Genomic DNA, 56716 nt, shown 5'->3' with positions numbered 1-56716 from the left:
GCGGCATGCGGTGGGCGGAGACGACGTCGACCTCGTAGGGGATCTCGAACTCGTCGAGGGCCTTGGCCGCTGCTTCCATGACGGGCCAGTCGGAGTCCGAGCCCATGACGATGCCGACGACCGGCGCGGCGGAGGCGGGGGAAGTCATTCGGTGATCGTTCCTCGCAGGTAGTCGGCCGCGTGCCGGGCGCGCTCGCGCACGTCCGCCAGGTCGTCGCCGTAGGTGTTGACGTGTCCGACCTTGCGGCCGGGCTTCACGTCCTTGCCGTACATGTGGATCTTGAGCTGCGGGTCGCGGGCCATGCAGTGCAGATACGCCTGGTACATGTCCGGGTAGTCGCCGCCGAGCACATTGGACATGACTGTCCAGGTGGCGCGCGGGCGCGGGTCGCCGAGCGGGAGGTCGAGGACGGCCCGGACGTGGTTGGCGAACTGCGAGGTGATCGCGCCGTCCTGGGTCCAGTGCCCGGAGTTGTGCGGGCGCATCGCGAGTTCGTTGACCAGGATGCCGGGCTGCCCGTCGGGTCCACGGGTCTCGAAGAGTTCGACGGCGAGGTGGCCGACGACGCCGAGCTCGGAGGCGATTCGGAGAGCGAGCTGCTGGGCCTCGCCCGCGAGCCGCTCGTCCAGCTCCGGGGCCGGGGCGATGACCGTGTCGCAGACCCCGTCGACCTGGATCGACTCGACGACCGGGTACGCGACGGCCTGTCCGTGCGGCGAGCGGACGATATTGGCCGCCAGCTCCCGTACGAAGTCGACCTTCTCCTCGGCGAGCACCGCGACACCGGCCCGGAAGGGGTCGGCCGCGTCCGCCTCGGAGCGGACCACCCAGACGCCCTTGCCGTCGTAGCCGCCGCGGACCGTCTTGAGGATGACGGGGAAGCCCCCGACCTCTTCCGCGAAGGCCACGACGTCGGCCGGGTCCTTCACTGTGCGGTGGCGGGGGCAGGGCGCGCCGACCTCGGTGAGTTTCGCGCGCATCACCCCCTTGTCCTGGGCGTGCACCAGCGCATCGGGTCCCGGGCGTACGGGTATGCCGTCCGCCTCCAGGGCCCGCAGGTGTTCGGTCGGTACGTGCTCGTGATCGAAGGTGATCACGTCACAGCCGCGCGCGAAAGCACGCAGCGTGTCCAGGTCGCGATAGTCGCCGACGACGACTTCGTTCACCACCTGGGCCGCCGAGTCCTGAGGGGTGTCACTGAGGAGCTTGAATCTGATGCCGAGGGGGATGCCCGCCTCGTGGGTCATACGGGCGAGCTGACCGCCGCCGACCATACCGACTACCGGGAACGTCACTCCTCCAGGGTATCCGTCGCTCCGGGGGTCGCCCGACGATGCCCTCCGCCCGCCCCGGCGGGGGGCGCGTCACAGCATCGCCACACCTGACAGAACATCCACAGGCAACCCCTGGACGGGCTGGATAGCATGAGCGGGTTGACGTAACCGACAGACGGGCTGAGCGATCACCATGAGCGAACGGGGCGCACTGCGAACCCAGCTGGATCTGCTGGCCCGGGAGGTCGCCAAGTTCGGCGCGGTCGGCGCACTCGGCCTGGTGGTCAATATCGCGGTGTCCAACCTGCTCTGGCGCACCACGGACCTCCAGGTGGTACGGGCAGGTCTGCTGGCGACGTTCGTCGCCATCCTCTTCAATTACATCGGCTTCCGCTACTGGACGTACCGCGACCGTGACAAGACCGGGCGGACCCGGGAGCTGACGCTGTTCCTGCTGTTCAGCGCGGTGGGTGCGGTCATCGAGAACGGTGTGCTGTACGTGGCGACGTACGGGTTCGGGTGGGACAGCCCGGTCCAGAGCAATGTCTTCAAGATCCTCGGGATCGGCCTCGCGACGCTGTTCCGCTTCTGGTCCTACCGGACATGGGTGTTCAAGGCGCTGCCCGCGAAGGAGACCGTGCTGAGCGCGGAGGGGTTCCTGAAACAGGGACGTACGGAGCAGGTTCCGCGGGTCGAGGCGGATTCGGTGCGGCGGTAGCCGCCCACCGCACACGCTCACCGCACCGGGCGTTCCGGTTCCTTTCTGTTCAGGGCCACCCGGCTGAGGAACAGGGCGAAGACCGGTGGCTGCTGCTGAAGCAGTTCGAGGCGGCCGCCGTCCGCCTCCGCGAGGTCCCTGGCGACCGCGAGGCCGATGCCGGTGGAGTTGCGGCCGCTGATCGTCCGCTCGAAGATCCTGGCGCCGAGATCGGGGGGCACGCCCGGGCCCTCGTCCGTGACCTCGATCACCGCCTGATTGCCGGTGACCCGGGTGCGCAGCGCGACCGTACCGCCGCCGTGCATCAGTGAGTTCTCGATCAGTGCGGCCAGCACCTGGGCGACCGCGCCCGGCGTGCCGACGGCCCGCAGCCCCTGCTTTCCGGAGCGGACGATGGCGCGGCCCTCGCCCCGGTAGGCCGGGCGCCACTCCTCGATCTGCTGCTTGACGACCTCGTCGAGGTCGAAGACGACGGCGGAGCCGGTACGCGGATCGCGGGCGTTGGTCAGCAGTCGCTCCACCACATCGGTGAGCCGCTCGACCTGGGTGAGGGCGATGTTCGCCTCCTCCTTCACCGTGTCCGGGTCGTCGGTGACCGAGATCTCCTCGATCCGCATGGAGAGCGCGGTCAGCGGCGTACGGAGCTGGTGCGAGGCGTCGGCGGCCAGTCGGCGTTCCGCGGTCAGCATCCGGGCGATCCGCTCGGCGGAGGAGTCCAGGACGTCGGCGACCCGGTCCAGCTCCGGCACTCCGTACCGCTTGTGGCGCGGTCGTGGATCGCCGGAGCCCAGGCGTTCGGCGGTCTCGGCGAGGTCCGTCAGCGGCGAGGCCAGTTTGTTGGCCTGGCGTACGGCGAGGAGCACGGCCGAGACGATGGCCAGCAGCGCCACCGCGCCGATGATCATCAGGGTGCGACCGACCTCACGGGTGACGGCGGTGCTGGACTCCTCGACGGTGACGCGCTCGCCCTGCTCCCCCTCGACCGTGCTGCTGATCACCCTGCCGGTGGGGCGCGTACCGATTTCGAGAGGGGCGCGTCCGGGGATCTCGACCAGTGCGTAGCGCTTGCTGGTGATCTGCTCGGCCAGCAGCGCGGGGTTGATCCGCTCCGACCCCAGGAGCCGGCTCTCGACGACGCTGATCAGCCGCAGCGCCTCGGAGTCCACACTCTCCTGGGCGCTGTTGCTGATGGTGCGGCTCTCGACGATGACGAGGGAGACGCCGAAGACGGCGATCACCACGAGCACCACGGCGAGCGTGGAGTTGATCAGTCTGCGGCGCATGAGTGCCTCTGTACGTCAGCTCTTCTCGAAGCGGAAGCCGACGCCCCGTACGGTCGCGATGTAGCGGGGGTTGGCCGCGTCGTCACCGAGCTTCTTGCGGAGCCAGGAGATGTGCATGTCGAGGGTCTTGGTCGACGACCACCAGGTGGTGTCCCAGACCTCGCGCATCAGCTGGTCACGGGTGACGACCCGGCCGGCGTCGCGGACCAGGACCCGCAGCAGGTCGAACTCCTTGGCGGTGAGCTGGAGTTCCTCGTCGCCCATCCAGGCCCGGTGCGACTCGACGTCGATCCTGACGCCGTGGGTGGCGGGCTGCGGAGCGGGTTCGGTGGCGCCGCGACGCAGCAGGGCCCGGACGCGGGCGAGCAGTTCGGCCAGGCGGAAGGGCTTGGTGACGTAGTCGTCGGCACCCGCGTCCAGGCCGACGACGGTGTCCACCTCGTCGGCGCGGGCGGTCAGCACCAGGATCGGCGCGGTGTGGCCTTCGGCACGGAGTCTGCGGGCAACTTCGAGGCCGTCCATCCCGGGCAGACCCAGGTCGAGTACGACCAGGTCGATCCCGCCCTGGAGGCCGGCGTCGAGAGCGGTCGGACCGTCTTCGCGGACCTCGACCTCGTAACCCTCCCGACGCAGGGCGCGGGCCAGCGGCTCCGAGATGGATGCGTCGTCCTCGGCGAGCAGTACACGGGTCATGGAGTGATGGTAGTCCGCGCAAGGCGGATGCTGTGAGGTGATCGAAAAGCCCTGCGGGTCCGCAAGGAAAAGGGAGAGGGGCCTTCGAATATGGGAGTGCGGCCCCATCTCGACCTGTGATCCATCTCTCAAGTCCATTCATATCCGGCAGTGTCGTGTCGTATGGTTGCTCGACGCCTGTTGCACTACTCAAGGACCCTTGGGCAGCTTTTAGCGCCGAGGGTCTCTTTTGTTCTGCCGGCTGGTGCCCGCCAGTCGTGAATTCAGTGAATGACCTGTGGCCGGGCCCGGAGCGCGAGGATGCGCACCGGGCGTGGATCCCGATGCGGTCGGTCCCCGTCTTCTTCGGTCGGCTCCTCGACGAGTCCGGCGGTCGGGACGAATCCCCTGTCAGGCGTTGGGGTGGGGCATGGCCTTGTCGGTGCCGGCCTCCCCCCACCGGGCGCGTCACGCTCACGAGGCGTCGCGTCCCGAGCAAGCAAGGATCGACCATGGCGTCCAGCCTGACGAAGGACCCGGCCAGTACTTCTGGATCCGAGAAGACCTTCTTCGGCCACCCCCGCGGCCTGGCCACTCTCTTCATGACCGAGATGTGGGAGCGTTTCAGCTACTACGGCATGAGGGCCCTGCTCCCCCTCTACTTGATCGCCCCCAACGGGCTTCACATGAACCCGGCCACGGCCACGGCGATCTATTCGGTCTACGTGTCGCTGGTCTACCTGCTCGCCATGCCCGGCGGCTGGTTCGGCGACCGTGTCTGGGGTCCCCGCAAGACCGTCGCCGTCGCCGGTGCCGTCATCATGATCGGCCACCTGGCGCTGGCGCTGCCCTTGCAGGGCACCTTCTTCGCCGGTCTCGGACTGGTCGCCATCGGCTCCGGTCTGCTGAAGTCCAACATCTCGACGATGGTCGGCCACCTCTACGACGGCCCGGACGACCCGCGCCGCGACGGTGGCTTCACGATCTTCTACATGGGCATCAACGTGGGTGCCTTCGCGGCGCCGCTGATCATCGGCACCGTCGGTGAAAGCGTCAACTGGCACCTGGGCTTCGCGCTCGCCGCGCTCGGCATGGGACTCGGCCTCTCCCAGTTCCTGATGGGCACCCGCCACCTGAACGAGCGCAGCCTCGTCGTCCCGAAGCCGCTGTCCGCCGCCGAACGGGCGAGCACGCTGCGCAAGGGCCTGATCTGGCTGGCCGTCGCGGCCGTCTTCTACATCATCACGGTCGTCACCGGCGTCTACACGCTCAACTGGCTCCTGGTCCCCATCACCGTCGCGGGCCTGGTGATTCCGGTCGTCGTGCTGGCGCGCATCAAGCGCGACAAGGAGCTCAGCGCCACCGAGCAGTCGAAGATGTCCGGCTACATCTGGTTCTTCGTCGCCGCCGCCATCTTCTGGATGATCTACGACCAGGGCGGTTCGACGGTCGCGATCTTCGCCAAGACCTCGGCCGACAACAGTGTCTTCGGCTGGAACTTCCCGGTCTCCTGGTACCAGTCGGTCAACCCGGTCCTGATCATGGCGCTGGCCCCGCTCTTCGCCGCCTTCTGGCTGGCACTGAACCGCCGCGGCAAGGAGCCCAGCACCATCGTGAAGTTCAGCTCCGGCCTGGTGCTGGTCGGTGCCTCGTTCTTCCTCTTCCTGATGCCGCTGACGATCGCGACCGACGGCCACAAGGCCGCCGCGATGTGGCTGGTCGCGATCTACTTCGTCCAGACGGTCGCCGAGCTGACGCTGTCCCCGGTGGGTCTCTCCGTCACCACGAAGATGGCTCCGGCCAAGTACGCCAGCCAGATGATGGGTGTCTGGTTCCTGGCCGTCACCGCCGGTGACTGCATCACGGGTCTGCTGTCCATCGCGGGTGTGGAGCTCAACGGCACCGGCGTGGTCACGCTTGAGGCCATCCTCGCCGTTACCGCGGGTGTCGCGGTCTTCATGTACCGCGGCAAGGTCAAGCAGCTCATGGGCGACGTGCGCTGACGCACCGGACCCGGCTGTACGAAGGGCCGCTGCACCGACACGTCGGTGCAGCGGCCCTTCGCGTGCATTCGTACGGAGCTCAGCTCACCTGGTGCCGCGCAGCCTGCGCCACGGGGTGAAGGTGAACACGGCGCCGCCCAGCAGGATCGCCGTCCCCGCGACCAGGCCGAGTGCGCGCAGGGTGCCGTTGTCCTCGGCCCCGGTGGCGGCCAGCCCGCCTCCGGAGTCCGTGCCGCCTGCCGTGGAGCCCGCGGAGCCCGTAGTCGTGCCTCCCGAGGCGCCGCCCTGCTGGGCTGTGGTGTCGAGTTCCAGGGACGGGGTCACCGAACCCTTGACCTTGCAGGGGATGTTGATCTTCGAGGAGCCCAGGGTGACATCGATCGTCAGGGTGCCGGGGCTGAGCGTGGATTTCCCGGACGCGCCCGGCTTGTAGGTGCCGGTCATGTCGGACAGATCGACCGGCTTGCCCTGCTCCAGCGGTGCGGCGTTGGCGGGCCCGGTGACCTTCACCGAGCCCTTGTCGGCGCCGCCGATGACGACGTCCATGGACGGCTTGAGCGCACCGGCGGGCAGCGCGGCGGGGCTGTCCATCACGCCCTTGGCCGTCTTGACCGTGAGCGCGTAACTCCCGCCGCTCTTCTTCGCGTTGATCGTCACCTTGGACGCGATGCCGGCCGGTCCCGGGGACGTACAGGCGAAGTTGACCGAGACCTCCTTGCCGGGGAAGTCGGTCTGCCCTCCGCCGGAGCCCGAGGTGGTGCCGCCGGAGCCCGAGGTGGTGCCGCCGGCGGCCGTCGTGCCGCCTGCGGTCGTGCCGCCCGCGGTCGTCGTACCGCCCGCGGTGGTGGAGCCAGTGGTCGTGCCGCCCGCGGTCGTCGTACCGCCCGCGGTGGTGGAGCCAGTGGTCGTGCCGCCCGCGGTCGTGGATCCGCCGCCGCCCGTGACCTTGATGGTCACGCCCGGCTGCACGGTCTCCTTCGGGGTGCACTTGGTGTCCGTGGAGATCGGCTTGGAGACGTTGATGTTGTATGCGTCCGGTGTCAGCGTGATCTCACCGGCCTTCTCCAGCTTCAGTGTGCCCTTCATGTCGGGCAGCACCATGGCGCTGCTCTTGGGGATCGGCGGGTTCTGCCGCGGCCCTTCCATCTTCAGAGTGCCCGTGGCCGCGCCGCCCACCTTGATGGTGCCGGTCGGCTTGACCGTGTCCTTCTCCAGGTCGAGGACATCGGGGTTCCTGGAAGCGGCCTCGACCGTCTTCCACACCACCTCGACGGTGTCCCCGACCTTCGCCTCGGCCGGCGCGGTCAGCTGCACCTTGGTGGTGCCCTGCACGGGCGGCAGCCCGGAGATGGGCGGGGGAATGCACTCCGTCCGGTACGAGATGTCGGCGGCCTGGGCCGGGCTCGCGGCCAGCAGCATGCCCGCGCCGCCGAGCATCATCGCGACTCCCGCCGCGACCGTCCTCCGTTGCGTACTCACGAATGTCCCTTCGTCGTCGGTCTGTTCTCTGACGGTGCGGAATCGGGTGTGAACCATGGCAGCGCGGCCGTGGTGGCGGGCGCTGCCGCGGGGCTCTCGGCGGGCCCCGGTGCGCGGCGCAGCTTCGGGAGCCTGGCGGTCACATCGTCCGGTTGCGGGTGGGGGTGGCGCCGGGCGCGGACCGGGGTGCGCGAGGTGCGGGGACGTACTTTGTCGACGATCGCCATGCCGATCCGGAACACGGCGGCCGGTACGACGACGCACAGCAGGATCCAGAAGAGCGTGACTCCCCAGGGGCGGCCGACCCCCCACGGCTGCTCGGCAAGCACCTTGCTGCCGTACTTCAGCGAGACCTGGTAGTCGCCGTGGGCGCCCGCCGTCAGTTCGACCGGCAGCTTGATCTGCGCCTTGCGGCCGGACTCGATGGTGCCGCGCCACTGCCGCTCCTCCCACTGCGGGGCGAAGACACCGTGCGCGGTGCCGAGCCGGAAGACCGGGTCCTTGACGGGCGCGGAGCCGAGGTTGCCCACGGTGAAGACCAGTTGCCGGGAGGGCGGGGCGCCGAACCAGGTGAGGATTCCGCTGTCGCCTTCGAGCCGGGTGGTGGCCAGCACCGCGAGCCTGCCCCCCTCGCTCTCCTTCGGCAGCGCGGCGACCGGGTGCCCGGCGACGACGAACACGGCGTCGGCGGTGGCCTGTTCCCCGGTGACGGTGGCGACATGCACCACGCAGGGGCAGGGTGCGGGCGGCTCGGTGACCGGCATCTTCTTGCTGAAGTCGCCCTCGGTGCCGGTGGTGACGGCACGGCCCTCGGCATTGGCGCAGGAGTTGGTGCCGCCGACCACACCTCGGTCCGGCGTGGACTGTCCGCAGATCAGCATCATCAGCAGCGTGTTCGGGCGCCAGCCGCTGCCCTTGACGGTGATGTCGCCCTTGCCCGCCTGCTGCTTGGAGAGGGTGACCACGGGCTTCGCGTCCGCGGCCCTCGTACCCGCCGCGTCGGCACCGGTCGCGGAGAGCATCAGCAGCGCGGGCAGCAGGGCACCGAGCAGCGCGGCCGCCCACCGGTGGCTGCCGCTTCGGAGTGATGCCGGTCCGGCCTGTCGAGTCACGATTCCGCTCCTGCCTTCACCAAGTGCCTTCTCTCCGAGTGCCGTTGAACGCCTGAGGACTGTCCCGGCCTGCCGTCGTCCGGTGGCCGCCCGCGTGAGCGCCGGAGCCGGTACGCGTACACGCCCGCGGCGACGGCGGCCAGGAGCAGCAGTGCGCCGCCTGCCACCGGCACCCACGGGACGAAGACCGCACGGGCCGTCGCCTCGCTGTGCGCGCCCCCCGCCGCCGTGACGCGCAGCCGAACGGTCACCGAGTCGAGGGCCGGGGTATCCCGCCACGGTTCGCTGAGCCTGACGCGCTGTCCGGGCAGCAGTTCCACCGGCAGCGTGCGCGCCTCGCGCCGCAGCAGCGTCCCGAACACGCCGTCGGCGCCGACGGCGATCCGCGGGGCCAGCGCCGTGTTGCCGCGGTTGACCAGCGTGTAGTGGATGGTCCGCCCGGACAAGGTGACGTCCTCGACGGTGAGCGCAGCCAGCGTCGGCCCGCCGACCCGCAGTCGGACCCGCACGCCCACCGAGCGGTCGCCGCTCTGCACGACGATCGCACCGGGGTGGTCGCCGGGCGTCGCGCCCGTCGGCACCGTGACGGAGAACGGCACATCGGCGCGGGTGCGGGCCGGCACGGTCACCTGGGCAGCGGCGGTCCGCAGCCAGGCGCCGGTCCCGGTGGAGCCCTTGCCGCCGCGTACCGTGAAGTCGCCGTCCTCGGCGTTGTACGCGTCGGCGCCGCGCAGCCGCACGGTGACCGGAGTCGTACCGGAGTTGGTGACGGAGAGCCGGTCCTGGAGAACGGTGCCGGGCGGGCCCTCCAGATAGAAGTACGGTCTGCCGCCGTCCGTGCCAGAACCGCTCCCCGCGGGCTGCGCCGTCCACGACGCGGTGCTCGCGGGCGTCGGCCTCCGGGCCGAGGCACCGGCCACCGGGGTCACGGCGAAGGTGAACAGCAGTACGGCGAGGACGAGTCGGGCGGCGTGACCGATCGGCGACAGCATGGGCAGCTCCCTGGTGCGTGACGGCGGCGGCGGGATCGTGAGGCCGGGGCGTTCCTTCCGGATCCGGCCCGATCCAGGGGGAACCGCCCTAGCGGCGCACGGCCCCCTGCCCGCGCCTGGTCAGCCAGAGCACCCCGGCCGCACCGGTCAGCAGCACCGTGCCGCCGAGCGTGCCGAGCGCCACGGCCGAGTCGAGCGGACCGGTCTTCGGCAGCTGCCCGCCGTTGTCCGGGGTGCTCTGCGCGTTGCCCGCGGCCGTCACATCGAGCTGGAGCGACGGCCCCGGGTTGTTGGAGGGGGTGCAGGTCGTGGTCGTACCCAGCGCCTTGATGGTCAGCACACCGGCGGTGAAGTCGACCTTGCCGCTCTTCTTCGGGGTGTACGTACCCGACAGGTCACTGATCTTGATGGGGGTGTTGGCGGGGATGGCGGCGGAATTCGGCGCACCGGAGACCTGGACCTGGCCCGGGTCCGCGCCCCCCACCTTGATGACCGCGCTGGGGCTCATCGCACCCTTGCCCAGTTCGACGGGGCTGGACGAGACGCCCTTCTGGAAGGACATCGTGAGCTTGTAGCCTCCGCCGCTCTTGACGCTCTTGATGTCGATGGGAGACACGGCGTTCTTGTCCCCGATCGGGGTCTTGCACCGGTAGTCGACGTCCACGACCGTGGCGTGGGCGGCGGGCGCGGCCATCAGCACCACCGTGCCCGCCAGCGCGGACGCCAGCGCGAGAGCTGTTCGCTTCTGGTAGGACACCTTGAGTTCCCCTCATGCCGGAAGTCGCCGTGCGCCGTCTCTCACCGACGCAAGTTACTGACGACACATCAGATCGGGCGCTCAAGGTACGCCTGGGGCCTTGTGGAGGGAAGACAAAGAGCGCACCGATCCGGCGCGCTCCTCAAAGGTGCAAATGCGGGGCCACGCGCCCCCATGTCCCGAACCAGCGACTACGCGGGGGCGGCCAGCTCCGCCCAGACGGTTTTGCCCGCTCGGTCCGCCACCCGCAGGACGCCCCAGTCCAGGCAGAGCCGCTGCACGATGAACATGCCGTGCCCACCGGGCCGGCCGGCCCGGTGCGGGGTGCGCGGTGCGGGCTGCCCCGCACCCCCGTCGACGACCTCCACCCGCAGCACCTTCGCCGTGCAGGCGATACGCAGCTCTTCGGGACCGTCCGCGTGCAGACAGGCGTTGGTGACCAGCTCGGAGACGACCAGCAGGACGTCCTCGGCGGCGGCCCGTCCGTCGGCGCTCGTCGCAGGGAGCCAGCCCCAGTCGTGAAGCGCCTGGCGGGCGAAGTCGCGGGCCGTCGGCACGATGCCGCCGACTCCCCGCAGCGACAACGTGCGCCACTGCCGCTCGACCGTCTCGGGGGAAGCCGCGCCGGCGCCCGCGTCCGCGCGTACGCCCACACCGGCGTCCTCCGGCTCGCGGCCGAGGTCGCCCGGCGGATGCTGCCGGGTGGTGCTCATCAGCGCTTCACCTCACCGATTCACCATGTCGCCATTGAACAGTTACAAGTACAGATACAGAGTGCGCGGGCCGCCCACGACTCCGCCGGGTGTCTCCTGCCCGGCCGAATCGTGACAACACCCACTTCGTCTACGCGGATCGCGTGACACGGGCAACACATGAGGCACCCGGGGTCGCGAAACGCGCCACGATCATGTGTCCAGGGCCGCTTCCAGGGAGTCGTGGACGGTGAAGACCGCCTCGGCCCCGGTGATCTCGAAGACCCGCGCCACCACCGGCAGCATTCCGGCCAAATGGACCCCTCCCCCGGCCGCCTCCGCCTTGAGGCGGGCACCGAGCAGCACATTGAGCCCGGTGGAATCACAGAATTCGAGTCGCGAACAGTCGACCACCAGGCGTACTCGCCCTTGCTCGACCGCGCTCTCCAGGGGTTCCCGCAGCAGATCCGCCGTGTGGTGATCCAGCTCACCCACGGGCGTCACGACCTCGCTGCGCCCCTCGGTACGGGCCTCGACCTGAAGCCGACCCCGGTTCGCACTGCCGACCGTCCCGCGGTCCATGCCGTCCCTCTTCGCCGTCGTCACTGCCTGCGCATCAGCGTGCGCAGATTCGTTGTAGCCGTCGCTGACGTTCTTGAAACAGTACGCGTTCCGTACGCCACGTGGTAGCCAAAGACCTCAACAAACCGGACATATAGCCCCAATTGGAGCTTGTAACTGCCCGTCCGAACCGGGTAAGGGTAGGGGGACACCCAAAACACGGTCGGCTTTGGAGGCGCCGCTTCACCGCAGGAAACACGTATGGGCATCGGCAGCCATATGCCGAGAACGATGGAGGCGATCATGTCACCCCGGCTCGACGGACCGCGTACCCACGATGCGACGTCAGCATGTCCTCAGGGACTGACCCACTCAGACTCCCCCGCCGCGAACGCCGGAGACGGCACGCGCAACAGCAGCACCAGCAGCACCGCCGTCGACAGCGTCGACGACTACGGCGTCACCGACGGTCTCGAAGGACTTCCCGAGATCCCGCCCTACGACGAAGTGGGGCCACTGGACGCCAGGGCCCTGTCGAAGACGCTCTTCGCGCGGCTCGAATCCCTCGAAGAGGGCACCCACGAGTACTCGTACGTCCGCAATACGCTCGTCGAACTGAATCTGGCCCTGGTCAAGTTCGCCGCCTCCCGGTTCCGCTCCCGCAGCGAACCGATGGAGGACATCATCCAGGTCGGCACCATCGGCCTGATCAAGGCGATCGACCGCTTCGAGCTCAGCCGGGGCGTGGAGTTCCCGACGTTCGCGATGCCGACCATCGTCGGCGAGATCAAGCGCTTCTTCCGCGACACCAGTTGGTCCGTGCGCGTACCGCGCCGACTGCAGGAGCTGCGGCTCGACCTGGCCAAGGCGGGCGACGAGCTCGCCCAGAAGCTGGATCGTTCACCCACTGTGGGCGAGCTCGCCGACCGCCTCGGCATCACCAACGACGAGGTCGTCGAGGGCATGGCCGCGAGCAACGCGTACACCGCGAGCTCGCTGGACGCCAAGCCCGAGGAGGACGAGCACGAAAGCGCGCTGGCGGACCGTATCGGCTACGAGGACCACGGGCTCGAAGGCATCGAGTACGTCGAGTCCCTGAAGCCGCTGATCGCCTCGCTGCCGGGCCGTGACCGCACCATCCTCTCGCTCCGGTTCGTCGCCAATATGACGCAGTCGGAGATCGGTGAGGAGCTGGGCATCTCCCAGATGCATGTGTCGCGGCTGCTCTCCCGCACTCTGGTCAAGCTCAGAAAGGGCCTGACGCTGGAGGAGTGACGGGCATATCGCGCGCCCGCGGAACACCCGCACGGCGCACCGTGAGCCCCATGCGGAAGGACCTGCCCGGCAAAGGGCGGGTCCTTCCGCATGTTTGACGGGGCGTCATGGATGGCTTGTCACGGGCGAGGTGCCGTGTGGCCGGCGCTCAGAGGACGCGCTCGCCGTGCTGCCAGACCGCGTGGACCAGCGGGACGCCCGGCCGGTAGGCGAGGTGGACATGGCTGGGTGCGTCGAGGAGGACCAGGTCGGCGCGGGCGCCGGGGGTGATGCGGCCGATGTCCGTACGGCGCAGGGCCGCCGCGCCGCCCGCGGTGGCGGACCAGAGGGCCTCGTCCGGGGTCATGCCCATGTCGCGTACGGCGAGGGCGATGCAGAAGGGCATGGAGGACGTGAACGACGAGCCCGGGTTGCAGTCGGTGGAGAGCGCGACGGTGGCGCCCGCGTCGAGGATGCGGCGGGCGTCCGGCCAGGTGGCTCGGGTGGAGAACTCGGCACCGGGAAGAAGGGTGGCGACGGTGTTGCCCTGGGCCAGGGCGTCGACGTCCGCATCGGTGAGGTGGGTGCAGTGGTCGGCGGACGCGGCGTCGAGTTCGACGGCGAGCTGGACCCCGGGGCCGTGGCCGAGCTGGTTGGCGTGGACGCGGGGGTGCAGGCCCTTGGCGCGGCCGGCGGTGAGGATGGCGCGGGCCTGGTCGCCGTCGAAGGCGCCCTTCTCGCAGAAGACGTCGACCCAACGGGCGTACGGGGCACAGGCGTCGAGCATCGCTCCGGTGACCAGGTCGACGTAGCCTGCCGGGTCGTCGGCGTAGTCCGGGGAGACGATGTGGGCGCCGAGGTAGGTGACCTCTTCGGTGTGCTGAGCCGCGATGCGCAGGGCACGGGCCTCGTCCTCGACGGTGAGGCCGTAGCCGGACTTGGTCTCGAAGGTGGTGGTGCCCTGGCGCAGCGCCTCGGCGAGGTAGCGGGCGACGTTGGCGGAGAGTTCGTCGTCGGTGGCGGCGCGGGTGGCGGCGACCGTGGTCCTGATACCGCCCGCGCTGTAGGGGCGGCCGGACATCCGGGCGTTGAACTCCTCGGTGCGGTCGCCCGCGAACAGGAGGTGGGAGTGGGAGTCGACGAAGCCGGGGATCGCCGCCCGGCCGCCCGCGTCGACGGCGTTGTCAGTGGCGGGTGCTTTGCTTGATTCACCGGTCCAGACGACCCGGTCGCCCTCGATGACGACGGCCGCGTCCCGGATCAGACCCAGGGGGGAATCCGCGCAGAGGGAGGGGTCGTTGGTGACCAGACTGGCGATGTTGGTGATGGCGGTCGTCGTCATCGGGAGACTGCTCTCCTTGTGTATCGGCTTGCGGGGCGGCCCGTCGGTGGGTCTGCGGGGCGCCGGTCAGGGCGCCCCACACGGCGGTCTCCGGATCGACGGTCTCCGGGTCGGTGCGCTCAGCGGTGCAGTGCGCCGATGGCCGAGGCGAGCGCTGCGGGGACGTCCTCGACCAGCGTGTGCTGCCCGTCACGGACGATGTGCCGGCCTGCCACGACCGTGTGCCGCACATCAGCTGCGGAGGCGGCGAATACGGCTGCTTCGGCAGCAAGCCGGGGCACCGGCCCCGCAGTTCTGACGGAGTCCAGGGCAACGGTCACCAGATCGGCGGGTGCACCGGGTTCGATGATGCCCGCCCGCGGCCGGCCGAGCGCGGTATGTCCGTCGGCGGTCGCGGCGCGCAGCAGTGCGGCCGCCGTCCAGTGACCGCGCGCCCGGGTGCGCAGCCGCTCGTTGAGCTCCATCGCCCGGGCCTCTTCGAAGAGGTCGATCACGGCATGGCTGTCGCTGCCGAGGGAGAGCGGCGAGCCTGCGCGCTGGAGGGCGACGGCCGGACCGATTCCGTCGGCGAGGTCGCGTTCCGTGGTGGGGCACATGCAGGTGCCGGTCGCCGAGGAGCCGAGGAGCGTGATGTCCTCGCCGGTGAGGTGGGTGTTGTGGATGCCGGTGGTGCGCGGGCCGAGGACCCCGTGGTCGGCGAGGAGCCGGGTGGGCGTGCAGCCGTGGGCGGCGAGGCAGGCGTCGTTCTCCGCGGTCTGTTCGGAGAGGTGGACATGGAGCGGGGCCTGCCGCTCCTCGGCCCAGGCGGCCACGGTGGCGAGCTGCGCGGCGGGGACGGCGCGTACGGAGTGGATGGCCGCGCCGATCAGGGCGTGGTCACTGCCCTTGAGGAGGGAGGCGCGTTCGGCCCAGGCGTCCGCGGTGGTGTCGGAGAAGCGCAGCTGGTGCTGGTCGGGCTCCTGGTACTGGGTGGGGCGCCGGCCGAATCCGGCGGAGAGATAGGCGGTGTCCAGCAGGGTGATCCGGATACCGGCCTCGCCCGCCGCCGCGATCAGCGCCTCGCCCATCGCATTCGGGTTGCTGTACGGGGTGCCGCCCGGAGCGTGGTGCAGATAGTGGAATTCGCCGACCGCGGTGATACCGGCCAGCGCCATTTCGGCATACACGGCACGGGCGAGGTCGTAGTACGAATCGGGGGTGAGCCGGGAGGCGATCTGGTACATCGTCTCGCGCCACGTCCAGAAGGTGCCGGAGCCGACCTGGACGGTGGAACGCAGGGCGCGGTGGAAGGCGTGCGAGTGGGTGTTGGCGAGCCCGGGAAGGGTGAGCCCGCGCAGCACGATGGCGCCCGGCGGCGGGGTGACGACACCGGTGCGGACGCCCGCGACGATCCCGCCGGACACGTCCAGGGCGACGCCCGGCTCGACATGGGTGCCGAGCCAGGCGTGGGACAACCAGTACGTCACGGTGACGGGCGTGCCCGTCGGTTCCGTTGTCAGCTGCACGCGAGACCTTCCAGTACATCGGCGAGAGCGATCACCCCGGCCACGCAGTCGTCCTCGGCGGCGTACTCGGCCGGCGAGTGCGAGATCCCGGTGGGGTTCCGGACGAACAGCATGGCGGTAGGGACTGAAGCGGACAAAATACCCGCGTCGTGTCCGGCGCCGGTGCCCAGGACGGGTACGGCGCGATCGGCGTCGCCCCGGCCCGTCAGGATCTTGCCGAGCTCGTCACGCAGGGCGTGCTCGAACTCCACTACGGGCGTGAAGGACTCCCGTACGACATCGAGGTCGATCCCGGCCCGCTCGGCGTGTTCCCGGGCGGCCCGCTCGATGCCGCCGACCACGGCGTCGAGGCGGTCCTGGTCGGCGGCGCGGGAGTCGAGCCAGCCACGGACGAGGGAGGGGATGGCGTTGACACCGTTCGGCTCGACGCTGATCTTGCCGAAGGTGGCGACGGCTCCGGCGAGCTCCGCCTCGCGGCGGGCGGCCAGCACGGTCTCGGCGTACGTGAGCATCGGGTCGCGCCGGTCGACCAGGCGGGTGGTGCCCGCGTGGTTGGCCTCGCCCCGGAAGTCGAACCTCCAGCGCCCGTGCGGCCAGATGGCGGAAGCAATGCCGACCGGGTCACCGGTGAGGTCGAGGGCGCGCCCCTGCTCGACATGGAGCTCGACGAACGCGCCGATCCGGGCCAGCCGTTCGGGGTCGGGGCCGATGGCGTCGGGTTCGTATCCGGCCGCCTCCATGGCCTGCGGCAGGGTGATGCCGTCACCGTCGCGGAGCCGGTGTGCCGCCTCGACGGTCAGCTGTCCGGCGGCGAGCCGGGAGCCCACACAGGCAAGCCCGAAGCGGGCCCCCTCCTCGTCACCGAAGTTGCTGATGGCCAGCGGCCGGGTGAACTCCGCTCCCCTGCGGCGAAGTTCGTCGAGCGCGGCGAAGGAGGAGACCACACCGAGCGGCCCGTCGAAGGCGCCGCCGTCCGGTACGGAGTCGAGATGCGATCCGGTGACTACGGCGTCCCCCGCGAGGGGGTCACCGAGCCAGGCCCACTGATTGCCGTTCCGGTCGACCTCGTAGGTGAGCCCGCGCGCCTCGGCCTGCGCCCGGAACCAGGCACGGCAGTCGGCATCGGCCCCGGTCCAGGCGTAGCGGCGGTAGCCCCCGCTGTCCTGATGCCGGCCGACCGGCAGGAGTTCGCGCCACATGGCATGGAACGACGGTGCGCCGTCCCCGGCCCCGTCCCTTTCCCGGGTCACTGCCCCACCGCCGTCCTCCCGGGTCACTGCCCCTCCGTCATCGGTACGCGCACGCCCTTGTCCGCGGCGACGGACTCCGCGATGTCGTACCCGGCGTCGACGTGCCGGATGACGCCCATGCCCGGGTCGTTGGTGAGCACCCGGCGGATCTTCTCGCCCGCCAGCTTCGTGCCGTCGGCGACGGTCACCTGCCCGGCGTGGATGGAGCGCCCCATCCCGACGCCGCCGCCGTGGTGGATGGAGACCCAGGAGGCGCCGGACGCCACATTGACCATGGCGTTCAGCAGCGGCCAGTCGGCGATCGCGTCGGACCCGTCGAGCATGGCCTCGGTCTCCCGGTACGGGGAGGCCACGGAGCCGCAGTCCAGGTGGTCGCGCCCGATGGCCAGCGGAGCGGCCAGCTCGCCGGAGGCCACCATGTCGTTGAACCGCTCGCCGGCCCGGTCGCGCTCGCCGTAACCGAGCCAGCAGATCCGGGCGGGCAGTCCCTGGAAGTGGACGCGTTCGCCGGCCATTTTGATCCACCGGTGCAGGGACTCGTTCTCCGGGAAGAGTTCGAGCATCGCCTTGTCGGTCTTGTGGATGTCCGACGCCTCGCCGGACAGTGCGGCCCAGCGGAACGGGCCCTTGCCCTCGCAGAACAGTGGCCGGATGTACGCGGGGACGAACCCGGGGAAGTCGAATGCCCGGTCGTAGCCCGCGAGCCGGGCCTCGCCGCGGATCGAGTTGCCGTAGTCGAAGACCTCGGCCCCGGCGTCCATGAAGCCGACCATCGCCTCGACGTGCTTGGCCATCGACTCCCGCGCGCGCTGTGTGAAGTCGGCGGGCTTCTCGGCGGCGTACGAGGCCATGTCGTCGAAGTCGACACCGAGCGGGAGGTACGCGAGCGGGTCGTGCGCGCTGGTCTGGTCGGTGACGATGTCGATCGGTGCGCCCTCGGCGAGCATCCGCGGCAGCAGCTCCGCCGCGTTGCCCAGCAGACCGATGGAGAGCGGCTTGCGGGCGTCCCGGGCCTCGGTGGCCAGCTGGAGCGCGTGCTCCAGGGAGTCGGCGCGCACATCCAGGTAGCGGTGCTCGATCCGGCGCTCGATGGCGCGCGGGTCGCAGTCGATACAGATCGCGACACCGTCGTTCATGGTCACGGCGAGCGGCTGGGCGCCGCCCATGCCGCCGAGTCCGGCGGTCAGCGTGATCGTGCCGGCCAGCGTCCCGTTGAACTTCTTCGCCGCGACGGCGGCGAACGTCTCGTACGTGCCCTGCAGGATGCCCTGCGTACCGATGTAGATCCACGACCCGGCGGTCATCTGGCCGTACATGGTGAGCCCGAGCGCCTCCAGGCGACGGAACTCCTCCCAGTTCGCCCAGTCGCCCACCAGGTTGGAGTTGGCGATCAGTACGCGCGGCGCCCACTCGTGCGTCTGCATGACGCCGACCGGACGCCCGGACTGGACGAGCATCGTCTCGTCCTGCTTGAGCGTCCGCAGCGTGCGCACCATCGCGTCGAACGAGCGCCAGTCGCGGGCCGCCTTGCCGGTGCCGCCGTAGACGACGAGCTTGTCGGGGTGCTCGGCGACCTCGGGGTCGAGGTTGTTCTGCAGCATGCGCAGGGCGGCCTCCTGCTGCCATCCCAGGGCGCTCAGTTCCGTACCGCGCGGTGCCCGTACGGGGCGGGGTCCTGACATGGCGATGCCTCCTCGCAACTTGTAAATCTTCTATTCACATCCTGGCGGCCTGAATACTCGTAGTCAACAGCCCCGCGCCAATGGCCGGCCGAACAGCACCCGGCCGCCCCGCGCGCAGGGCGCCCCGGCGCACCTCCAATACACGCTTCGAAGATCCCTTGCGCATGTACCTATGGAAAATGCCAGAACTTCCACCTGGCGCGAGCACGTTGCGTAGCCTCTGGGTCACAGCCGTACGCCACGTCGGGAGGGGAGTGCGCGTGCCCGGAATCGACGAGTGCCTGCTCGAAGTCATGAGGCTGCCCGGTGCCCGCGGCGCCGCGGTGGTCGACTGGACGAGCGGCCTCGCCCTTGGCACCATCGGCGAATCGCCCAACGGCGATCATGAGGCCACCGCTGCGGAGACGGCCGAGGTCGCGAGGATGGCGGCCGAGCAGCCGGCCTTCGCGCTGGGGGCCACCGGACCGTCAACCGCGTTACCGGAAAAGGCCGTTGCGGGAGCGCCGCCGCCGGTGGAGGACGTCATCGTCACCACCCGCGCCGGGTACCACATCCTCCGTTTCGTCGAGACGGCCTTCGACAGCAGCGTCTTCGTCCATCTGTGGCTCGACCGCGCGGAGGGCAATCTGGCCCTCGCCCGGATACGGCTGGGCGAGACGGCCGAGCGGCTGGTCCTTGCATGAGAACCGCCCCCGCTCCGGTCACGGCCCTCTCGCCCATGCTGCAGCGCCTCGCCGACGAGCGTGCCACCGGCGCCCTGATGCGCGACCGCGGCACCCTCTATCTCGCCGAGGGTCAGGTGGTCCACGCCGAGAGCCCGGCGACGCCCGGTATAGACGTCCTGCTCACCACGGGCGGCGGCCTGCACCGCGACGGCTGGTGGGAGGCGGTCGCCAGGGCGGGCGCCGGGCAGCGGGTCGGCCGCTATCTGGTGGACAGCGGGCGGGTGCCGGGCGGCGCGCTGGAGCTGTGCCACCTCGGCGCGCTCTACGACGCGGCGTTCTTCGCGCTCGCACCCACCCGGACCCCGGCCCGGTTCCGCTACGGGGTCTCCCATTGGATCGGCCCCGTCCGCCCCGTCCCCGTCGATGCCGTGCAGCGCGAGACGCTCCGGCGCCGGGAGCTGCTGGAGCGGATCTGGCCCGACGCGGCGGGCGACAGCGCACCGCTCGTACGGACGGCCCGTCCCGTCGACGCACCCGTTCCGCCGGCCCGGCGCCGCGTGCTCGATCTCGTGAACGGGGTGCGTACCGCATCGGACATCGCCCAGGAGCTGGGCAGGCCGGCGTTCCACGTACTGGTCGGTCTGCGGCGCCTGGCCGCGGCCGGACTGGTCGAAGCGGTACGGGAGCTGCCGGCCGCGACCGCCCCCGGCCGGGTCGCACTTCCCGAGGTCACGGCCGACCCCGACGTCGCCCTGCTGCGCCGGCTCCGAGACGCATTGGAGGCCCTGTGATACGCGCGCTCAGACAGCGTGCCGGGAGGAGACAGCTGATGGTGCCCGAGGCCGAAGTACAGGAGGTCCTGGCCGAGCTCCAGCGGTTACGGGCCAGGGTCCCGCTCCTCTCCGGCGCCCTGGCGGCCAGCACCGACGGTCTCGTCCTGGCCCATGACACCCCGGGCGTGGAGGCGGAGGGCGTCGCCGCACTGACCGCGGCCGCGCTCGGCGTCGCGATCCGGATGGCGGACGCGACCGGCCGGGGCGGCTTCCGTGAACTTCTCGTACGGGGCGAGACCGGCTACATCGCGACGTACGCCGCAGGCTCCTCGGCCGTCCTCACGCTGCTGGCCGAGGACCGGATCAACGTCGGCAGGCTCCATCTGGAGGGCCGCCGGGCGGGCACCCGTATCGGCGCACTGGTCGACACCGCACTGGAACGCGCCGCACAGCCGGCGCCCGCGGCCCGCGCCCCCGAGCAGCGTCCGGCACAGCCCGGACCGCTGCCTCACCGCACGTAACACCACCCACCCCGGAAACAACCCACGGATCCGGTCGTCCCGGCCGGCCAGGAAAGGAACGAGCACTCATGGCGAACACCGAAGCGTCACTGAAGGAAGCGATGACGTCCATCGAGGGCACCCTCGGTGTCGCCCTCGTCGACTACACCAGCGGAATGGCGCTGGGCACCCTCGGCGGCGGCAAGGACTTCAACCTGGAGGTCGCGGCCGCGGGCAACACCGATGTCGTACGCGCCAAGCTCCGCACGATGGAGCACCTCGGCCTCCAGGACGAGATCGAGGACGTTCTGATCACGCTCGGCGGTCAGTACCACCTGATCCGGCTGCTCAAGGCCCGCGGCAGCAACGGTCTCTTCCTGTACCTGGTGCTGGACAAGGGCCGCGCCAACCTGGCCATGGCCCGCCACCAGCTGAAGCGGATCGAGGCCGAGCTGGAGGTCTGACCCGGCGGCCTCAGCGCCGGCGCCGCGCCCCGCCGGGCGCGGCGTCGCCCGCCATCGGCCCGGTCGTCCGATACCCCTTCACCTGCTTGCCCGCGGGCCGTCCGCGCTCCACCCAGTCGGTCCGCACCCAGTACAGGGTGTCGTCCCGGCGCTCGCGCTGCCCGATCCTGGTGGCCTTGATCCAGAGTCCGGCCCCCGCGCCCGCGAGCACCATCCCGCCGGCCCCGGGCAGCAGGAACGCGCTCGCCACCGCTACGAGGAACGCCCCGAGCAGCCACCACCGGTGCCCGCGTCGCCAGTTGCGAACGGTCACGGCCCGGTCCTGAAGAAAATCGGACCGCCCGGCGCGGGTGGCGCCCCTGGCCAGTTCCGCGTACCGCCGGCCGCGTACGAGCGCCACCACGGCCGCGGTGACCAGGAACAGCGCCGCTCCGGCCAGCAGCCCGATCCGGCGTCCGGTGAGCCCCGGCACCAGTGCACCGATCGCCGTGGCGAGCAGCCCCGGCCACCACAGCGGTGCGGCTCCGGCCCGTACGATCACGGCCACCCTCGCCAGCGACTGCGCTCCGCGCCCCACGTCCGTACCCCTCTCCGCAGCTCTTTCTGATCCTTCCGGGGCCGGAGATTAATAGCCGTAGATGAGCGATGTCTGAGAAGCCGGTCCCGCCTATCGCTTCGCGCGATCACGTTTCCACCCCAGTACAGCACTGGTCTTCGACTCTTTCGTTGTCCACCGGTCGGTGTACTCGGAATCCGGCAGCACCCCTGATACGCGGAAAGCTCCGAACACGTCGTCAGGATCGGGCACGTCGAGAGTGATCCGGTTCCCGTGCGCGTCCACGGCATCGATGCGCACGTGGTACTCGACGTAGTACCTGCTCGTATGCGAATCGACCGACAAATCGAATGCCTCGCCAGGCTTGAGGGTGCGTGACGAGGCGTCGAAATAGGGCTTGCCGTTCCGCGTGAACTGCGGAAACCGCACATCGAGATCGAGGTCGACAGGGATCGTACCGCCGCTGCCGCCGAAGGGCGACAGACTCGTGGCGTGCACGGGTGCGGTCCGACGCGTCACGACAGGGGTGACATCGGTGACCCGCACGGGTCGCCCGGAGACGTTCGTGACGGTCAGCTTGTACACGGCGGAGCCCGCGCGAGCCACGTGCAGCCGCCGGAGCACGGCGTCGGCTCCTGCTCTGTCCGACATCATGCGCCCGAGGGCCGCTTCGTCCGCCGCACTGGTCACGCGCCGTTCCGAAACCAGCCCGGTGACCGGCGGATCGGCCAGGACCGTCGCGGACAGAGCGGGGTGGTGGCCCTTCCGCTCGTCAACCCGTGTCGGGGCTCCCGGTTCCGGTGCCGGTGTGGACGCCGTGCTGTTCCCTCCCTGTGTCTGTGGCGCGATGAGCACCCCCGCGGTCACCACTGCCGCCAGCAGTACTGCCCCGACGAGCGCGATCCGCCGGGTTCCCGACGGCCTCATGCCGAGCCGTCGGGCGGGCGAGGCCGCGCCGTGGACCGTCCCTGCGGGGGCATGGGCGGTGAGATGCGCGTAGATCTCGTCGACGGTGGAGAAAGCGAGCAGATCGGACGGATGACGCAGGTGCGCCATGGTGTCCGGGTCGCGCTCCTCGTACACGGTGGCAGCCACATTCAGCCACGCAGGGGTGCTCAGCACCCGCGCGAGAGGACTGTCCGCGGTACTCGCCAACTGCTCCAGCACCGATGCCCACCGGGCCGGGTCCGTGCACCGTGCGGTGAGGTAGGCCGTGGCCTGCGTGGCAATGACAGCGGCGATCTCGACACGGGCGGCCTCGCGCAAGCGCATCTCCATCCCGGCCAGCTCGCGGTACGGGGCTGTCCGGCAGACGAGGACGAGCGGGCCGCTGCCGGCGTGATCCTGGTACGCGTTGAGCTGAGCCAGGGCACGAACGGCACATCGGCGTCCGCCGGCCGCGGGGCCGCTGTCCATCTCGTCGAGGCCGTCCAGAACGGGCAGCACGCGGCGTTGCCTGATCAGTGCGCGTGCTTCATGGGCGTCGATCCCGTACGCGCCGAGCCGGCCGGCGAACCACTTCTCGAACGGCACCGCCGGATCCCAGCCCCGAAGCGATACCCGGAGCGGTACGGGGTCGGTGTCCTGGCGGTCGCCCAGCAGACCGAGCACGATCTCCAGGGCGAGAAGTGTCTTACCCGCTCCCGGATCGCCCGTGATGACCAGGCGTCCGGGGCATAGCTCCCGGTAGTAGCGCACGGCTTCGGCGAGGTGGCCCTCCGGCGCGGCCCCGGCGGCGTTGTTCGCGGGCTCACGCCGGTGGCGAAAGACGGTGTCGACGCGGTGGCCGCCCTCACCGAGCAGTCGGGCCCGGTGCTCGGTCTCCGCCGGAGCGATCCGCGCGGCCAGCGCCCTGACGCGCTGGTCCACGTCCGCCGCCGCCTCCGCCCGGTCGGAGCGGTACGCCACCCAGGACAGGAACGCGCCCGGCAGGGTAGGAGCCAGCGCCACCACAGTCGCGGCCGGCGGGGTCACTTCCGGCTGCTTGGAGAGCCATAACGCCAGTATCGTGGTGCCGATTTGCAGCGTCAGGTAAATCAGTGCTGCCCGGCGGGTGCGTATACCCATGCCTGACATCTTCCTGGCACACCGGCCCCGGGGACAGCCTGCCGTTCAGGCGCGGCGCTCCCCGTCACTCGACGAACAGTCCCCGCGCCACCGCTCGGGTGTCGAACTCCTCCAGCCGTGCCTGCACGTCGGGCAGGTCGTCGCACATCGCCTCCAGCAGCACCCGTCCCAGCAGCATGGGCGCACACGCGGTGTCGAAGGCGAGCCCGGTGCCGACGGCGGCCGGGATCAGCAGGTCGCTGCATTTGGCGACGGGCGCGAAAGCGGAATCCGCGACCGATACGACGGTCAGCCCCTGCTCCCTCGCGTACCCGAGGGCGTCCACGACCTCCTTCGGGTGTCGGGGCAGCGCGAAGCAGATCAGCGCCGAGGCGCCCGCCCGCCGCGCGGCGTCGATCCGGTCGTGCAACATGCTGCCGCCCTCGTCGAGCACCCGCACGTCGGGATGCACCTTGGCCGCGAAGTACCCGAACCCGCGTGCCTGCGAGGAGGCGGCCCGCAGCCCGAGCACCGGCAGCGGACGCGAGGCCGCCAGGAGCCTGCCCGCGCGCTCGATGGGACCGGGGTCGGCGAGCAGCTCGGCCAGATGTCGAAGGTTCTCGATCTCGCCGAGAACGGCCTGCTGGTACTCGTTGTACGCGTCGTCCCCGCCCTCCGCCACGGACCCGGCGGGGGTGACCTCGCGCAGGTGCCTGCGGAGTGCCGGATAGCCGTCGAAGCCGAGCGCCACGGCGAACCGGGTGACGGACGGCTGGCTGACCCCGGCGAGCTCGGCGAGCTCCACACTCGACAGGAACGGCACGTCCCCGGCTCTGCGCACCATCGAGTGCGCGATGCGCCGCTGGGTGGGTGTGAGCCGGTGCCCCTCGAAGAGCTGCTGCAACCGCGCGGCCGGGCTGCTCCCGCTCATGCTGTCCCCTTGGTAGATCCGTCGCACCACGGTCCGGCGCCGACAGATCCATTCAGCCAGTAAGGCGTCTGCATGTCCATATGCAGCGGCAGCGAGGGCCGGGCCTCCCCCGCGCTCAGGAACCGTGTGGACCCGGTCGGACCACCCATGCTCAGCAACCCCGCGGACCTGGTCGAACACCGCGCTCAGGAACCGCGCACGCCGTCCAGGACCTCGGTGACCGAGACCCAGGAGTTCCAGCGCCGCGTGAACACCCGCAGCGTACGACCGCCCTCCACCGTGCCGGCCCAGGAGCCGCTCCCGTCCTCCGCCTTCCCCGAGTCCCCCGGCGTCGGCCGCAGACCGCCCGATTCCAGTACGTCGCCCGTCTTCCTCAGCTGCTCCCGGGCCGTGGCCTCGTCGTCGTACTCGACGATGCAGTGCTGGGCCACGGCTCCGTCCCTGCCCGTGTACCACCGGCTGTAGCTGGTCTCGCCGGCCGCGCCCACCGGAGGGGGCGTTTGCGCGCAGGCTCCACCGGGACCCGGGTTCGGCAGGGGATCCTCCTGCGAGCCGGCGCCGGTGGTCGGTTGCTCGTCCTCCTTCCAGTGCCACGTCCCGTGAAGGGGCACCTCGTCCGCCCGCATCATCTGGACCAGACCGTCCTTGCGGAACGGATTGTCCGGCGTGGTGGCAACCGTGCCGCGCCGGTGCCGCTGATCCGCTCCGGTCGGCAGCACGGCCCAGGCCCCGGCGGCCATCAGCACCACGGTGCACACCACCACCGTCGTGGTCCTGCGGCGCGAACGCCGCCTCCCCCGCGCCCGGATCTCCTCGGCGGCAGGCAACCGCACCGCGACGCCGTCCAGCAGTTCCTCGACCTCAGCCATGGTGAACGCCCTCCACTCGCCCGGCAGTGACTATGGTTTCGGCGAGCCGCTCGCCGAGGATCTTGCGGGCCCGGTGGAGCCGGGTCCGTACTGCGCCGTTCGACACTCCCGCCTCGCGCGCCACCTCTTCCACCGGCAGATCCAGCAGATGGTGCAGGACCACGGCCTGGCGCTGCTCGATGCTCAGCTCGCCCAGTGCCCCGACCAGTGCCACCCGGTCCACCGAGAGACCGGGGACCTCCGTGGGCGGCCCGTGCCGGAAGTGCGCCCGTACGCGGTTGCGCGCCCTACGCCACGTACTGATCGCCAGCCGGATGGCCACCGTCCGCACCCAGGGCAGCGGATCGCCGTCGCGTGCCAGCCGGTCCCATCGCTGCCAGGCCCGCACATATGCCTCCTGCACCGCGTCCTCCGCCTCCGCCAGATCGCCGGTCACGGCGTAGACCGTGGCGACCAGGCGCTTGGCCGTCGCCGTGTAGAACGCGTCGAAATCCTCGTGCCCTGTCGGCATTGTCCCCCCGTCCGTTCATCGCGCCCAAGAAACGCTCTCGCCATGAACACGCTCCGGCGGACCCGGATGTTACGGACGACTTTCCGGCAGCGGCCGCACCCCCGTCGTGGGTTCGCCCTCATCGGCCGCACCGGTCCAAAGAGGGGGGGTAGCCCCACTGCCCGGAGCGCTCCCGATTCGTACCGTAAAAGACATGGAAACCCGTGACCCTGAGCTCAAGAGCGAGCTCGATGCCACCCTGCATGCCCGTAGTGAGCTGGGTTCGGATTACGAGTCCGCGCTCGTCGAGTCGTTCCTGGAGAAGGTCGAGCAACGTCTCGACACCACGCTCGACCGCCGTGTCCGGCGCCATCTCGCCGAGCAGCAGGTGAGCGTCGCCAGGGGTGCGCGCCCGCCGCAGCCCATGGGGAACTTCGGCGAGCGCTACGGCTTCGGGATCATCTCGCTGATCCTGGCCATCCCGCTCTCGGCGATCGGCGCCGCGGCCGCCCATACCGGGGGGCTGGTCGTCGCCTGGCTCGGCATCGTCGCCGTCAATGCCGTGCACGCCGCCCGCAGTTGGCCCTGGTTCCGGCACCGTTCCGGGCGTACCGAGTCCGACTGGGAGGACTGAGGGCCGCGGGCCGGGCCCCGAGGACACGGGGCGCTACGCCTGGCGGGTGGGCAGCACGACCAGCTGGCGCAGGTTGATGTGGCGCGCGCGGCTGGTGGCGTAGGCCACGAGGTCGGCGATCTCCTCGCTCGACAGTGCCCCGACCGCGTCGAACATGCCGTCGAGCTGCCCGCTCAGCTCGGCGTTGTCGATGTGGCCGCCCAGTTCCGTGTCGGTGAGACCCGGCTCGATGTTCGTGACGCGGACATCGCGAGGTCCGAACTCCGTGCGCAGCGACGACGACAGGTGGGTGAGCGCGGCCTTCGTCGCCCCGTACACCGCGTAGTTGGGAAACGCGACGTGCGCGCCGATGGACGAGATGTTCACCAGGTCCGCGGTGCGGCCGTCGGCAGCCGCCGCCACCAGGTCGGATGTGAAGGCCCGGATGATCCGCAGGGCGCCCGTCACATTGGTGTCGATCATCCGCTGCCACTCGTCCGTCCGGCCCTCGTCCACCGGATTCGGCAGCATCACACCGGCCGCGTTGACCACCAGGTCCACCTGCCCGAACGTGCTGTGCACCCGCTCGGCCGCGGCGTCCACGGACGCCTGGCCGGTGACATCGGCGGTGACGGCGAGCGCCTCACCGCCCTCCGCCTCGATCGTGGCGGCCAGTTCCTCCAGCCGCTCCGCGCGCCGGGCCAGCAGTGCGACCCTGACGCCCTGGGCGGCGAGCAGCCGGGCGGTCGCGGCGCCCATGCCGCTGGCGGCTCCGGTGATGACGGCGGTGCGGCCGGCGAGGGTCCCGTACGACATGTCCGTACTCCTTGTGCTCTCAGGCCCGGGGCGTTTCCCCTGGCCCGGTCCCACTCTGCGCGGCTGCCGCCCGGCTACCCAGGGATGCGTTGTTCCTGGGTCCGCCAGTACCAGGTTCGGCGCCCGCGCTTCTTCTACGATCGGCGTCATGGACGGCGACCTCGGTGATTTCCTCCGCTCAAGGCGAGCCCGCATCCAGCCCGAGGACGTGGGGCTGAACGCGTACGGCGGCCGACGGCGGGTTCCCGGACTCCGGCGCGAGGAGGTCGCGCAGCTCGCGGGAGTGAGCGTCGACTACTACATACGGCTGGAACAGGGGCGCGGCCCGAGCGTCTCGGACGCCGTGCTCGACGCGATCGCCCGAGTGCTCCAGCTGGACGAGACGGAGCACACGTATCTGCGTACGGTGGCACGCCCGCGGCCGCGCGCCTCGGCCCCGGCCGCCACCCAGCGGGTCCGCCCCGGTCTGCGCCTGCTGCTGGACACGCTCGGCGGGGCCCCGGCGTTCATCCTGGGCCGCCGGATGGACGTACTGGCGTGGAACGCGCTGGGGGACGCGGTCGTCGGCTACTCGCGGATGCGCCCGGCGGAGCTGAACATCCCGCGCCAGGTCTTCCTCGACCCGGCGACGCGCGAGCTCTATCCGGAGTGGGCCGCGGTGGCGGCGGAGACGGTCGCACATCTGCGACTGGACGCGGGGCTGCACCCCGACGACAAGCAACTGGCCACACTGGTGGGCGAGTTGTCCATGAAGAGCGAGGACTTCCGCCGGCTGTGGGCGGATCACCGGGTGAAGGCGAAGACCTACGGCGTCAAGCGCATCGACCACCCCGTCGCGGGCGAGCTGACCCTCCCCTACGAGACGCTCGGCGTGCCCGGCGACCCCGGCCAGTCCCTGGTGGTCTACACCCCGGAGCCCGGCAGTGAGACCGCGGAACGCATCGCGCTGCTGGCCAGCCGGGCGGCCGCACCGGCCGGATGAGGCGCCGCCGGAGGCGCGAACGTCCCCTCACCCGGCCGGCCAGGCACTCGCCCGTCGCACGGTCCGCGCACCTGACCGTCGCACGCCTCCGTCGCACATGGACGTATCGCGGGGACCGCCGCACCCCCGGTTTCCCAGGGGGCGGGACGACGGCGGTCCCCGCGAGGGACACGGTCCGGGTCAGGGCCGGTCACCGCGTCCTGGCGACGGTGGAGGTCCGGGAGCCGCTCCGTAGTCCGTGTCGCCGTATCGGGTGTCGGCGGGTTTCCCTGCCGACACCCATCAATCTGCCGGACTCGTGTTAAGCCGGTGCTGCGCGTACGTGTCGCGCTCGTACCGTTTTCGCGAAGCCCGGCCTCCGAACCGGCTACGGCTTGCCGGCCGACGCGTCCTTGGCGAGGAACGCCAGCAGGTCCTGCCTGCTGACCACGCCCTTCGGCTTGCCCTCCACCAGCACGATCGCCGCGTCCGCCGCGTTCGTACCGCCGAGCACCGCCATCAGGTCCGCGACCGGTTCGCCGGAGCCGACCTGCGGCAGCGGGGGCGACATGTGCTTCTCCAGCGGGTCGGAGAGCGAGGCGCGCTGAGCGAACAGGGCGTTCAGCAGTTCCCGCTCCACCACCGAACCGATGACCTCGGCGGCCATCACGTCCGGGTGGCCCGCGCCCGGCTTCACGATCGGCATCTGCGAGACGCCGTACTCGCGCAGGACGTCGATCGCCTCGCCGACGGTCTCCTCGGGATGCATGTGGACGAGCGTCGGGATCGGGCCGTCCTTGTGGTCGAGTACGTCCCCGACACGCGCCGACGGGCCGGTGGCCTCCAGGAAGCCGTAGTCGGCCATCCACTCGTCGTTGAAGATCTTGCTCAGGTAGCCGCGGCCGCTGTCGGGCAGCAGGACGACGACCACGTCGTCCGGCCCCAGTCGCTTCGCGACCTCCAGGGCCGCCACGACCGCCATGCCGCAGGAGCCGCCGACCAGCAGGCCCTCCTCCTTGGCGAGGCGGCGGGTCATCTGGAAGGAGTCCTTGTCGGACACGGCGACGATCTCGTCCGTGACCGTACGGTCGTACGCGCTCGGCCAGAAGTCCTCGCCGACACCCTCGACGAGGTACGGGCGTCCGGAGCCGCCGGAGTAGACCGAGCCCTCCGGGTCCGCGCCGACGACCTTGACCGAGCCGCCGCTCATCTCCTTCAGATAGCGGCCGGTGCCGCTGATCGTGCCGCCGGTGCCGACACCCGCGACGAAATGGGTGATCTTCCCGTCCGTCTGCTCCCACAGCTCCGGACCGGTGGTCTCGTAGTGCGAGCGCGGGTTGTTCGGGTTGGAGTACTGGTCGGGCTTCCAGGCTCCCGGCGTCTCGCGGACCAGCCGGTCCGAGACGTTGTAGTACGAGTCGGGGTGTTCGGGGTCAACGGCCGTCGGGCAGACGACGACCTCGGCACCGTAGGCGCGCAGCACATTGATCTTGTCCGTGGACACCTTGTCCGGGCAGACGAAGATGCACTTGTATCCCTTCTGCTGGGCGACGATCGCCAGGCCGACGCCCGTGTTGCCGCTGGTCGGCTCGACGATCGTGCCGCCGGGCTGCAGCTCGCCGCTCTGTTCGGCGGCCTCGATCATGCGCAGGGCGATACGGTCCTTGACCGAACCGCCGGGATTGAAGTACTCGACCTTGGCCAGGACCGTCGCCTGGATGCCGGCCGTCACACTGCGCAGCCTCACCAGCGGGGTATTGCCTACGAGACTGATCATCGAATCGTGGAATTGCACCGTGTACTCCGGGGTCTCCGAGATGGTGCGGCAAGCGTATGCGCACGGGCACGGGATTGGGCGAAGCGATTGAGCGACGGTCGCTGCGGGGCAGTTAGCTGTATGTACGGCGATACGGCAACGAGGAGGTGGACCGGACTGTGTCGAGGGCAAGGGTGGCACGGCGGATCGCAGCGGGCGCGGCCTACGGCGGCGGCAGCATCGGGCTGCTCGGCGCAGCGGCGGTAGGCGTACTGCTGGCCGAGGTCCAGCTGGCGAAACGGCACGTGGGCGGCGGTATCGCACCCGTTCCACCGAGCGCGGACGGGCGGTACGGGGTGGCGTTCACCGGCCCTGCGGCCCCGTTGCGGCTGGGGTTGCTCGGTGATTCGACGGCGGCCGGACAGGGGGTGCGCCGGGCCGGGCAGACACCGGGGGCGCTGCTCGCATCGGGACTCGCGGCGGTGTCCGAGCGGCCGGTGGATATGCGCAATGTGGCGCAGCCGGGCGCCCGGTCGGACGATCTGGAGCGACAGGTCTCGCTGCTGCTCGCCGACCCGTCCCGTACACCCGACGTGTGCGTGATCATGATCGGGGCGAACGATGTGACGCATCGGATGCCCGCCACCCAGTCGGTGCGCTGTCTGGCCACCGCCGTACGCAGGCTGCGTACGGCGGGTGCGGAGGTGGTGGTCGGCACGTGCCCGGATCTCGGCACGATCGAGCCGGTCTACCAGCCCCTGCGCTGGCTGGCCCGGCGGGTGAGCCGACAGCTGGCGGCGGCCCAGACGATCGGTTCGGTGGAGCAGGGCGGGCGGACGGTGTCGCTGGGCGACCTGCTGGGGCCGGAGTTCGAGGCGAATCCGCGGGAGCTGTTCGGTCCGGACAACTACCACCCGTCGGCGGAGGGGTACGCCACGGCGGCGATGGCGCTCCTGCCCACGCTCTGTGCGGTGCTGGGGCTGTGGCCGGAGTCCGACCGTCTGGACGGGGCCCGGCGCGAGGACATGCTGCCGGTGGCCGAGGCGGCCTCCCAGGCGGCCAGGGAGGCCGGTACGGAGGTCACGGGGGCACGGGCGCCCTGGGCGCTCCTCAAGCACCGCAGGCGGCGGCGTCTGCCCGCGGCCACGGAGCCCCATCCGCACCCGGAGGCGCATGGAGAGGCACCCCCGGAGACGCACGGGGAACCACAGGGGGACGCGCGCGAGGAGGCGCACAAGGACACGCACGAGGAGCCGTATGGAGAGTCGCACGGGGAGTCGCACAACCTGCCCGCCAGTTGATCGACTGAGCGGTCGCTTAGAAAAGAGGTCGGCGTCACATGCGCTGCCCGGTGACCCAGCACCTACGTACAGGTAACTTCCAAGTCAGCACCTGCCAGAACCCGCCTTCCAGCCCTCATGGAGCCGCGTGATGCCCGAAGCCGTGATCGTCTCTGCTGCCCGTTCCCCCATCGGCCGGGCCTTCAAGGGTTCGCTGAAGGACCTGCGCGCGGACGACCTGACCGCCACGATCATCCAGACCGCGCTGGCCAAGGTGCCCGAGCTGGACCCGAAGGACATCGACGACCTGATGCTCGGCTGCGGCCTCCCCGGCGGCGAGCAGGGCAACAACCTGGGCCGCATCATCGCCGTACAGATGGGAATGGACCACCTTCCCGGCTGTACGGTCACCCGCTACTGCTCGTCCTCCCTCCAGACCAGCCGGATGGCGCTGCACGCCATCAAGGCCGGCGAGGGCGATGTCTTCATCTCGGCCGGTGTCGAGATGGTGTCCCGCTTCGTGAAGGGCAACTCCGACAGCCTCCCGGACACGCACAACCCGCTGTTCGCCGACGCCGAGGCCCGCACCGCGGCCCGCGCCGAGCGGGGCGGCGACGACTGGCACGACCCGCGCGAGGACGGCCTGGTCCCGGACGCGTACATCGCGATGGGGCAGACCGCGGAGAACCTGGCCCGGCTCAAGGGCGTCACCCGCCAGGACATGGACGAGTTCGGCGTCCGCTCGCAGAACCTCGCCGAGGAAGCCATCAAGAACGGCTTCTGGGAGCGCGAGATCACCCCGGTCACCACCCCGGACGGCACGGTCGTCTCGAAGGACGACGGCCCGCGCGCGGGCGTCACCCTGGAGGGCGTGCAGGGCCTGAAGCCGGTCTTCCGCCCCGACGGCCTGGTCACCGCGGGCAACTGCTGCCCGCTCAACGACGGCGCCGCCGCGCTCGTGATCATGTCCGACACCAAGGCGCGCGAGCTGGGCCTGACCCCGCTGGCCCGCATCGTCTCGACCGGTGTCTCCGGCCTCTCCCCCGAGATCATGGGATACGGACCGGTGGAGGCCAGCAAGCAGGCGCTGAAGCGCGCCGGGCTGACCATCGACGACATCGACCTGGCCGAGATCAACGAGGCGTTCGCCGCCCAGGTGATCCCCTCCTACCGCGACCTCGGCCTGCCGCTGGAGAAGGTCAACGTCAACGGCGGCGCCATCGCCGTCGGCCACCCCTTCGGCATGACCGGAGCCCGGATCACCGGCACGCTGATCAACAGCCTGCAGTTCCACGACAAGCAGTTCGGCCTGGAGACCATGTGCGTGGGCGGCGGCCAGGGCATGGCGATGGTCATCGAGCGGCTGAGCTGAGCTGCAGCGGAGGGTAGGGGCGCCTGAGGTACGAAGGCGACACCTGCCCGCAGCGGAAGCGAAGCGAACGCGACCACAAATTCGAGCGGCCGAGCTGAGCTGCAGCGGACCCTGGCATAGCCGTCGGCCGGTTTCCCGCCGAGGACATGGCCGGTTCCGAGCCCCGACCGTGACCGAATCTCCCCCAGGATGTGACCTATCTCCTGGGGGAGAGTCATTCCCGCAGGTCACACCCATAACAGGGTTAAACCCCAGACTCAAAGACCTGTCCAATTCGTGACGTAATGCACTGACACCGGGCGCAGGTAGAGGACAAGCTGAGGTAGGAAGTCGGGGGATCGATTGAAACCGGGAGTATGTCAGTGAGCGCCATGTCTCTTGCCCTGTTGCTGACCACCGCCGCTGCCACGGCCGTCGGCACTGCCGCTCTGCACGCTGCTCACGGGCTGCGCAAGCAGATCACGGCCCTTCGTACTGAGCTGACCGAGGCCCGCGTCCAGGGTGTCGCTGTACCCGCGCAGAGCCGCAACGACGTGTCCGCAGCCGCCGAGATACGCGCGGCCGTGGCCGAAGCACTCGCCGAGGAGCGGGAGCGCGAGCTCGCCGAGGCCCGCGCCTTCTGGGCCACCCAGGAAGCGCGCGATGCCGCCGACGCCCCGTCCCTGCTGGGCGGACTGGCCGGGATCGGCGAGGACGCGCCGTTCTTCATGCCGCGCCAGGCCGACTTGGCGGGCCTCGAGGCGATGGACCTCGACGCCACCGAAGCGCTCGAAGAGCTGACGGAACTGGCCGAGCTGACGGACATGACCGAGCTGCCCGAGACGGCGGAGTTCGCCGAGGATTCCCCCGAGCTGGCCGCGGCCCGTCGCCGTCACCCCTCGCACCCCGACTTCGTTCCGGTGCAGGCCCCGGTCGTCACCGACCACGAGCGCACCGTGAACCGCCTCGAAGAGCTCGCCGACAGCCGTACGGAACTCGCCGATGTGCGCCCCGGCCCGCTCGGCACCCTCGATGTCTACGTCTTCGCCGACGGCACCACGCTCTGTATGACCCCCGGCCACCGCGAGACGGCCGAGCGCCTCGCCGAGTCGCTCCTCGCGGGTGAGCACCCGGTACTGCTGGGCGGATCCGGCGTCTCCGGCGCGTATGCCCTGACCTTCTCCTGCGGCAAGGAGAACGTCTACATCCTCGCCGACCGCGTCATCGCCTCGTTCTAGCCACCGGCACATCCGGGCAGAGCGGCTCTCGCCGGCCCCTGCCTCCGGGCCACCGCCCGCCCGCCGCTACGCGAACGCCCGCGCAGCGGCCTCCGCCACGAATTGCACGGCCTCGTCCAGCTCAGCCGACGGGGCCGTTTCCAGTGCCATCGCCAAGTCACGGCCCGCTACGGCAAGTTGATCGCCGATCGCGAAGATCCCGGCATCCGGAATGATCCGCGGTTCCCGGTCCGGCGCCTCGATGCGCTGGGCCCGCAGAGCCAATTCCCTGGCCGTGGCCAGCCCTTCGGCAGCCGCGCCGCGCTGCAGAAGGCTCTGCGGCGCGGCGCGCAGCCGGTCGGCGAATCGGTCCACGGCGGTGATCAGCGGGGTCGTATCGAGCACTCCGCGACCCTACGCGCCCTCCCGGGATGGTTGCCAACGGGCCACTTCCCGGCACGGTGCCGGGAAGGACCAGCAACGCGCAATGCGTCGGAGGCGCCGATGTCGCAAGTCTTCTCCGAGGAGACCCATCACAATCTGCTCTCCCGGATCCCCCGCTGCACCGGTCGTGAAGTCTCCGACTGGCTCCGCACCGTGGAGGCGGGCCCCGCTCTCCGTTTCGAGGAGAAGGTCAGCCGGCTGCGGAGCGAACACGACCTCGCCCACGGGCACGCGAAGGCCCTCATCCACGAGTACGACCTCAGAAGGACCGCGCGCAGCTTCTCCAGGCACGTGAGAAAGGGGAACGGCCCGCAGGCAGTGCCTGCGGGCCGTTCCGTTGCCGTTGCGGGGCGGTGCGTCAGTCGTCGCCGCTGAGGATGGAGAGCAGACGCAGCATCTCCAGGTAGATCCACACCAGGGTCATGGTGAGGCCGAAGGCCGCCAGCCAGGACTCCTCGCGCGGGGCGCCGAACGCGATGCCGTCCTCGACCTGCTTGAAGTCCAGGGCCAGGAAGCACGCACCGAGGACGATCCCGATGACACCGAAGAGGATGCCGAGGCCGCCGCTGCGGAAGCCCAGGCCGTCACCGCCGCCGAAGACGGCGAACAGCAGGTTGACCACCATCAGGAGCATGAAGCCCATGGCGGCGGCCATCACGAAGCCGTAGAAACGGCGGGTGACGCGGATCCAGCGCATCTTGTACGCGAGAAGCACACCGGCGAAGACACACATGGTGCCCAGCACCGCCTGCATCACGACGCCCGGCCCGATGTACGTGCTGACCGCGCTGGAGATCACCCCGAGGAAGACACCCTCGAAGGCCGCGTACGCGACGATCAGCGCCGGGACCGGCTTGCGCTTGAAGGACTGGACGAGCGACAGGACGAACGCCACCAGGGCGGCGCCGATCGCGATGCCGTAGGACTTGCCGAGGTTGGCCTCGTCGACCGGCAGCAGGGCCCAGGCGAGCGCGGCGCCGAGCACCACGGTGCCGAGCGTGAGCGCCGTGCGAGTGACGACATCGTCGATCGTCATCGCACCGGAACGCGCCGGTGCCTGCGGGACACCGTACTGGGTGTCCTGCTGGGCGTAGGGGTTGGTGGCGTACGGGTTGGCGGCGGTGCCCTGCGCGTACGGGTTGGCACCCGCTGCGGGGGCCCCGGCCTGCGGCGCCGCGTTGAAGCCCGCGTATCCGTTGTCGCGGCTGAAGCCCCGTCGCGAGAAGACCGGGTTGCTGCTCCTCATCTCACTCCTCCATGGCCACCCTGCGTGGCCTTCCCACAAGAGTAATGGCTGGGCAAAAGAATCAGGCTCGTGCTTGGGGAGGATCTTTGTGGAAGCCGGCGGCCGGTGAGGACCCCGGGCGGGATGGTCCGGGCGACCCGGACGAACCGCACTGCGAGATCACCACCGGAGCCGGTGGCACACGGCCTGCTCGGAGCTGCGGACCGGCCGGGCGCGGGTGCCCGCTCCCGGAGCGGCTGCACGACGAGGCCGGCTTCAAACGCCTGACTGTACGAAACCCCTGAGGACCGCGTCCGGCACGCGACCGTCACGCCCTGCCGCCCGCTCAGCCTCATGCGCGAAGTGGTGCCCGGAACCGGACTCGAACCGGTACGCCCCCGAGGGGCAGCGAGGTTTAAGCTCGCCGTGTCTGCATTCCACCATCCGGGCCTGGCGCGCGGCTCCGCGTTGGCACATGACCCTATCCGGGGGCTTCCTCCGATCAGCGGATCAGTGGCGCGATGTTGTCTTATTTTATTGACCGTTTGAGGGGTCGTCAGCACTCGCAAGAGGGCATCGTCACATGCCTGGGCGGGGTAGCGGGCACGGCGACCGGTAATCCGGATTGACGTAAAGTCGCCGCACCCGGACGGCGCATTCGCCAGGCGCGCGCCAGTGGTCGCCATGGGCACGCCACCCTGGCCGGCCAACAGGGGGCCGTGCCGATGTCCTCAGGGTCGGTGTCATACCGCAGGAGGACGCAGAGGCCCCTCGGTGCGACTCAAGACGGCCCCTGGAACGGGCACGGGGTCTGATGACCTGCGGCGATACGGCGGTGACGATGGAGGGGTTCCAAAGGCAACCGATCGCAACCCCGGACGAAGCCCTCGGCCGGAGCCCGAATCAGGAGATTCCCGTGACCACCACTTCCACCGCACACCGCGTCACCACGGTGGCTGCCCGCGCCACGGATCTGTCGAAGGTCTACGGAGAGGGTGAGACCAGGGTCACGGCCCTGGACCGGGTCTCCGTGGACTTCCCGCGGGGCGAGTTCACCGCGATCATGGGACCGTCCGGCTCCGGCAAGTCCACGCTGATGCACTGCGTGGCCGGCCTCGACAGCTTCAGCAGCGGTTCGGTACGGATCGGTGAGACGGAGCTGGGCTCCCTCAAGGACAAGCAGCTCACCCAGCTCCGCCGGGACAAGATCGGCTTCATCTTCCAGGCGTTCAACCTGCTGCCGACCCTGACTGCGCAGGAGAACATCACGCTCCCCATGGACATCGCGGGCCGCAAGCCCGACGCCGAATGGGTGCGCAAGGTCATCGACATGGTGGGCCTCTCCGACCGGCTGACCCACCGGCCGACCGAACTCTCCGGCGGCCAGCAGCAGCGCGTCGCGGTGGCCCGCGCCCTGGCCTCGCAGCCGGAGATCATCTTCGGCGACGAGCCGACCGGAAACCTGGACTCCCGCTCCGGCGCCGAGGTCCTCGGCTTCCTGCGCAACTCGGTGCGCGAGATGGGGCAGACCGTGGTGATGGTGACCCACGACCCGGCGGCCGCCTCCTACGCGGACCGGGTGATCTTCCTCGCGGACGGCCGGATCGTCGACCAGATGATGCACCCCACCGCGGACGGGGTCCTCGACCGGATGAAGGCGTTCGACGCCAAGGGCCGTACCAGCTGAGCCCGTCCGGCCACCTCCGCTCCCGCTTCCGGAACCCATCCCAGGACTGACAGACATGTTCCGTACCGCCCTGCGCAATGTGCTCGCGCACAAGGCCAGACTCCTGATGACCGTACTCGCCGTCGTACTCGGCGTGGCCTTCGTCTCCGGCACCCTGGTCTTCACCGACACCCTCGGCAACGCCTTCCGCAACCAGTCGGCCAAGAGCTACGACGATGTCGCCGTCGCCGTCACCACCTACGCCGACCAGCGCGACGACAAGACGGCCGGCATCGACGCCGCCGCACTGAAAAAGCTCCAGGGCCTGGACGGCGTGGACACCGCCACCGGCCGGGTCTCCGGCTTCGCCGGGGTCGCCGACCCCGACGGCAAGCTGATCGGCAACGGCTGGTCCAACACCGGCGGGAACTACTCCCCCGGCAAGAACGGCAAGGACCCCGCGTACACCTTCACCGACGGCAAGGGCCCGGACGCGGCCGACCGGATCGCGCTCGACAAGGAGACCGCGAAGAAGGGCGAGTACCAGGTCGGTGACAAGGTGCGGGTCGCCACGAACGGGCCGGTGAAGGAGTACACCCTCTCCGGTGTCTTCACCACCGAGGACGGCGCGGTCAACGCGGGCGGCAGCCTGGTTCTCTTCGACACCCCGGTCGCCCAGAAGCTGTACCTCAGGGCCGGTGAGTTCCGCGACGCGACCATCTCCGCCGCGGCCGGCGTCTCGGAGGAGAAGCTGCTCACCGACGTGAAGCCGCTGCTGCCCGAGGGCGCCGACGCCAAGACCGGCACGGCCCTCGCCGATGAGCAGGCCAAGCAGATCGAGAACAGTCTGACAAGCCTCAACACGATGCTGCTCGTCTTCGCTGCGATCGCCCTCTTCGTCGGCGTGTTCCTGATCGCCAACACCTTCACCATGCTGGTCGCCCAGCGCACCAAGGAGCTGGCACTGATGCGCGCCGTCGGCGCCTCCCGCCGCCAGGTCAAGCGCTCCGTGCTCCTGGAGGCGGCAGTGGTCGGCGTGATCGCGTCGGTCGTCGGTTTCCTGCTCGGCCTCGGCCTCGCCACCGGGCTGCGCTCGGCGATGAGCCTGATCGGCGGGAAGATCCCGGCCGGTCCGCTGATCGTCTCGCCCACCGCGGTCGCCGCCGCGTTCGGCGTCGGCGTGCTGATCACCGTGCTGGCCGCCTGGCTGCCCGCCCGCCGGGCCGCGAAGATCCCGCCGGTCGCCGCGATGAGCAGCGTCCACGCGGTGGCGACCGTCAAGTCCCTGGTGCTGCGCAACTCGATCGGCGCGGTCCTCGCCCTGCTCGGCGGTGCGGGCATCGTGGCGGGTGCGGCGACCGGTTCGAGCGGCCGCACGCTCATCGGGGTCGGTGCCTTCCTCGCGCTGATCGGTGTGATCGTGCTCATTCCGCTGCTGTCGCGGCCGGTGATCGCACTGGTCCGCCCGTCGCTGAAGCGCCTGTTCGGGGTCTCCGGCAAGCTGGCCGCGCAGAACGCGGTCCGTAACCCGCGGCGCACCGGAGCCACCGCCTCGGCGCTGGCGATCGGGCTCACCCTGGTCACCGGCATCTCGGTGCTGGGCGTCACCCTCGGCCAGGCGATCGACCGGGCGACGACGGACAACATCAAGGCCGACTACATGGTCTCGATGGCGAGCGGCGACCCGCTCGACGAGTCGGCACTCGCCGCCCTGGAGAAGGCCCCCGGTGTCACCGCGGTCTCGCCCCAGCAGGCCGCCTCCTTGGAGGTCAAGGGCGACTACCAGTCGGCCTCCGGAGTCACGCCGGGCGACGTCCAGAAGGTCTTCGCCGTGAACACGGTCTCCGGTTCGCTGGACTCACTGGGCAAGGGCGAGATCGCCGTCGGCGACAAGACCGCGAAGTCGAACGGCTGGAAGACCGGCGACACCCTGCCGGTGACGTTCGAGGACGACAAGAAGGGCACCCTGAAGATCGGCGCGGTCTACGAGCAGAACGAGTTCCTCGCACCGGTCCTGATGCCCAAGAACATCGTGGACGCGCACCAGAGCCGCCCGGAGATCCGCGAGATCTGGCTGAAGACGGACGGCGGCGCCTCGAAGGCCAATGAGCAGGCCCTGATCGACGCCCTGGGCGACAACCCGGCGATGTCCGTCATGGACCAGCAGGACATCAGGGAAACGTTCGGCGGCTTCATCAACCAGGCCCTGAACATCATGTACGGACTGCTGGCGATGGCCCTGGTCATCGCGGTACTCGGGGTCGTCAACACCCTGGCCATGTCGGTCTTCGAGCGCCAGCAGGAGATCGGCATGCTGCGGGCGATCGGCCTGGACCGGCGCAGGGTCAAGCGCATGATCCGGCTGGAGGCCGTGGTCATCTCGCTCTTCGGCGCGGTGGTCGGCGTCGGACTCGGTATGTTCCTCGGCTGGGCGATCGGCGAGACCCTGAAGTCCGACATCCCGGGCTACGCCCTGGTCATTCCGTGGGACCGGATCGGACTCTTCCTGGTGCTCGCCGGGCTGGTGGGCGTGCTGGCCGCGCTCTGGCCGGCCCGCAGCGCCGCGAAGCTGAACATGCTGACGGCGATCAAGACCGAATAGCGGTCGGTGGCAGGTCACAAAGACGCCCGAGGGCCGGTACGCGCAGTCTGGAGCTGCGGGTACCGGCCCTCGGTCCGTCCCGGGTGTCAGCCGGTCGCCGACGCCGTCCAGTCGCGGGCCCGCAGCGGCATGCGGGCGCCGCCGCCCTCCGCCGGGCGCACCACGAGGATCTGGTTGACGCCGATCTTGTTGTGCTCGAAGGAGAGGGCGGAGGCGGCCATGTAGAGGCGCCAGACCCTGGCCCGTCCCGGCGAGGTCATCCGGACCGCGCGGTCCCAGTTCTTCTCCAGGTTGGCGACCCAGCTGCGCAGGGTCAATGCGTAGTGCTCGCGGATCGACTCGACGTCACGTGCCTCGAAGCCGGCTTCCTCGAGGGTGGCCACGGTCCGTCCCACCGGGGCCAGTTCGCCGTCCGGGAAGACATAGGCGTCGATGAATTCGTCCACGTGGTACGCGGACTCGTCCTTCTCGGGGCGGCGGGCGATCTGGTGGTTGAGCAGCCGGCCGCCGGGCTTGAGGAGTGCGTACAGGTCGTCGGCGTATTCGCGGAAGCGGACCGAGCCGACATGCTCCGCCATGCCGATGGACGAGATGGCGTCGTACGGGCCGTCCCTGACGTCCCGGTAGTCCTGGACCCGGATCTCGATCCGGTCGGTCAGGCCCTCTTCCGCGATGCGCTTCCTGGCGTGGGCGGCCTGTTCGACGGAGAGGGTCACTCCGGTGACCCGGGCACCGTACTCGCGGGCCGCGTGGATGGCCATGGAGCCCCAGCCGCAGCCGACGTCGAGGAGGCGGTCGCCCTCCTTCAGCGCGAGCTTGCGGCAGACCAGGTCGAGCTTGTCGCGCTGGGCGTCCTCAAGATTCCCGTCGTCCTCCCAGTAGGCGCAGGAGTAGACCATGGACGGGCCGAGGACCAGTTCGTAGAAGTCATTGCCCACGTCGTAGTGGTGGCTGATGGCCTCCTTGTCGCGGCGCTTGGTGTGGAGGGTGCCGGTGCGGCGGCGTACCTCCTCGGGCGGCGGGGCCGGCGGGAGCCAGGGCCCGGCGAGCTGCAACAGCCCTTTGGCGAAGGCCCGCACCTTCGGGTCGCGGACCGGGTGGACGCTGTCCTTGGCCTCCACGTCCCGGTCCCAGATCAGCGAGGCCATCAGATCCAGGGCCTCGTACAGATCACCTTCGATGTCGAGTTCGCCCGCCACCCAGGCGCGGGCCAGACCCAGTTCACCCGGCTTCCACAGCAGCCGGCGCAGCGCGCGGCGGCTGTGGATGACGAGGACGGGGGCACCGGGCGGCCCCGATTCGCTGCCGTCCCAGGCCCGGATACGGACCGGCAGCCTTTCTCCCAGCAACTCCTCGGCGAGAGCGGTCAGCCGCAATGCGGCGTCTGCCATGGCGCACACCTCCGTGATGGTGTTCCCAATGTGCCCAAACATGTCCAAACATGCCTGCAACCACGCCGAGCACCCGCGGCGCCACGACGAGGTACTGCACCGTCAACAGTCTGCGGAGCGCGCACCATCCCGCTACAGCGCAACGGAACGGCAAAATACCTGTACGACACATGTATCCGTTGACGCACCGCCGTCGGGCCCCGTCACGCGCCCCGTCACGCGGCGGCCGGACACGCCGAAGGGGCCGCCCGCACCACGGATGGCGGACGGCCCCTTCGGGCGTTGTGCACGTACTGCGCGGGCGAGTGGACCCGCGGGCGGACTAGGAGGCCTTGGCCTTCTCGCCCTCGACCTTGGCGGCGGCCGGTGCCGGGGCCGGCTTGGCGGCCTCGTAGAACTCCTCGCGCGGCGTCTCCATGGCGCCGAGCGAGACGACCTCGCGCTTGAGGAACATCGCAAGGGTCCAGTCGGCGAAGATCCGGATCTTACGGTTCCAGGTCGGCATCGCCAGGCCGTGGTAGCCACGGTGCATGTACCAGGCGAGACGGCCCTTGAGCTTGATCTTCATCTTGCCCATGACGATCATCGCAACGCCCTTGTGCAGCCCCAGACCGGCGACCGCACCCTTGTTGGCGTGGCTGTATTCCTTCTGCGGGAAACCGCGCATCCCGGAGATGACGTTGTCACCGAGAACCTTGGCCTGCCGCAGCGCGTGCTGGGCGTTCGGCGGGCACCAGGCGTTCGGGTTGCCGGCCCTGCGGCCGACCATGTCCGGAACCTGGGCGTTGTCGCCCGCGGCCCAGATGTAGTCGGTGCCCTGCACCTGGAGCTTCTCGGAGGTGTCCACGTGACCGCGCGGACCGAGCGGCAGACCGAAGCGGGCCAGCGCCGGGTTCGGCTTCACACCGGCCGTCCACACGATCGTGTTGGAGTCGACCTCGAGGCCGTTCTTCAGCACGACATGACCGTCGACGCAGGAGTCCATGGAGGTCGAGAGGAAGACCTCGACGCCACGGGACTCCAGGTGCTCCCGGCCCCAGGTGCCCAGCTTCGGGCCGACCTCGGGAAGGATCTTGTCGGCGGCGTCGACGAGGATGAAGCGCATGTCCTCGCGCTTCACGTTCGTGTAGTACTTCGCCGCGTCGCGGGCCATGTCCTCGACCTCGCCGATGGTCTCCGCACCGGCGAACCCGCCACCCACGAAGACGAACGTCAACGCCCGGCGGCGGACGTCCTCATCGGTCGTCGAGTCGGCCTTGTCCAACTGCTCGAGGACGTGGTTGCGCAGGCCGATGGCCTCCTCAATGCCCTTCATGCCGATGCCCTGTTCGGCGAGGCCGGGGATCGGGAAGGTGCGGGAGACCGCGCCCATCGCGATGACCAGGTAGTCGAAGGGCAGCTCGTAGGCCTCGCCGACGAGCGGCGCGACCGTGGCGACCTTGCGGTCCTGATCGATGGTCGTGACGCGGCCGGTGAGAACCTCGGCCTTCGGCAGTACGCGTCGCAGCGGGACGACGACATGCCGAGGCGAGATGCTGCCTGCGGCGGCTTCGGGGAGGAAGGGCTGGTAGGTCATGTACGACCGGGGGTCGACGACCGTGACGGTCGCCTCGCCGTAGCGCATCTTCTTCAGAATGCGCCGAGCTGCGTACAGGCCTACGTACCCACCGCCTACTACGAGGATCCTGGGACGCTCCGTGGTGCTCATGCCATCGAGTATCCACCCCCCTCGGAGGGCATGCTCGTGAGCCCCTTCACAAGGTATGCCCCACCCTCTGCTACACTTCGCCGCCCGCGTGACCGAGGTCATGGCACCGGAGGGGAACCACGGTGCAGTGGCGAACGTTGTTCACCGCCTGTGAGCTGGCCCTTGAGCCTCCGAGCCGGGTGAACCACCGCTCCGATTCACGCGCCGGCAACGCGTCCGGAACGGTCCCGTATCGACACGGAACGACCCCGCGAGCGTCCCTGGGTGCCCGTACGGACCAGAACCGCCCCCCACGGGGCCGAATTCCTTGTGAAGAAGTTCACGAACTTCGTTGCGACGTGTCTCGCGAGACACCCTCCGGGTGGCCCACGAAGGCTCAAAAGTGCAGGCCGGAGTGCGCATGAGCACCGCTCTCACACCCTGCCGAAGGCCCCCGCGCGCCTCCCCCGCACGAGCGGACCTACGCGATCGACCAGCCGATTCCGTCGAGGATGTCGTGCTCGCTGACGACGATCTCCTGGGCCCCGGTCCGCTTCATCACGGCGAGCAGGATCAGCGCTCCCGAGGTGATCACATCGACCCGTCCCGGATGCATCGCACCGATCGCCGCACGTTCGGCGTGGGTGGAGGTGACGAGCCGTCCGGTGATCTCCTGGACCTGGTCCAGGGAGATCCGGGAGTGGTGGATCGCCTCGGAGTCGTACACGTCGAGCCCGAGGGCGATCGCGGCGACCGTGGTGACCGTCCCGGCGAGGCCGACGAGGGTGGCGGCCCCGGTGAGCGGGACGCTCTCCTCGGCGAGATCGAGGGCGGCGTCGATGTCGGCGCGGATCGCGGTGATCTGACCGGGGGTCGGCGGATCGCTCACGACACCGTCGTGCACGAGGTGCCGCTCGGTCATCCGTACGCAGCCGATGTCCACGGAGCGCGCGGCCCGCACATGGTCGTCGCCGACGACGAACTCGGTGGAGCCGCCGCCGATGTCCACGACGAGATACGGCTTCGCGAGGTGATCTCGGCCCGCGAGCTCCTTGGTGGCGCCGGTGAAGGAGAACTCCGCCTCCTGGTCGCCGCTGATCACCTCGGGTTCGACGCCCAGGATGTCCAGCACGCCGCGGACGAACTCGTCCCTGTTCTCCGCGTCCCGGGAGGCGGAGGTGGCGACGAAGCGTATCTTCTGCGCCCCGTGCTCCTTGATCACCTCCGCGTACTGGCGGCATGCGGCGAACGTCCGCTCCAGGGCCTCGGGCGCGAGCCGGCCGGTGCGGTCGACGCCCTGGCCGAGGCGGACGATCTCCATCCGGCGGTCGAGCTCGACGAGCTCACCGGTGGACGGGTCCGCGTCGGCGACGAGCAGACGGATGGAGTTGGTACCGCAGTCGATGGCGGCCACGCGAGTCATGAATGCTCCTGTGGAATCAAGCCCCTCCGGCGACCGAGGAGCGGGGTCCGGGGGCGGAGCCCCCGGGAACGGTCAGGCTTCGTCGCCCGCGTCCGCGGACTGGCAGGGCGTCACGCACGGCCCCTTGCTCCACCACTCCGGCAGCATCGCGATCGCCTCGTCGCCGAGCGGGTTCACCCCGGGCCCCGCCGCCAGCGAGTGGCCGACCAGCACGTGCAGGCACTTCACCCGGTCCGGCATGCCCCCCGCGCTCGGGAAGCCCTCGAGGACCTCGATGGCATCGCGCCGGGCGATGTAGTCCTCGTGCGCGGCCCGGTACGCGGCGGCCAGCTCGGGGTCCGTACCGAGGCGCTCGGTCATCTCCTTCATGACGCCGTTCGCCTCCAGCGTGCCGATCGCGGACGCGGCACGCGGGCACGTCAGGTAGTACGTCGTCGGGAACGGCGTACCGTCCTCCAGCCGGGGCTGCGTCTCGACCACGTCCGGGTTGCCGCACGGGCAGCGGTGCGCGATCGCGCGCAGCCCGCGCGGCGGGCGGCCCAGCTGCTGCTGGAACGCGGCGATGTCCGCCTCGGTGGGCGCGGTGGGCTCGGTCTGCGGAGGGGGGGTTTCCATGCCTGCCTAGGTTCTGATCGGGCTGCTCGAACTGCGGTTCTGCAGATGGATGAAGAGAGTCAGTCGCGGTCGGCGCTGTCGACGCCGTCCCAGAGGTTGGAGTGCCATGGCCGGCCGGACTCGTCCGTCTCGCCGTTGCGCTCCTTGACCGCGTCGGGGTCGATCACCGTGTAACCGGTCTCCCCGGGGAGAAGGTAGTGCAGGTGCTTGCGGGCCAGCTGCCGGACGTACGCGTCGTCCTGGAGGCGCGCCTTCTCGTCACGCAACTCCTCGGTGCGGGCCGCGGCCTCCTGCGCCATACGCTCCTGGTCGGCGATCTCGTCCCGCTGCGACACGTACTGCCGCATCGGGTACGCGAGCGCGACCACCAGGGAGCAGACGACGAGGGCGAGGAAGGCCGCCCGGCCGGTGAGCCGGGAGCGGCGGGCCTGACGGCGGTTCTGCGACCGGTAGACGCGGGCGGCGGTCTGCTCGCCGAGCAGCCGCAGCCGGGTCGCGGTGGAGAACCGGTCCCGGTCCTTCGCGGCCATGTCTCCGCCTCCCCATTACGCACGTCCGTCCCCGCACACGGTACGGGACCGAATGCGGGGACGGACGGAGGCCGGGGCCTTCGGCCCTCGAAGGGCCGGTGCTCAGCCCTTGAAACGCGGGAACGCCGAGCGGCCCGCGTACACCGCGGCGTCGTCGAGGATCTCCTCGATGCGCAGCAGCTGGTTGTACTTGGCGACGCGGTCCGAGCGGGCCGGGGCGCCGGTCTTGATCTGGCCGCAGTTCACCGCGACGGCGAGGTCGGCGATGGTGACGTCCTCGGTCTCGCCCGAGCGGTGGGACATCATGCACTTGAAGCCGTTGCGCTGGGCCAGCTCGACGGCGTCCAGGGTCTCGGTCAGCGAGCCGATCTGGTTGACCTTGACGAGCAGGGCGTTGGCGGAGCCCTCCTCGATGCCGCGGGCCAGACGCTCCGGGTTGGTGACGAACAGGTCGTCGCCGACGATCTGCACCTTGGCGCCGAGCTTCTGGGTGATGACGTTCCAGCCGGCCCAGTCGTCCTCGTACAGCGGGTCCTCGATGGAGACCAGCGGGTACGCGGAGACGAGCTCCTCGTAGTACTCGGTCATCTCGGCGGCCGAGCGGGACTTGCCCTCGAACTCGTACTTGCCGTCCTTGTAGAACTCGGACGCGGCGACGTCGAGCGCGAGCGCGATGTCCTTGCCCGGGGCGTAGCCGGCTTCCTTGATGGCCTCGAGGATGAGGTCGAGGGCGGCGCGGTTCGACTCCAGGTTCGGTGCGAAGCCGCCCTCGTCGCCGAGACCGGTCGAAAGACCCTTGGTCTTCAGGACCTTCTTCAGCGTGTGGTAGACCTCGGCGCCCCAGCGCAGGGCCTCGGAGAAGGACTCCGCGCCGATCGGGGCGATCATGAACTCCTGGATGTCCACGTTGGAGTCGGCGTGCGACCCACCGTTGAGGATGTTCATCATCGGAACGGGCAGCAGGTGCGCGTTCGGGCCACCGAGGTAGCGGAACAGCGGCAGGTCCGAGGCCTCGGAGGCGGCGTGGGCGACGGCCAGCGAGACGCCGAGGATGGCGTTGGCGCCGAGCGAACCCTTGTTCTCGGTGGCGTCCAGGTCGAACATCGCCTGGTCGATCAGCCGCTGCTCGGTCGCGTCGTAGCCGACGAGCTCCGGGCCGATCTGCTCGATCACGGCCAGGACGGCCTTCTCGACGCCCTTGCCCTGGTAACGGTTGGGGTCACCGTCGCGAAGCTCAATGGCCTCGAACGCACCGGTGGAGGCGCCGGACGGCACGGCAGCACGACCCGTGCTGCCGTCGTCGAGGCCAACCTCGACCTCGACCGTGGGGTTCCCCCGGGAGTCGAGGATTTCCCGGGCTACGACGACGTCGATGGACGGCACGAGGCATCTCCTTCTGGGATATGACACTGGTTGTGCAGGGTCACTTTGGCCTTGCGACATGAGCCTAACCGGCCCGGCCCACTCAGTCGGACGACCGCCCGTCCCCTGGGACGAAAAAGGACCCAAGGGCGCGCATTGCCGGGCAAACGGTCAGAATTTTACTGGTCAGTAACTACAACAGTTGAACGATCACTCGCGGTCGGCACTCCCTGTGCGACACGCGGCGCCCCCTCTGTGCAGAGGTGACGCATATACAGAGGTGACGCACCGCACATGGAGGTGGCGCGCCGGACAGAGGTGACGTGCCGCGCAGAAACCCCGGCCCGGCGCATACGGGGGGATTGCGCGCCGGGCCGGGGTGCTCAGGGGGGAGAGAGCCCGAACTACTTCGTCAGATGAAGCTGCTGACCCGGGTAGATCAGGTCGGCGTCCTCGACGATGTCCTTGTTCAGCTCGAACAGCTGCTGCCAGCCGCCCTTGACCTTGTGGTCGGCGGCGATCTTGCTCAGGGAGTCGCCGGAGGCGACCTTGTACTCGCCGTCACCCTTCTCGACCTTCTCGCCGGTCGGGGTGGTGACGGTCTTCTTCGACTCGGCCTGCGGGGCGACGGAGCGGTCCGAGCGGGAGGCGGCCGGAGCCTCGGTGCGCTCGGTCTTCTGCGGCTGGGCCTGCTGCTTCGGCGCGGCCGGGGTGCTCTTCTGCTCGGTGGCGTTGGAGCTGGAGGTGGAGTTCGAGGAGGAGCCGGTGTCGACACCCGGGTCGACACCGTCGTTGGTCAGGTTGCCGGCGCCGGCGCAGCCCCAGGCACCCGGACCCTGCATGTCGAGGAGCTTCTCGGCGGTGGCGATCTGCTGAGCCTTGGTGGCCAGGTCGGCACGGGGGGCGTACTGCGTACCACCGGCGGCGGCCCAGCTGGACTGCGAGAACTGCAGACCGCCGTAGTAGCCGTTACCGGTGTTGATGGACCAGTTGCCACCGGACTCGCACTGGGCGACGGCGTCCCAGGTGGCGACGGAGGCGGCGGAGGCGCCGGTCGCACCCATCAGCGGTACGGCGACGGCCGTACCGGCGACACCGGCGAGCGTGGCGATACGGACGGCCTTGGACGGGCGGCGGTGCTTGCCCTTGCTGGAAAACAGCATGGAACTTCTCCTCACCGACGCCTACGAGGTGAGCTGTCGGGTTCGGGCCAAGTGAGTTGCCCGGTCGCACGTCCTAGCACGCGACTTCACCCCAAGCCGGTCCTGATGCGTCTTCCGACGATCGGGTCCGGCGCTTACCTGGGTCCCCCGCTCCTGCCTACGGCGCTTTACGCGTCTGTTCCCTTCGACCGACGGCAGGATTCGGCGTGACGGTCGACGGGGCCCGCGGTGCGAGCGGTTCCGACCGTAAACATACGCAACCCTCACATTCAAAGACGGACACATCGGACAATCTTCCCCTACTTGCATCTGAGGAACCGTCGTTTTCGCAGGTGGGGGCGGTGCAGAAGGGTTACCCGGGCGCGACACGCCAGTTGACGCAAAGAGACCCATGTCTCACTTACACATAAGCGGACATAGGTCTCTGAACTACCCCAGTTTTCGAGGCCCTTTTAACCGATTTTCAGACTGCCCTCATTCGGCCTTCACATCGAGATCGAGGCTCTGGCCAGGGAGGATGAGGTCCGGATCGGAGCCGACGGCATCCTTGTTGGCCTCATAGAGTGCGGACCAACCACCGGAAACCTTCTGTGCGTCAGCAATCGCCCAGAGATTGTCGCCGGGGTGCACGGTGTACGTACCGTCGGCGGCCGGAGCCCCCGCGTCGCGCGCGCCGGCGTCACCGCGGGAGGCATGGCGACCCGACTCGCGGTCACCGCTGTTCGCGTCCCGGCTCCCTTCGGGGGCCGGCGCGCCGCGGTGCTTGCCGCCGACACCGGCGGACGAATCGGGTGAGTCGGGTGAGTCGGGTGAGTCGGGTGAATCGGGCGCCCCGGAGGGCGGAGTGGCCGACGCGGTGGCCGAAGGCTTCGTCGACGTCTTGGCCTTGTCGGCCGACTTGCCGGCGCCGCTCGAGCCCTTCGAGCGGCCCGTACCGCCCGAGGCTCTGTCCGACGGCGTGGCGTCATCGGACGGGGCCGCCGACGCACCGTCAGCCGGCTCCGCGCTCCGCGTCGGCTCGGAGGAGGGCGCGGCCCCCGGGTCGACACCCGGCAGCGTCCCGTCCACCGCGAGGCCGGAGATGACCGCACAACTGGGCCACGCCTGCGGGCCCTTGTCGTCCAGGACCTTCTCGGCCACGGCTATCTGCTGCGCGCGGCTGGCGAGGTCGGCACGCGCGGCGTACGTCTGGCCGCCGTACGCCTTCCAGGTCTCCTGCGAGAACTGCAGGCCGCCGTAAAAGCCGTTGCCGAGGTCGGCGCTCCACATGCCGCCGCTCTCGCACTCGGCCACCCGGTCCCAGGTCGTGGCGTCGGCCGCGTGCGCACCGGCCGCGCCGAGCAGCGGGATGGCGATGGCCGATCCGGTCACGCCCGCGGCGACGACGATGGCGGGTGCCTGACGAGGGCGACGGTGTCTGCCGTTCGCGGAGCCCATGGGGTTCCCTTCGTGTGACTGACGAGTGACTGGTGAGTCGAACGGTGAACCTAGCTGGACTCGAACGTGTGTCACAAGTCGATGCAGCGCAGATCACGTGAAAGTCACAGAGTTGACGGAGCGTCACTTTCTGCCGGGGCGGACCTCGGCGCGAACTCCACGGGCAGAGTGCGCAGTCCACGCATGATGAGCCCGCCGCGCCACCGCAAATCGGTAGATTCCACCGCAAGTCTCAGATCCGGAAGGCGCCTCAGAAGCGTCGCGAGCGCGGTCTGTCCCTCCAGTCGGGCGAGCGGTGCTCCCAGGCAGTAGTGGATGCCGTGCCCGTATCCGAGGTGCTGATTGTCACGCCGTGCGAGGTCGAGCGTGTCGGGGTCCTCGAAGCGCTCCGGGTCGCGGTCGGCTGCGGCGAGTACGACGAGTACGGGGTCGCCGGCCGCGATGTCCTGTCCGCCGAGCGTCAGCGGCTCGGTGGCGAACCGCCAGGTCGCCAGCTCCACCGGGCCGTCGTACCGCAGCAGTTCCTCGATCCCGGTCTCCAGCAGATCGCCCTCCCCCGCGTCGAGGGAGTGCTGCAGCCGCTCGCGCTGCGCGGGGTTGCGCAGCAGTGCGTACACCCCGTTGCCGATGAGGTTGACCGTCGTCTCGAACCCGGCGAAGAGCAGGATGAAGGCCATGGCCGCGGCCTCGTTCTCGGTGAGGTGCTCGCCGTGGTCGCTGGCCCGGATCAGCCCCGAGATCAGGTCGTCCCCCGGGTTCTCCCGCTTGCGGTGGATCAGTTCGGCGAGATAGCCGCGCATCTTCTTCACCGACCTGGCCACCCCGCCGCGCGGGCCGCCGCCGTGGCGGATCATCATGCCCGCCCAGTCCCGGAAGTCGTCCTGGTCCTCGCGCGGGACGCCGAGCAGATCGCAGATCGCGTAGATGGGCAGCGGAAACGCGAAGTCGTGGATGAGGTCCGCCTTCCCCTCCGCGATGAAGCGGTCGATGAGGCGGTCCGTCAGTTCCTGCACCCGCGGCGCGAACTCGGCGACCCGGCGCGGAGTGAACGCCTTGGAGACGAGGCGGCGCAGCCGGGTGTGGTCGGGCGGGTCGATGTTCAGCAGATGCGTCATCAGCTCCGCCTTGCGCTCGCCCGGGATGCCCGTCTTCCCCTTGGCGTGCGCCGGCTCGGCGTGGTGCGCCGGGTTCTTGGAGAGCCGGGTGTCGGCGAGCGCCTGCCGGGCGTCGGCGTACCGGGTCACGAGCCAGGCCTCGACACCGCTGGGCAGCGCAGTCCGGTGCACGGGACTGTGCTCGCGCAGCCAGGCGTAGGCCGGGTACGGGTCGGTGGCGAACTCCCAGGTGAAAAGTTCGGGGGCGCCGGCGGGGCAGGCGGCGGGGTGATCGGCTGGGCGGTCGGCGGGGCTGTGGTTCACCCCCCGACGTTATCCGTTGCCCTCCACCGCCCGGATGGCGTCCCGGTAGGCGCGGCCCGCGGCCCGCAGTGCGGCTTCCGGGTCGACGCCGTCCTGTTCGGCGCGTACGGCGAGGGCGAGGAGCTCGTAACCGATGCCGTCGCCCGTGGGAAGCGCCACATCGAGTCCTGCCGTACGGACCCGGCCGGCCAGTTTCGCCGCGAGCGCCAGTCCGGGCTGGCCGAGCGGGACTCCGTCGGTGACCGAGTCGCGCTGCTTCTCGACGGCCTTGGTCCGCAGCCAGTGGGCGTGCACGTCCTCCGGGGTCTCGGCACTCTCGTCGCCGAAGACGTGCGGGTGGCGGTGGATCAGCTTCTCGACGAGGGTCGCGGCCACGTCGTCGACGGAGAACGGCTCGTCCTCGGCCTCCTCGGCGATCCGGGCGTGGAAGACGACCTGGAGGAGTACGTCCCCGAGCTCCTCGCGCAGCTCGTCGCGGTCGCCGTCCTCGATCGCCTCGACGAGTTCGTACGCCTCCTCGATGGCGTACTTGGCGAGGCCCTTGTGGGTCTTCTGCGAGGTCCAGGGGCATTCGACCCGGATCCGGTCCATCACCTGGACCAGATCGAGGAGCCGGGCGCCCGGCAGATCGTACGAACCGGGCAGCAGCTCCAGGTCCGGCATCTGCACCCGGCCCGAACCGGCGAGCCCGGCCAGCCCGTCGGTCAGCGGCCCGCTGCCCTCGCCGCCCGTGAGAACGACGACGCTCCGGCCGCCCGCACAGGCGTCGACGAGCTCCTGCGCGGTGGGCGCGGAATGCTCGACGCCGACGCCCGCCTCGCGCAGATACGGCAGCTGCGGGTGGTCCTGCTCGGCGCAGAGCACCCGGTCGGCGGCGTGCAGCGTCTGCCAGGCGGGCCAGGACAGGAGTCCCGGCGCGACGCGGTGGCTGGCGGTGAGCAGGACGATGCGGCCGGGGTCTTCAGCGTTCACCGTTCGAATCTACCTCGGTCGGTCCGGTCGCCGTTTTCCGCGGTCTTCTAGGCGCCGGACCCGTCGCCCGTCTCTGCGGGCTTGGTGACCTGGGTGATCCAGGGGGCCTTGTAGTTGGCGAGCTGGGTCTGCTTGTTGTCCCAGGCGCCATAGCGCGGATTGACATCGACCTTCAGTGCCTTCGACGCCTTGCTGAGCGCATCGCCGACGGCCTGCTGCCCCTCGGGCTGCTGCAGGTCGGCGCCGAGTGCCTGGGCCAGCTTCGTGAGCTGGACCTGCTCGCGCAGGACGGCATCGATCTGGCCGGGGGCGACCCAGCTCTGCTGGAGCATCGCCGTCCGCAGCTGCGCCTCTCCGCCGGACTGGGCGGCCGCCGCCTTCCGCATCTGCTGGATCTCGTTGCGGCTGACGGTCACGCCCGCGTCCCGCGCGGCCCGGTCCAGGACCCGGTCGAAGATCATGCCGTGCAGCTTGGCCCGGCTGAGCTGCCCGGACTTGTCGATGAGCTGGGGCGCGTCCTTCGAATCGCGCTGGGCCTCGCGTACGGCCGCCACCTGGCCCTGCAGCGTGGACACCTCGATCCGGTCCCCGCCGACGAGGGCCGCGGCACCCGGGTGGGTCTGGCCGCCGCAGGCGGTCAGGAGTGGGGCTCCGGCGAGCAGTGCGGCGGAGACGGTGAGCGCGGTGCGACGGCGGCGGTGCAAAGGAACCTCCCGGGGAGAGTTTGTGCATCAGTGCACAAGACCTTGCGGTGATCGATGTTAGGCAGTGGATGTGGTTGGGGCCACTGGTTCGACCAACGATTCGGAAGGAGTTGGGGATGTGGGCCCGCTCAGGGGTGCCCGACCGTGCCCGGCGGCGGCGCTCAGGACACGCGTTCGGCCGCCGGGACCTTGCTGTCCGGGCGCAGCATGATCGTGCGCGAGACGACGAATGTGACCGGGATGGCCGCCGCGGCCGCGACCAGCGGCGCGTACCGGCTGCTGAACCCGGCGAGATCGACCAGCAGACAGACACCGCCGGTCGTGATGACGAAGTTGGCGGCGTTGGTGAGCGGGAAGAGCAGGAACTTCCGCCAGGTGGGACGGGTCCGGTAGGTGAAGCAGGAGTTCAGGAAGAAGGAGCCGGTCATGCTCAGAGCAAAAGCGACCACATGGGCGGCGATGTACGGCAGCCAGGTCAGCAGGACGAGGTAGCAGCCGTAGTACGTGCCCGTGTTCACGACCCCCACGAGGGCGAATCGGGCCATCTGTGCCTTGACCGTCATCGGCGTACGAACTCCTGGGGCTCCCGTATCGACTGCGGCGCCGCCTGGGTGTTCGTGGCCTTCACCAGGAAGTGCGGGCGCCGCTTCACCTCGTAATAGATGCGGCCGACGTACTCACCGACCACCCCCACTATCACCATCTGTACCCCGGCAAGGGCCGTGACCACAACGATGAGCGTGACATAGCCGGGCGTTTCCACGCCTTTCACCAAGGCGAATCCGACGATCCAGGCGGCATAGGCGAAGGCGACCGACATCAGCACCATGCCCAGGTATAACGCGGCGCGCAGTGGCTTGTTGTTGAACGAGAGCAGTCCGTCGAGTCCATAGTTGAGAAGCTTCCCGAAGGTCCAGGCGGAGCTGCCCTGCTCGCGGACGGCATTCTCGTAAGCGAAGGTCGTCGTCCGGAATCCGACCCAGGCGAACAGTCCTTTGGAGAACCGGTTGTACTCGGTGAGTTCGAGGACGGCGTCGACGGTGCGCCGGGACAGCAGCCTGAAGTCACCGACGCCGTCGACCAGTTCCACGTCCACCAGGCAGTTGATCAGCCAGTAGTAGGCGCGGGCGCTGACGGTGCGGGTGACGCGGTCGCCCTTGCGGGTGCGGCGGGCGATCACCTGGTCGTAGCCGTCCGCGTGCTCCTGGAGCATCCGACCCACGAGCTCCGGCGGGTGCTGGAGGTCGGCGTCCATGATGACGACCGCGTCGCCCTCGGCGTGCTGGAGGCCGGCCAGCATGGCAGCCTCCTTGCCGAAGTTTCGGCTGAAGGAGACATAGCGGACCCGTGGGTCGGCGGCGGCCAGCTCCTGGAGGATCACCAGGGTCCGGTCCGCGCTGCCGTCGTCGACGTAGACCAGCTGGAATTCATGTCCCAGCCCGGTCATTTCGTCCGTGACGCGTTCATGGAAGCGTTCGAGGATCTCTTCCTCGTTGAAACAAGGCACCACCAGCGAGACCAGCACGGATGTACATCAGCCCGTCCACATGTCGGAACCCGATGCTCCATATGACCGATGAGCGTCCATCAAGTGAACTGCCCTATTTCGGCGCCGAGTTATACGTCCGAGGCTGGCATATTCCTGCGTATGCCGACCTTCCGTCCCCGCCTGTGGGCGGGCTCGCTCGCCGCGCTGCTCACCGTGACCGCCGTCTGCGCGGGTGACGCCGTGGCGCGCAGCTTTCCGTTCGGGCCGCACACGCGCAACGTCAACGACCTGGGCAATCAGTTCGTGCCGTTCCACGCCCGGCTGTGGGACCTGCTGCACGGGAGCACCGACGGCGGAGTGCTGCTCAACTGGTCGTCCGGGTACGGGACGAGCTTTCTGCCGGATCTCGGCACCTATCTGACCAGCCCGTTCGCGCTGCTCGTCGGGGTCTTTCCGCGGGACCGCATCGACCTCGCGGTCTATGTGGTGACGGTCCTGAAGATGGCGTCGGCCGCGGCGCTCACGGCCCTGTTGCTGCTGACGCTGCGCGGCGGGCGCTGGTGGGCGGCGGGGGTGCTCGGTGCTTCGTACGCGCTGTGCGGCTGGTCGGTCGCCGAGGCGTCGTACAACCCGATGTGGCTGGACGGCCTGGTCGCGCTGCCGCTGCTCTGCCTGGCCGGGGAGTGGGCCCGGACCGGGCGGCACCGGATCGCCGCGCCGTTGCTCGTCGCGTTGATGTGGGCGGCCAACTTCTACACGGCCTACATGGCGACGCTCGGGGCCGCTCTGGTCCTTGCGGTCCGGCTCTTCACGGAGCGGGAGGACCGGCGGGCGGTGGTCCGGGGGCTGGTGCGGGCGGTCTGCACGGTCGGGGTGGGTGTCGGTCTCGCGGCGCCCGTCCTGATTCCCGTCTATCTGGGGACGAAGCACGCCTACCCGGGCTGGGACCGGGCGTTCGCGCCCGCCGCCTGGCCCGATGTGCTCGCCCGGCTGCTGCCCGCCACGTACAGCTTCTTCACCCCGGCTCTCTTCCTCGGCACGGGCACTCTGCTCCTGGCCTGCGCGCTGGCCTTCCAGCGGTCCGTGCCACGGCGCGATCGGTGGGCGTGGGCGGGGCTGGTGGCTGTGGTCGCGCTGTCGTTGCAGTGGGGGCCGACGCATCTGCTCTGGCATGCGTTCGCCACACCCAACGGCAGTCCCTACCGGCAGACGTTCGTCCTGGCCGGACTGGTGGTGATCGCCGCCTGGATCTCCGTCTCGTACGACTGGCCGGGGTGGCGGGCGCTCGTCGGCGGGGGCGCGGTGCTGCTGCTTATCGGGGCCGGGGCCGGCTTCAGCGACCTGGTCACGCCGTGGACGTATCCGCTGTTCGCGGCCGGTCTGGTGGCGGCGGTCGGGGCGCTGCTGCTGGTCGGCCGCGGCCGGAGATCGGCGGTCGTCGCCGCCGTGCTGCTGGTCGGCGCGCAGGCCGGGCAGGCCACCGCGACCACCGCCTTCGCCGACCGGCAGCGGCTGAACCGGCTGGACGACTACGCGCCCTGGGGCGAGCGGCAGCGGACCCAGGCGGCGGCGGTCGCGGGCGCCGACGGCTGGCCGCGGTATCGCACGGAACCCGGCCGCGAACAGACCACGGCGAACGATCCGCTGCTGGTGGGCGGGCAGGGCGTCGCGTACTACAGCAGCCTCACCCCCGACGTGCTGACCCGCACCCTGCGTGCGCTGGGCGGCGGGTGGACGTCGAACGGCCGGGCCGTACAGAGTCTCGACAACCCCGTCACAGACGCGGTCTTCTCGGTCGGCGCGCGGGTGCGCATGCCGCGCGATCCCCATCAGGGGTGGAACGCCCCCGACGGCCGGCCGTTGACGGTGAGCCGCGAGGAGGCGCCGCCGCTGGTGACGGTGCGCGGACCGGACGCGCCGGTGCCGTACGGCCGTTCCCCCTTCCGGAACCAGGAGCGGCTGCTCGGTACGACGGTCTACGCGGTGCCGCCGACGATGCTGCGCGCGGCGAAGGGTGGCCCGGCCGCGGACCGGGGGGCGTACGACTACCGGGTGGGGCGCGGTACGTACACACTGACCGCCCGATGCCCGGCGGCCTCCGAGGCCTATCTGTGGGCGCCCGACCTGTTCGGCTCGGCGCGGCTCAGCAACGGCCCGGAGATCCCGTTCCGGGGGCAGCTGCCGCGCCGTCGCGCCCCGATGCAGCGCCTGGGCACGGCGGGCGGGAGCACACCGGTGACGGTCACGCTGACCGCCGCACGCGCCGGGACCGTGCCGCACGAGGCGATCGGCTGCCTGGACCGGTCCCGGCTGGCCTCGGCGGTCGCCGGGCTGAAGCGCACCGGTGCGACCGCCGTCCATGTCACCGCTGACGGCATACGGGCCGAACTGCCGCCCGGCAGCACCGGAACGGTCGTGATCGCCGCGCCCCGGATCGCGGGCTGGAGCTGCCAGGGGCGGCCCGCCGACAGCTATCTGGGCCTGGTCTCCACACCGGCCCCCGCCCGCGGCACCTCCGTCGACTGCACGTTCCGGCCCCCAGGCCTGCGGGCGGGTGCGACGGTGGGCGCGGGCGCGGCACTCGCCCTGCCGGTGGCCGGGGCGTGGGGGGCACGGCGTCGACGCCGGGGTCCGGCCTCCGGGAACTAGCCCACGATCGCGACCGGGGCGTCCCAGGCGTTCCGGTCGATCGTGAGCGTGCCTCCGGTGTGCGTCACCTTCTT

The 56716-nt window shown here is 70.1% G+C and carries 51 protein-coding genes, 1 tRNA gene, 1 pseudogene and 1 riboswitch (1 of these 54 cut by a window edge); of the genes and pseudogenes, 16 read left to right on the top strand and 37 right to left on the bottom strand.

The features are described 5' to 3' along the window. Positions 1-148, bottom strand: the 5' end (the start) of a protein-coding gene (purE, locus tag IEZ15_RS27610) for a 5-(carboxyamino)imidazole ribonucleotide mutase (protein ID WP_114244880.1). It extends 392 nt beyond the left edge of the window; only the first 148 of its 540 coding nucleotides appear in the window; the start codon lies at positions 146-148; its stop codon lies beyond the left edge, outside the window. Continuing rightward, positions 145-1296 carry a 5-(carboxyamino)imidazole ribonucleotide synthase gene (locus tag IEZ15_RS27605; protein WP_114244881.1) on the bottom strand — a complete coding sequence of 384 codons (1152 nt, stop codon included), beginning with the start codon at positions 1294-1296 and terminating at the stop codon, positions 145-147. Before IEZ15_RS27605 ends, purE begins: the two co-directional genes overlap by 4 nt. A 172-nt stretch (positions 1297-1468) precedes the next feature. On the opposite strand from IEZ15_RS27605, the gene IEZ15_RS27600 reads away from it, so the two are divergent. Then, a complete protein-coding gene (locus tag IEZ15_RS27600; protein WP_114244882.1) occupies positions 1469-1993 on the top strand; it encodes a GtrA family protein in 525 nt (174 codons plus the stop codon). A gap of 17 nt (positions 1994-2010) precedes the next feature. Here IEZ15_RS27600 and IEZ15_RS27595 read toward each other — a convergent pair whose 3' ends face one another. Further along, a complete protein-coding gene (locus IEZ15_RS27595) occupies positions 2011-3276 on the bottom strand; it encodes a sensor histidine kinase (RefSeq protein WP_189279820.1) in 1266 nt (421 codons plus the stop codon). A 15-nt stretch (positions 3277-3291) separates the two neighbouring features. After that, on the bottom strand, positions 3292-3969 hold the full coding sequence (locus tag IEZ15_RS27590) for a response regulator transcription factor (RefSeq protein ID WP_114244884.1): 678 nt from the start codon (positions 3967-3969) through the stop codon (positions 3292-3294). Between the two features lie 491 nt (positions 3970-4460). Between IEZ15_RS27590 and IEZ15_RS27585 the strand changes: the two genes are divergently transcribed. Next, positions 4461-5951: an oligopeptide:H+ symporter gene (locus IEZ15_RS27585; RefSeq protein WP_189279819.1), complete on the top strand. Its 1491-nt coding sequence runs from the start codon at positions 4461-4463 to the stop codon at positions 5949-5951. 84 nt (positions 5952-6035) lie between these two features. Here IEZ15_RS27585 and IEZ15_RS27580 read toward each other — a convergent pair whose 3' ends face one another. From IEZ15_RS27580 to IEZ15_RS27555, 6 genes are all read right to left on the bottom strand, one after another. After that, positions 6036-7388: a hypothetical protein gene (locus IEZ15_RS27580; protein WP_189279862.1), complete on the bottom strand. Its 1353-nt coding sequence runs from the start codon at positions 7386-7388 to the stop codon at positions 6036-6038. A 38-nt stretch (positions 7389-7426) separates the two neighbouring features. Continuing rightward, positions 7427-8542, bottom strand: a complete 1116-nt coding sequence (locus tag IEZ15_RS27575; RefSeq protein WP_189279818.1) for a hypothetical protein — start codon at positions 8540-8542, stop codon at positions 7427-7429. After that, complete coding sequence (locus tag IEZ15_RS27570) at positions 8539-9534, bottom strand: COG1470 family protein (RefSeq protein ID WP_189279817.1); 996 nt, start codon at positions 9532-9534, stop codon at positions 8539-8541. Before IEZ15_RS27570 ends, IEZ15_RS27575 begins: the two co-directional genes overlap by 4 nt. A gap of 88 nt (positions 9535-9622) precedes the next feature. After that, positions 9623-10291, bottom strand: coding sequence for a peptidase (locus tag IEZ15_RS27565; RefSeq protein WP_114244888.1), 669 nt, complete (start codon positions 10289-10291; stop codon positions 9623-9625). A 191-nt stretch (positions 10292-10482) separates the two neighbouring features. Beyond that, entirely contained in the window at positions 10483-11004 is a 522-nt protein-coding gene (locus IEZ15_RS27560) for an ATP-binding protein (RefSeq protein WP_114244889.1), read from the bottom strand. A gap of 192 nt (positions 11005-11196) precedes the next feature. Next, positions 11197-11565, bottom strand: a complete 369-nt coding sequence (locus IEZ15_RS27555) for an STAS domain-containing protein (RefSeq protein WP_093898739.1) — start codon at positions 11563-11565, stop codon at positions 11197-11199. Between the two features lie 282 nt (positions 11566-11847). Between IEZ15_RS27555 and IEZ15_RS27550 the strand changes: the two genes are divergently transcribed. Further along, a complete protein-coding gene (locus tag IEZ15_RS27550; protein ID WP_114249069.1) occupies positions 11848-12819 on the top strand; it encodes an RNA polymerase sigma factor SigF in 972 nt (323 codons plus the stop codon). Between the two features lie 148 nt (positions 12820-12967). Here IEZ15_RS27550 and hutI read toward each other — a convergent pair whose 3' ends face one another. The 4 genes from hutI to hutU all read right to left on the bottom strand — a co-directional run bounded on the left by hutI (position 12968) and on the right by hutU (position 18577). Further along, a complete protein-coding gene (hutI, locus tag IEZ15_RS27545) occupies positions 12968-14140 on the bottom strand; it encodes an imidazolonepropionase (RefSeq protein ID WP_189279816.1) in 1173 nt (390 codons plus the stop codon). Positions 14141-14259: 119 nt separating this feature from the next. Continuing rightward, positions 14260-15645 carry a formimidoylglutamate deiminase gene (locus tag IEZ15_RS27540; RefSeq protein WP_114244891.1) on the bottom strand — a complete coding sequence of 462 codons (1386 nt, stop codon included), beginning with the start codon at positions 15643-15645 and terminating at the stop codon, positions 14260-14262. After that, positions 15636-16844 (bottom strand): allantoate amidohydrolase, encoded by a 1209-nt coding sequence (locus IEZ15_RS27535; protein WP_189279861.1) that lies wholly within the window; start codon positions 16842-16844, stop codon positions 15636-15638. Before IEZ15_RS27535 ends, IEZ15_RS27540 begins: the two co-directional genes overlap by 10 nt. Before the next feature lie 74 nt (positions 16845-16918). Next, on the bottom strand, positions 16919-18577 hold the full coding sequence (gene hutU, locus IEZ15_RS27530; protein ID WP_189279815.1) for a urocanate hydratase: 1659 nt from the start codon (positions 18575-18577) through the stop codon (positions 16919-16921). A 260-nt stretch (positions 18578-18837) separates the two neighbouring features. Between hutU and IEZ15_RS27525 the strand changes: the two genes are divergently transcribed. From IEZ15_RS27525 to IEZ15_RS27510, 4 genes are all read left to right on the top strand, one after another. Continuing rightward, positions 18838-19260, top strand: a complete 423-nt coding sequence (locus tag IEZ15_RS27525) for a hypothetical protein (RefSeq protein ID WP_189279814.1) — start codon at positions 18838-18840, stop codon at positions 19258-19260. Continuing rightward, positions 19257-20033 (top strand): helix-turn-helix domain-containing protein, encoded by a 777-nt coding sequence (locus IEZ15_RS27520; protein WP_229846138.1) that lies wholly within the window; start codon positions 19257-19259, stop codon positions 20031-20033. Before IEZ15_RS27525 ends, IEZ15_RS27520 begins: the two co-directional genes overlap by 4 nt. A 38-nt stretch (positions 20034-20071) precedes the next feature. Beyond that, positions 20072-20536, top strand: a complete 465-nt coding sequence (locus IEZ15_RS27515; RefSeq protein ID WP_189279813.1) for a roadblock/LC7 domain-containing protein — start codon at positions 20072-20074, stop codon at positions 20534-20536. 68 nt (positions 20537-20604) lie between these two features. Then, positions 20605-20979 carry a hypothetical protein gene (locus IEZ15_RS27510; protein WP_189279812.1) on the top strand — a complete coding sequence of 125 codons (375 nt, stop codon included), beginning with the start codon at positions 20605-20607 and terminating at the stop codon, positions 20977-20979. Between the two features lie 10 nt (positions 20980-20989). Here the strand turns inward: IEZ15_RS27510 and IEZ15_RS27505 are convergent, their stop codons facing one another. From IEZ15_RS27505 to IEZ15_RS27485, 5 genes are all read right to left on the bottom strand, one after another. Next, complete coding sequence (locus IEZ15_RS27505) at positions 20990-21556, bottom strand: hypothetical protein (RefSeq protein WP_229846137.1); 567 nt, start codon at positions 21554-21556, stop codon at positions 20990-20992. A gap of 90 nt (positions 21557-21646) precedes the next feature. After that, positions 21647-23602, bottom strand: a complete 1956-nt coding sequence (locus tag IEZ15_RS27500; RefSeq protein WP_189279811.1) for an NACHT domain-containing protein — start codon at positions 23600-23602, stop codon at positions 21647-21649. Positions 23603-23666: 64 nt separating this feature from the next. Beyond that, entirely contained in the window at positions 23667-24512 is an 846-nt protein-coding gene (locus IEZ15_RS27495; RefSeq protein WP_114244897.1) for a MurR/RpiR family transcriptional regulator, read from the bottom strand. A 185-nt stretch (positions 24513-24697) separates the two neighbouring features. Then, a complete protein-coding gene (locus IEZ15_RS27490; protein WP_189279810.1) occupies positions 24698-25381 on the bottom strand; it encodes a hypothetical protein in 684 nt (227 codons plus the stop codon). Continuing rightward, on the bottom strand, positions 25374-25892 hold the full coding sequence (locus tag IEZ15_RS27485; RefSeq protein ID WP_114244899.1) for a SigE family RNA polymerase sigma factor: 519 nt from the start codon (positions 25890-25892) through the stop codon (positions 25374-25376). Before IEZ15_RS27485 ends, IEZ15_RS27490 begins: the two co-directional genes overlap by 8 nt. Before the next feature lie 193 nt (positions 25893-26085). On the opposite strand from IEZ15_RS27485, the gene IEZ15_RS27480 reads away from it, so the two are divergent. After that, positions 26086-26505, top strand: a complete 420-nt coding sequence (locus IEZ15_RS27480) for a hypothetical protein (protein WP_114244900.1) — start codon at positions 26086-26088, stop codon at positions 26503-26505. 33 nt (positions 26506-26538) lie between these two features. On the opposite strand, the gene IEZ15_RS27475 is transcribed toward IEZ15_RS27480, so the two are convergent. Continuing rightward, positions 26539-27300, bottom strand: a complete 762-nt coding sequence (locus IEZ15_RS27475) for an SDR family oxidoreductase (RefSeq protein ID WP_189279809.1) — start codon at positions 27298-27300, stop codon at positions 26539-26541. Positions 27301-27448: 148 nt separating this feature from the next. On the opposite strand from IEZ15_RS27475, the gene IEZ15_RS27470 reads away from it, so the two are divergent. Next, entirely contained in the window at positions 27449-28282 is an 834-nt protein-coding gene (locus IEZ15_RS27470; RefSeq protein WP_114244902.1) for a helix-turn-helix transcriptional regulator, read from the top strand. Positions 28283-28649: 367 nt separating this feature from the next. Here IEZ15_RS27470 and IEZ15_RS27465 read toward each other — a convergent pair whose 3' ends face one another. Next, complete coding sequence (locus IEZ15_RS27465; RefSeq protein WP_114244903.1) at positions 28650-30056, bottom strand: cystathionine beta-synthase; 1407 nt, start codon at positions 30054-30056, stop codon at positions 28650-28652. 155 nt (positions 30057-30211) lie between these two features. On the opposite strand from IEZ15_RS27465, the gene IEZ15_RS27460 reads away from it, so the two are divergent. The 3 genes from IEZ15_RS27460 (at position 30212) to IEZ15_RS27450 (ending at position 33886) form a co-directional block, all read left to right on the top strand. Further along, positions 30212-31318: an SGNH/GDSL hydrolase family protein gene (locus IEZ15_RS27460; RefSeq protein WP_229846141.1), complete on the top strand. Its 1107-nt coding sequence runs from the start codon at positions 30212-30214 to the stop codon at positions 31316-31318. A gap of 130 nt (positions 31319-31448) precedes the next feature. Then, a complete protein-coding gene (locus IEZ15_RS27455; protein WP_189279808.1) occupies positions 31449-32669 on the top strand; it encodes an acetyl-CoA C-acetyltransferase in 1221 nt (406 codons plus the stop codon). 386 nt (positions 32670-33055) lie between these two features. Then, positions 33056-33886 carry a hypothetical protein gene (locus IEZ15_RS27450; protein ID WP_444545161.1) on the top strand — a complete coding sequence of 277 codons (831 nt, stop codon included), beginning with the start codon at positions 33056-33058 and terminating at the stop codon, positions 33884-33886. A 66-nt stretch (positions 33887-33952) separates the two neighbouring features. Here the strand turns inward: IEZ15_RS27450 and IEZ15_RS27445 are convergent, their stop codons facing one another. Further along, a complete protein-coding gene (locus IEZ15_RS27445; protein ID WP_189279806.1) occupies positions 33953-34270 on the bottom strand; it encodes a hypothetical protein in 318 nt (105 codons plus the stop codon). Between the two features lie 99 nt (positions 34271-34369). Here IEZ15_RS27445 and IEZ15_RS27440 point away from each other — a divergent pair. Next, positions 34370-34585: pseudogene (locus tag IEZ15_RS27440) on the top strand (DUF4287 domain-containing protein); the annotation flags it as partial. Positions 34586-34667: 82 nt separating this feature from the next. On the opposite strand, the gene IEZ15_RS27435 reads toward IEZ15_RS27440, so the two are convergent. Together IEZ15_RS27435 and IEZ15_RS27430 are read right to left on the bottom strand one after the other, a co-directional pair. Further along, positions 34668-35555, bottom strand: coding sequence for a Bax inhibitor-1/YccA family protein (locus tag IEZ15_RS27435; protein WP_114244906.1), 888 nt, complete (start codon positions 35553-35555; stop codon positions 34668-34670). Positions 35556-35898: 343 nt separating this feature from the next. Beyond that, positions 35899-35984: transfer RNA gene (locus IEZ15_RS27430), tRNA-Leu, on the bottom strand. A 466-nt stretch (positions 35985-36450) separates the two neighbouring features. Here IEZ15_RS27430 and IEZ15_RS27425 point away from each other — a divergent pair. Further along, entirely contained in the window at positions 36451-37221 is a 771-nt protein-coding gene (locus IEZ15_RS27425) for an ABC transporter ATP-binding protein (protein ID WP_114249073.1), read from the top strand. 55 nt (positions 37222-37276) lie between these two features. Next, the gene (locus IEZ15_RS27420) at positions 37277-39802 is read left to right on the top strand and encodes an ABC transporter permease (protein ID WP_189279804.1); all 2526 of its coding nucleotides are present in this window, start codon (positions 37277-37279) and stop codon (positions 39800-39802) included. Between the two features lie 86 nt (positions 39803-39888). Here the strand turns inward: IEZ15_RS27420 and IEZ15_RS27415 are convergent, their stop codons facing one another. The 13 genes from IEZ15_RS27415 to IEZ15_RS27355 all read right to left on the bottom strand — a co-directional run bounded on the left by IEZ15_RS27415 (position 39889) and on the right by IEZ15_RS27355 (position 54029). Then, on the bottom strand, positions 39889-41193 hold the full coding sequence (locus IEZ15_RS27415) for a class I SAM-dependent methyltransferase (protein WP_189279803.1): 1305 nt from the start codon (positions 41191-41193) through the stop codon (positions 39889-39891). Between the two features lie 322 nt (positions 41194-41515). Then, positions 41516-42901 carry an NAD(P)/FAD-dependent oxidoreductase gene (locus IEZ15_RS27410; protein ID WP_189279802.1) on the bottom strand — a complete coding sequence of 462 codons (1386 nt, stop codon included), beginning with the start codon at positions 42899-42901 and terminating at the stop codon, positions 41516-41518. Between the two features lie 460 nt (positions 42902-43361). After that, entirely contained in the window at positions 43362-44303 is a 942-nt protein-coding gene (locus IEZ15_RS27405; protein WP_114244910.1) for a Ppx/GppA phosphatase family protein, read from the bottom strand. A gap of 72 nt (positions 44304-44375) precedes the next feature. Continuing rightward, a complete protein-coding gene (locus IEZ15_RS27400; RefSeq protein WP_114244911.1) occupies positions 44376-44918 on the bottom strand; it encodes a DUF501 domain-containing protein in 543 nt (180 codons plus the stop codon). Between the two features lie 59 nt (positions 44919-44977). Beyond that, positions 44978-45448, bottom strand: a complete 471-nt coding sequence (locus IEZ15_RS27395; protein WP_189279801.1) for an FtsB family cell division protein — start codon at positions 45446-45448, stop codon at positions 44978-44980. 102 nt (positions 45449-45550) lie between these two features. Then, positions 45551-46891: a phosphopyruvate hydratase gene (eno, locus tag IEZ15_RS27390; protein WP_114244913.1), complete on the bottom strand. Its 1341-nt coding sequence runs from the start codon at positions 46889-46891 to the stop codon at positions 45551-45553. A 323-nt stretch (positions 46892-47214) separates the two neighbouring features. Beyond that, positions 47215-47973, bottom strand: a complete 759-nt coding sequence (locus IEZ15_RS27385; protein ID WP_189279800.1) for a LysM peptidoglycan-binding domain-containing protein — start codon at positions 47971-47973, stop codon at positions 47215-47217. A 3-nt stretch (positions 47974-47976) separates the two neighbouring features. Then, positions 47977-48148: riboswitch (cyclic di-AMP (ydaO/yuaA leader) on the bottom strand. 299 nt (positions 48149-48447) lie between these two features. Continuing rightward, complete coding sequence (locus tag IEZ15_RS27380) at positions 48448-49410, bottom strand: LysM peptidoglycan-binding domain-containing protein (protein ID WP_189279799.1); 963 nt, start codon at positions 49408-49410, stop codon at positions 48448-48450. A 104-nt stretch (positions 49411-49514) separates the two neighbouring features. Continuing rightward, positions 49515-50828: a cytochrome P450 family protein gene (locus tag IEZ15_RS27375; protein WP_189279798.1), complete on the bottom strand. Its 1314-nt coding sequence runs from the start codon at positions 50826-50828 to the stop codon at positions 49515-49517. A gap of 9 nt (positions 50829-50837) precedes the next feature. Then, positions 50838-51800: a nucleoside triphosphate pyrophosphohydrolase gene (locus tag IEZ15_RS27370; RefSeq protein WP_189279797.1), complete on the bottom strand. Its 963-nt coding sequence runs from the start codon at positions 51798-51800 to the stop codon at positions 50838-50840. 47 nt (positions 51801-51847) lie between these two features. After that, positions 51848-52504, bottom strand: a complete 657-nt coding sequence (locus IEZ15_RS27365; RefSeq protein WP_189279796.1) for a SurA N-terminal domain-containing protein — start codon at positions 52502-52504, stop codon at positions 51848-51850. A 161-nt stretch (positions 52505-52665) separates the two neighbouring features. After that, complete coding sequence (locus IEZ15_RS27360; RefSeq protein WP_189279795.1) at positions 52666-53067, bottom strand: GtrA family protein; 402 nt, start codon at positions 53065-53067, stop codon at positions 52666-52668. Beyond that, positions 53064-54029, bottom strand: a complete 966-nt coding sequence (locus tag IEZ15_RS27355) for a glycosyltransferase family 2 protein (protein WP_189279794.1) — start codon at positions 54027-54029, stop codon at positions 53064-53066. Before IEZ15_RS27355 ends, IEZ15_RS27360 begins: the two co-directional genes overlap by 4 nt. A gap of 123 nt (positions 54030-54152) precedes the next feature. Here IEZ15_RS27355 and IEZ15_RS27350 point away from each other — a divergent pair, with 123 nt between their 5' ends. Then, entirely contained in the window at positions 54153-56642 is a 2490-nt protein-coding gene (locus IEZ15_RS27350; protein WP_189279793.1) for a YfhO family protein, read from the top strand. Positions 56643-56716 lie beyond the last annotated feature (74 nt).

Source organism: Streptomyces atratus, from assembly GCF_014648655.1.
In the GTDB taxonomy this organism is placed as follows: Bacteria; Actinomycetota; Actinomycetes; order Streptomycetales; family Streptomycetaceae; genus Streptomyces; species Streptomyces atratus.
This window is presented reverse-complemented; position numbering and strand designations above follow the sequence as displayed.

Coding starts and splice junctions, on each gene's coding strand:
- IEZ15_RS27380 (WP_189279799.1), bottom strand. CDS start 49,410: ATGGGCTCCGCGAACGGCAGACACCGTCGCCCTCGTCAGGCACCCGCC.
- IEZ15_RS27510 (WP_189279812.1), top strand. CDS start 20,605: ATGGCGAACACCGAAGCGTCACTGAAGGAAGCGATGACGTCCATCGAG.
- IEZ15_RS27585 (WP_189279819.1), top strand. CDS start 4,461: ATGGCGTCCAGCCTGACGAAGGACCCGGCCAGTACTTCTGGATCCGAG.
- hutI (WP_189279816.1), bottom strand. CDS start 14,140: ATGACGACGACCGCCATCACCAACATCGCCAGTCTGGTCACCAACGAC.
- IEZ15_RS27480 (WP_114244900.1), top strand. CDS start 26,086: ATGGAAACCCGTGACCCTGAGCTCAAGAGCGAGCTCGATGCCACCCTG.
- IEZ15_RS27415 (WP_189279803.1), bottom strand. CDS start 41,193: ATGGCAGACGCCGCATTGCGGCTGACCGCTCTCGCCGAGGAGTTGCTG.
- IEZ15_RS27435 (WP_114244906.1), bottom strand. CDS start 35,555: ATGAGGAGCAGCAACCCGGTCTTCTCGCGACGGGGCTTCAGCCGCGAC.
- IEZ15_RS27590 (WP_114244884.1), bottom strand. CDS start 3,969: ATGACCCGTGTACTGCTCGCCGAGGACGACGCATCCATCTCGGAGCCG.
- IEZ15_RS27560 (WP_114244889.1), bottom strand. CDS start 11,004: ATGAGCACCACCCGGCAGCATCCGCCGGGCGACCTCGGCCGCGAGCCG.
- IEZ15_RS27485 (WP_114244899.1), bottom strand. CDS start 25,892: ATGCCGACAGGGCACGAGGATTTCGACGCGTTCTACACGGCGACGGCC.
- IEZ15_RS27400 (WP_114244911.1), bottom strand. CDS start 44,918: ATGGAAACCCCCCCTCCGCAGACCGAGCCCACCGCGCCCACCGAGGCG.
- IEZ15_RS27455 (WP_189279808.1), top strand. CDS start 31,449: ATGCCCGAAGCCGTGATCGTCTCTGCTGCCCGTTCCCCCATCGGCCGG.
- IEZ15_RS27515 (WP_189279813.1), top strand. CDS start 20,072: ATGGTGCCCGAGGCCGAAGTACAGGAGGTCCTGGCCGAGCTCCAGCGG.
- hutU (WP_189279815.1), bottom strand. CDS start 18,577: ATGTCAGGACCCCGCCCCGTACGGGCACCGCGCGGTACGGAACTGAGC.
- IEZ15_RS27470 (WP_114244902.1), top strand. CDS start 27,449: ATGGACGGCGACCTCGGTGATTTCCTCCGCTCAAGGCGAGCCCGCATC.
- IEZ15_RS27570 (WP_189279817.1), bottom strand. CDS start 9,534: ATGCTGTCGCCGATCGGTCACGCCGCCCGACTCGTCCTCGCCGTACTG.
- IEZ15_RS27490 (WP_189279810.1), bottom strand. CDS start 25,381: ATGGCTGAGGTCGAGGAACTGCTGGACGGCGTCGCGGTGCGGTTGCCT.
- eno (WP_114244913.1), bottom strand. CDS start 46,891: ATGTCGCAAGGCCAAAGTGACCCTGCACAACCAGTGTCATATCCCAGA.
- IEZ15_RS27600 (WP_114244882.1), top strand. CDS start 1,469: ATGAGCGAACGGGGCGCACTGCGAACCCAGCTGGATCTGCTGGCCCGG.
- IEZ15_RS27420 (WP_189279804.1), top strand. CDS start 37,277: ATGTTCCGTACCGCCCTGCGCAATGTGCTCGCGCACAAGGCCAGACTC.
- IEZ15_RS27350 (WP_189279793.1), top strand. CDS start 54,153: ATGCCGACCTTCCGTCCCCGCCTGTGGGCGGGCTCGCTCGCCGCGCTG.
- IEZ15_RS27555 (WP_093898739.1), bottom strand. CDS start 11,565: ATGGACCGCGGGACGGTCGGCAGTGCGAACCGGGGTCGGCTTCAGGTC.
- IEZ15_RS27360 (WP_189279795.1), bottom strand. CDS start 53,067: ATGACGGTCAAGGCACAGATGGCCCGATTCGCCCTCGTGGGGGTCGTG.
- IEZ15_RS27395 (WP_189279801.1), bottom strand. CDS start 45,448: ATGGCCGCGAAGGACCGGGACCGGTTCTCCACCGCGACCCGGCTGCGG.
- IEZ15_RS27475 (WP_189279809.1), bottom strand. CDS start 27,300: ATGTCGTACGGGACCCTCGCCGGCCGCACCGCCGTCATCACCGGAGCC.
- IEZ15_RS27405 (WP_114244910.1), bottom strand. CDS start 44,303: ATGACTCGCGTGGCCGCCATCGACTGCGGTACCAACTCCATCCGTCTG.
- IEZ15_RS27500 (WP_189279811.1), bottom strand. CDS start 23,602: ATGGGTATACGCACCCGCCGGGCAGCACTGATTTACCTGACGCTGCAA.
- IEZ15_RS27595 (WP_189279820.1), bottom strand. CDS start 3,276: ATGCGCCGCAGACTGATCAACTCCACGCTCGCCGTGGTGCTCGTGGTG.
- IEZ15_RS27495 (WP_114244897.1), bottom strand. CDS start 24,512: ATGAGCGGGAGCAGCCCGGCCGCGCGGTTGCAGCAGCTCTTCGAGGGG.
- IEZ15_RS27410 (WP_189279802.1), bottom strand. CDS start 42,901: ATGAGCACCACGGAGCGTCCCAGGATCCTCGTAGTAGGCGGTGGGTAC.
- IEZ15_RS27535 (WP_189279861.1), bottom strand. CDS start 16,844: ATGTGGCGCGAACTCCTGCCGGTCGGCCGGCATCAGGACAGCGGGGGC.
- IEZ15_RS27520 (WP_229846138.1), top strand. CDS start 19,257: ATGAGAACCGCCCCCGCTCCGGTCACGGCCCTCTCGCCCATGCTGCAG.
- IEZ15_RS27550 (WP_114249069.1), top strand. CDS start 11,848: ATGTCACCCCGGCTCGACGGACCGCGTACCCACGATGCGACGTCAGCA.
- IEZ15_RS27580 (WP_189279862.1), bottom strand. CDS start 7,388: ATGCTCGGCGGCGCGGGCATGCTGCTGGCCGCGAGCCCGGCCCAGGCC.
- IEZ15_RS27385 (WP_189279800.1), bottom strand. CDS start 47,973: ATGCTGTTTTCCAGCAAGGGCAAGCACCGCCGCCCGTCCAAGGCCGTC.